Raw genomic sequence first — 56,160 nt, forward strand, 5'->3', positions numbered from 1 at the left:
AAATACTCAAAACCTTTAATTTCAATAAGTTAATAAACCATTAAATGTGTACTCATGTTTAGGTATTTAAACTATATTAAAATTTGTAATGTAACGTAAAATAAACAGTATTAAGAGTTTTCTTACTCCCCTGACAAGGGTATGCTTATTTGTATCGAACACAGGATGTGAATATTCGAGAACATTCAGTAAAAGCAGAATATCTCTATTCTGCCCTCCGTTATCGTGCGCTGATTACGTTGTGCGGTAAGCATCTACAACCTGCCGGGCCAGGTTAAGCAGCGGGCATTCATGCCCACAGTAAATAAGGATATTAGTATGACTACCCAAGCGATGATTCAGAAACTTAATGCCCAGATGAATCTGGAGTTTTACGCCTCTAATCTGCATTTGTATTTGAGCGACTGGTGCTCTGAGAACAGCCTCAACGGTACAGCCACCTTCTTTCGCTCCCAGGCGCAAAGTAATGTCACCCATATGATGCGTGTCTTTGATTTTATGAAACATGTTGGGGCTAATCCTATCGTTAAAGCCATCGACATGATGGAAGACGATTACTCCTGTCTGGAAGACCTCTTCCAGAAAACACTGGAAGAGTACGAACAGCGTTGCACCACGCTAAACCGCCTGGCGGATGAAGCCAGGGCGCAGAAAGACAGCACGACGCTGCATTTTTTGCAGGATATGGGCAAAGAGCAACAGCAGGATGGTGTGCTGCTGAAAACCCTGGCGGCTGAGATCCATAATGCGAAACGTGCCGGGTTATGCCCGGAGCAGACCGACCGCCATTTACTCGATATTGTGAATTACCAGCACCATTGATCCTGCTGCCTGCATCTTCTTCCCGGTGCAGGCGCCCTTCTTTCTTATCAACTCCCTGCTTTTTCTGACATTTAACAAATCAGATCTCGCTCCCAATGAATATCCCTACATCATGTAATGATTTGCGTAATTTCATTATCATCGACGAGGGAGCTTCATGATTACCATCGAGTTTATTGTCATTATCCTCTGCCTGCTGGCGGGAACACGGTTCGGCGGCATGGGTCTTGGCCTGATAAGCGGTATCGGTCTGTTCATTTTGTGTTTTGTCTTTGGTCTGCAACCGGGCAAGCCCCCGGTTGACGTGATGCTGACGATCCTGGCCGTTATTGGCTGTGCGGCCACATTGCAGACGGCAGGCGGCCTGAATGTGATGATGCAATTCGCCGAGCGGCTGCTGCGTAAGCACCCGCAGCACATCACGCTCCTGGCTCCTTTTACCACCTGGATGCTGACGTTTTTATGCGGGACCGGGCATGTGGTTTACACCATGTTTCCCATCATTGCCGATATCGCACTGAAAAAAGGCATTCGTCCTGAACGCCCAATGGCGGTGGCTTCTGTGGCCTCGCAAATGGCGATCACCGCATCTCCGGTGTCCGTGGCGGTGGTGTCTCTGGTGTCGATTCTGGGTGCGCAGCACGGAATTGGGCACGCCTGGGGGATCCTTGAAATCCTGGCGGTATCGGTTCCTGCGTCACTGTTTGGCGTGGCTATCGCGGCGCTCTGGAGCCTGCGGCGCGGCAAAGACCTGGCCGATGACGCGGAGTTTCAGGAGCGGATCAAAGACCCTAAACAGCGCGAGTTTATTTATGGTGGCACGGAAACGCTGATGAACCAGCGCTTCCCGAAACAGGCGTACTGGTCGACGTGGATCTTCTTTGCGGGGATTGCGGTAGTCGTGCTGCTGGGGGCGTTGCCAGAGTTGCGGCCAGCCTTCGACGTGAAAGGCAAAATGACCGCCCTTTCAATGAACCTGGTCATCCAGATGATGATGCTGATTGCCGGGGCCGTAATGTTAGTCGTCTGTAAGGTCAATGCGGCAACCATCTCGAACGGTGCCGTATTCAAAGCCGGGATGGTCGCGATTTTCTCGGTATTTGGCGTGGCGTGGATGAGCGACACCTTTTTCCAGGCGCACCTGGATGAACTAAAAATGGCGCTTGAAGGCGTGGTGAAAAGTCATCCCTGGACGTATGCCATCGTGCTGTTTCTGGTTTCTAAGCTGGTCAACAGTCAGGCTGCCGCGCTCACGGCCGTGGCGCCGATGGGGTTAATGCTGGGTATCGATCCTAAAATGCTAATCGCTTTCTTCCCGGCCTCTTACGGCTATTTTGTCCTGCCCACCTATCCAAGCGATCTGGCCTGTATCGGCTTTGACCGTTCAGGAACCACGCGCATTGGCCGGTTTATCCTTAACCACAGCTTTATACTGCCGGGGCTGATTGGTGTGAGTTGTGCGTGCGCGGCGAGTTATTTACTGGTGCAGACGTTCTTTTAAGGGCCTCTCCGGGCGACAGTTCTGTCGCCCTTCGACGTTTTTCAGAAAAGTGTTTCTAATTTCAAAACATCGGTTTATTTTAGTGAGACTCACCCTGCGGTGTGAATCGTAATTCGATTAACGCAATGGCTTTCTGGATAGCACGGAGCGTAACCGGGTCTGCCGCAGCAGGATGGCTGGTGAAATCGATGGTTTTCAGTTGGCTGGACATTTTTTCGCGCACTTCAACCGGCGCAATCACGTCCAGCACATCAAGGATTTGTTTGATAACCAACTGACATGCAACGACGTCAGACACCAGTTCCTGATCGGCGCTCAGGTTTTGAGACATAGGCTTTCTCCTTATTTAAAGGCAGCCATAGTAGCAAAACGTGGGCCCTTTCATCTCCCTCTCGTCGTTTACAGGCATAAAAAAACCTGCCGAAGCAGGTTTTTCCATCAGAACATAGCACCCGGTGGTACGTCTTTAAATGTGTTGCAGTAGTTAGCCCACATGCTTTTCAGGATTTTGCGCAGTTTCATTGTGATACTCCGGTAATTTGTTATGCAGGTGTTATTGTCAATGCGCTTATAATATGACCACCATCACAAAAATCAATATTTTTGTGACCTACATCACGATTATAAATCCACCTGTGCTGCCAGGTTGTTAAGAAAAATCGCGGTAAATCCGTAAGTTACGCACCTATAAATTCCAGTAAATTTTTATAATTTTTTTTGATACGGCAGGAAAAAATGAGTGAAAACATAACCGGCAAAGAGAGTCGGGGCTTGTCGCCTGCGGCGCTGTTGGTTGCCGGTGCTTTCTTTATGGAGTTTCTTGACGGCACGGTTATCGCCACAGCGCTGCCGGACATGGCAAAAAGTTTTGGCGTGCAGGCGGTTGACCTTAACATTGGCATCAGTGCGTACCTGATTACGCTCGCCGTGTTAATCCCCGCCAGCGGCTGGATTGCCGACCGCTTCGGCGCACGCAAGGTGTTCGCCCTTGCACTGGCCATCTTCACCCTGGCATCGGTATTTTGTGGCCTGTCTACGACGGTTGATCAGTTCGTCGCCATGCGTGTACTTCAGGGAATGGGCGGCGCGCTGATGGTGCCCGTTGGCCGCCTGGCCGTTTTACGCACCACACCAAAACACCAGCTTATTACCGCTATCGCCACGCTAACCTGGCCCGCGCTGGTTGCCCCGATTATTGGCCCGCCGCTCGGTGGTTTTATTACCAGCTATGCAGACTGGCGCTGGATCTTTTTCATCAATGTCCCGTTGGGTATCACCGCTATTATTCTGGCGCTGAAGATCATTCCCGACCTTCATGAAGATGCCCGTCGACCTTTTGACTTACCGGGTTTTGTCGCCACAACGGTGGCCATGGTGAGCCTGGTGTACGCGATGGAATCCATGGGGGGGCAGCATATACAGGAGGGACTGACGCTGCTGCTGTTAGCCATCGGCTCCGCCGCTCTGATCTTCGCCCTTCGCCATTTCCAGCGCGTGCAGTGGCCAATGATCCGCCTGGATGCGATGCAGGTTCCGACCTTTCGGGTAACGATGTACGGTGGTTCGCTGTTTCGCGCATCAATAAGTGCCGTCCCTTTCCTGTTGCCGCTGATGTTCCAGGTCGGGTTTGGCATGGACGCGTTTCATTCCGGCCTGCTGGTGCTGGCGGTATTTGTGGGGAACCTGACGATTAAACCGGCAACCACGCCGCTCATCCGCCGTTTAGGATTTAAGCGCCTGCTACTGATCAATGGCGCATTAAACGTGCTGGCGCTGCTGGCCTGTGCGTTTCTCACCCCGCATACGCCCGTCTGGCTGATTATGCTGATCCTCTATCTGGGTGGCGTGTTCCGCTCGATTCAGTTTACCGCCGTGAGCACGCTGGCTTTTGCCGATGTTCCGTCCGCCCAGATGAGCTATGCCAACACGCTGTTTTCCACCGCCACGCAGCTTGCCGTTGGGCTGGGCATTACGCTCGGCGCTATAGGTATTCGTATTGGCGAAAAGGTCAGTGATGCCATTGGGATGGTGGCGATACCCGGCATCAGCTTCCGGCTGGCGTTTGTGGTTATCGCGCTTATTTGCCTGGTTGGGATGTTTGATACTTTACGCCTGACCAAAGATGCAGGCAGCGCAGTGTCGGTGAAGAAATAAAAAAGCCCGATATTGCTTATCGGGCCTGTGATGCACACTGTTTGTCGGCCGGGTCATCCGGCCGGCACGGGATTAGCCTACAATCCCACGAACAAAGGCTTCAATCTCTTTGTCCTGGCAGTTTTCGAAGAAGCACTGCTGGAAACGCTGGCCGGTTACGGCGGTTTTCACCAGCTCAGGATCGATAGCGCGCAGGGTATCCAGATAATTTTCTTTCACCACCGCCGCTTTCACCTGGTTCAGGATCCCGGCGTTACGCACCTGCGGCTCTTTACGCTCTGGTGGATAACCTTCACCTTTACGGCCAGTAAAGGCTTTTTCGAAGATGAAGCGCACGTTCAGTTCGGCACCCCAGCCAAAGCCTTTGGCAAATGGCAGTGACAGCGCGTTACCGTTGTTGATCTGTGAAAACAGGAATGCGTCAGCCGGGTCAATGCAATACCCGCAGATAACGCCCGGGTGAATGTTCAGGGACATCAGCGCGCCCTGCCCTGTACCGCAGCCGGTCACCACGAAATCCACGGCTTTGGAATTCAGCAGAATGCTCGCCATAATCCCCAGGTGGATGTAGGTCAGATGATGATCGTTTTCATCACTCATCCCGACGTTATACACCGGGAAGCCTTTCTCATCGGCAACAGCGTTCAACTCGTTAAGGATGATGGCATTTTTACCTGCCTGGCTGTTTTCCATCATCAGTGCAATTTTCATCTTTACTCTCCTGAATGCGTTGCGGGGTAGCCCGCCGTGGATACCTGAAAACATCACCTTACTATCAAATAAACGTGCTTTCAAATTAAGTGAAAACTTGTTTTAAAAAACAGAAGCACGCTCACAAATTTGTGATGATTCAGCGCGAAACACGCGCCTGTGGCAGCTGTGTGGCACGCCGTTGCAAAGAGAAAGGCCAGTTTGTCTGGCTATTCCTGGCATTGCGTCAGGCATCTGCGGTTAGGATAACGTATCTCCATCTATTCAGAGCGATATATGAAAAAAGTATTCGTTGCCGCTACGCTCCTGTTACTTGCGGGATGTTCCGTCACCCGCAAGGCAGAAGTGAGTAACCTGGATGCACCAAACGGGATAGTCCGTCTCGACTACGGCCAGGCAATGCTTCAGAACGCCCATTATGATGACTACGTCACCAACGGCACCGCGGCAAAAGCCTGTCAAAGCATGGGTTATGCAACTGCCTCAGCCTACGGCCAGCCGATTAAAACCTGTACCCTGATCAGTGGTTCACTGTGCCTGAACGAAACCGTCACCATCCAGTACAAGTGCATGGGTTATGCCGTTAATCCAAACAGCGCGAATCCCTGGTATTAATCCTTACTGCCAGCGCTGACTGGCAGTATATTCAATTAAGAAAAAAAACAATTCGCATTAATATATATAAATGAGCGCCAATGCGTTTTATTCCCATTCGTATTTTTAATAAAAAGTTATTTATTTTACTTTTTGCAAATAATTAAATAACAAATTATAGTGTCGCTCATCGTGAACCAGAAATAATAAACCGGAGCTGCACCATGCTGAAAACTGAAATGATCGACAAGCTCAATGCTCAAATGAACCTTGAACTGTACTCATCCCTGCTCTATCAACAGATGAGCGCCTGGTGCAGCTATCACAGCTTTGAAGGTGCGGCAGCATTTCTGCGCCGTCATGCTCAGGAAGAGATGACGCACATGCAGCGTCTGTTTGATTATCTGACAGATACGGGCAGCCTGCCGCGCATTGCCACCGTAGAGTCACCGTTCGCAGAGTACGCTTCTCTGGATGAACTGTTCCGTGCTACCTACGAACACGAGCAGCTGATCACCCAGAAAATTAACGAACTGGCGCACTCAGCAATGACCAACCAGGATTATCCAACCTTTAATTTCCTGCAATGGTATGTTGCCGAGCAACACGAAGAAGAGAAGCTGTTTAAATCCGTGCTGGATAAATTATCTCTGGCGGGCAAATCCGGTGAAGGTCTTTACTTTATCGATAAAGAGCTTTCCACTCTCGATACTCAGAATTAATGAACATACGGAGCTGAATATTCAGCTCCGTACTGTTTTAATGGCGGCAAATTTTACTTTCGTGCGTTGAAAACCCTTCCGCAGCCGGAATAAACTTGCCGCGTGCCGCCAGAAATGCCACCAGCTCACCCGCCGTCATCTCTTCTGCTGAACAGGTATGAAAACGTTCTTCTGCCCCAAAACGCGCCTGAATAGCCGCAACCAGGCTTTGCTCTGTGTACTGCTCGCCAGACTCAATCATCATATTGAGCACTTCATGTCCGTGGATCGACATTCTTATCCCCTCTGAAAAGAAGTCAGCAGACTATACGCTCAAGGGGAAATGCGCCTTGCGCTGGCGCAGGTTTACATGCACCCCGCACAGCTGGTACATCGCCAGTCATGAGGATTAACAGCCTGGTAGAAGTAACGATAATTCGCCGTTTCCAGCGGAACACCGGCATCGAAGAAGAGATCGGTCAGCCACTCGACGTTTTCGATGATCCAGTCGTCTTCCGTCAGTCCCTGGGCAAAGGTCTCATCTTCCGGGTCAATAATCGAATAGATTGCCCAGGTGCCCATGTCTTTGTCCTGCCGGGACTCCGGGAGCGTCAGCGCTTTATCCTGCCAGCTGATGATCCAGTGCCCGTGACAGAGTAAATTACCTCCGCGACTCCAGGCAGCCGTGAATGGATTTGTCCCCGCCATTACCCCTCACTTTTTTTGATAATTTATCTTTACTGTTTAAGGTACGCCTGATTTTCGCGCGATAACATTGCCCTTATGAAGTAGGCAAAACCCCAAAAAGGATCAGTGAGTTGCCCAGGATTAATCCCACCGGGCAAAGTGTAAAGTAATCATTACACTGCTTGTAACGGTGATTTGACGAGATAGTGCTTTTCCCTTACTCTGCGCCGCAGATTTTGTCGCGATGTAAGTTCGTTGTAGAGGAAAGCGTGAAAAACAGAACCCTGGGAAGTATTTTTATCGTCGCTGGCACCACAATTGGCGCAGGAATGCTGGCCATGCCGCTGGCGGCGGCTGGTGTCGGATTCAGCGTTACGCTGATATTGCTGGTCTGCCTGTGGGCATTGATGTGCTACACCGCGTTATTACTGCTTGAAGTGTACCAGCACGTTCCTGCTGATACCGGCCTGGGGTCACTTGCGGCGCGCTACCTGGGCCGCTACGGCCAGTGGATCACCGGGTTTAGCATGATGTTCCTGATGTATGCCCTGACCGCGGCCTACATCAGCGGTGCCGGAGAACTTATCGCCTCCAGCGTCAACGACTGGTTCGGTACCGGCATCACACCGGCCACCGGGGCTATTTGCTTTGCGCTTATCGGCGGCGGTGTTGTTTGTGTGGGCACATCGCTGGTCGATCTGTTCAACCGTTTTCTGTTCAGCGCCAAAATTCTGTTTCTGATAGTGATGCTGGTTTTACTGGCACCGCATGTTCACAAGGTTAACCTGCTGACGCTGCCGCTGGAAAAAGGGCTGGCGCTTTCCGCTATTCCGGTGATTTTCACTTCGTTTGGTTTCCACGGTAGCGTGCCAAGTATCGTCAGCTATATGAATGGTGATATCCGCAAGCTGCGCCGCGTCTTTATGATTGGTAGCGCCATTCCGCTGATTGCCTATATTTTCTGGCAGCTGGTGACGCTGGGCAGTATTGACTCTTCAACCTTTGTGGGCCTGATGGCCGAGCATTCGGGTCTGAACGGTTTCCTGGTAGCATTGCGCGACGTGGTGACCTCTTCCCACGTTGAGCTGGCGATGCATCTGTTTGCTGACCTGGCGCTGGCGACATCGTTCCTCGGCGTGGCGCTGGGCCTGTTTGACTACCTGGCCGATCTGTTCCAGCGTCGTAACACCGCTGGCGGGCGTTTACAGACGGGGGCGATTACCTTCCTGCCACCGCTGGCGTTTGCGCTGTTTTATCCGCGTGGTTTTGTGATGGCGCTGGGTTATGCCGGCGTGGCGTTATCCGTCCTTGCCCTGCTGCTGCCTTCCCTGCTGGCATGGAAAAGCCGTCAGCAGCATCCTGAACAAGGCTACCGCGTTGCAGGCGGTAAACCGCTGCTGTGTATTGTGTTTGCCTGCGGCGTGGTGATTATTCTGGTGCAGTTTTTGATTGCAGCAGGGTTGCTGCCGGAAGTGGGTTAATAAAAAAGGGGCTACTCGTAGCCCCTTTTTTTATCAGTGCAGACAGCAGCTTTTAAACTTCTTGCCGCTACCGCACGGACACGGATCGTTGCGCCCAACTTTCGCGCCATTCACGACCGGTTTTTGTGCGACAGGCTGCTGCGGATTCTCGACCCAGTAGTTATACAGGCGCAACGCCGCAGGCTGGATGCCTTCAATACTGGCGGTGTATTCCTCTTCGGTCAGTTCATCCAGCTTATCGCTGTTCTCTTCTGTACCGTGCAGGGCAATCACATCCAGATCCGCTTTCAGCTCTTCCGGCAAAGATGACCAGTCGGTCAGCGCCACACCGCGCATGTAGCCGTAGCACCACTCTTCAACTACCGTGTAGCTCTGGCCATCCACATCGTTGTAACCAAACATCGGTTCAAACTGATCCGGGTATTCGCTCAGGCGCTCGGCAATATCGTTCATATGCTTAAAGCAAAGGTCGATAAAGCGGTTCATTTCGCGATCGTTTTTCCAGCGTGGGATATATTTCTCGCCACCCCAGACCGCCACCAGCCATGCATCGGGTTCAACCACAACAGGGCCAGAAAGGACTGCGGTGAGCATACCGTCCAGTTCAGACACGTCGATAACTGACGCATCTTCATGCCCGTAAGAGATTAATGTCTCTTCCAGCCACGCCATTTCGCCTTCATTTAATGGGCCTTCCGTCATCGCTGACACTCCTGATAAAAAAAGGAAAAGATCCTGGCATATATCGCACGCCATGCCTATCTGAAGTTTAGGTCTTTATTGGTGCAAAAAAGTACAAACCGTGACCCTTGCACAACTTATGGGCATTCTTGTTAACGAGATGTGATCTCCGCTGTAATTTCATTGCGTCCCGCAAGGCGGCGTAAAACGGCACTCTATACTCAAACATGTCGCAACCCGGTCAATGGGTTAACAATTCTGGCAACTATTTTGCTTGTTGTTTTGCGCGCGAATTTTGCGCAAGGAACCCTCGCCGTAATAAGCAGGATGTTGTTGGGTTTAGTGCATTTTGTTCTCGTTTTTGTTTTTGGATTGGCAACGCCGTCGGGCGTTCGGGCTTTAACCTCGTGCAAAAACCTCTTCGCTAAGGAACATAATAATGTCGCTGAAATTTATCAGAAGTCCTCTTTCTCTTGTGCTGGCAGGTTGTCTGGTGACCGCATTCTCCGCCCAGGCGGATATTGTTATTGGTGTCGCCGGGCCGTTCACAGGCCCAAATGCCACGTATGGCGATCAGTACTGGCATGGTGCCACACAGGCAGCAGAAGACATTAACGCCGCAGGAGGGATCAACGGTGAGAAAATTAAACTGGTTCAGGGCGATGATGCCTGCGAGCCTAAACAGGCCGTTGCAGTTGCTAACCGTTTAGTCGATCAGGATAAAGTCAAAGCCGTTATTGGCCATTTCTGCTCTTCCTCAACCATGCCCGCCTCAGAGGTGTATAGCGATGCGGGAATTATCGCCATCACCCCGGGTTCGACCAACCCGCTTATCACTGAACGCGGCATGAGCGATATGTTCCGCATGTGCGGACGCGATGACCAGCAGGGCCAGGTTGCCAGCGATTTCATCATCGACAAACTGAAAGCTAAACGGGTCGTCATCATTCACGATAAAGATACCTACGGTCAGGGGCTGGCGGATGCCACCAAAGCCGCGCTGGCGAAACGCGGCGTCCAGGACGTGATGTACGAAGGCTTATCGCGCGGTGAAAAAGACTTTAATGCCCTGGTCACCAAAATTGGCGCGCAGAAGCCAGACGTGGTCTTCTTCGGCGGCTGTCACCCGGAAGCCGGCCCGCTGGTGCGCCAGATGCGTGAGCAAGGCGTACAGGCCAAGTTCTTCTCTGGCGACTGTATCGTCAATGAAGAGATGGTGACCGCCGCAGGTGGGCCGCAATACACCAACGGTATCTATATGACCTTCGGTAAAGATCCTCGCCTTATCCCGGATGGCAAAGCCGTTATCGAGAAATTCCGTGCAGGCAAATTTGAACCTGAAGGTTACACCCTTTACTCGTATGCCTCTGTGCAGGCCATCGCTGCGGCATTCAAAGCAACCGGTGGTACGGATTCTGCCAAAGCCAGCGAATGGCTAAAAGCCAACCCGGTTGAAACGGTAATGGGCAAAAAAGCCTGGGACAGCAAAGGCGACCTGAAAGTGTCTGACTACGTTGTCTATCAGTGGGATGACAAAGGTAAATATAAGGAAGTTCAGTAACAGGACGGAGTCACGCTCAACGCCGGCGGGTCTTCTGCCGGCGCGAAATAAACATCAGGCTGCGCGGTTCGCGCGGCCTTTATAAAGAGCGCGCTAAAATGAGTACATTCTTCCTGCAACAATTAATCAATGGCTTAACGCTCGGTTCTGTCTATGGATTGATCGCCATTGGTTACACCATGGTTTATGGCATTATCGGCATGATTAACTTCGCTCATGGCGAGGTGTATATGATCTCGGCCTATCTCTGCGCCATCGGCCTGGCGCTGCTGTCGTTCTTCGGTTTGCAGTCATTCCCCCTGCTCATTCTCGGCACACTGGTCTTTACCATTGTGGTGACGGGCGTGTATGGCTGGACGATAGAGCGCATTGCGTATAAACCGCTACGCAACTCCACCCGTTTAGCACCGCTGATTTCCGCCATCGGGATGTCGCTTATCCTGCAAAACTACGCGCAAATCAGCCAGGGACCGCGCCAGCAAGGGGTTCCGACCATGCTTGATGGCGTGCTCCGCTTCCATCTGGGTGACGGCTTTGTGCAGATAACCTATACCAAAGTCTTTATCCTGGTCGCCTCGTTCCTGGGGATGTTGCTGCTGACCTGGATAATCAGCAATACCCGCTTAGGGCGCATGTGCCGCGCGGTTCAGCAGGATCGCAAAATGGCCTCGATCCTCGGGATCAATACCGACAGGATCATCTCCCTGGTGTTTGTGATTGGCGCGGCGATGGCCGGCCTTGCCGGGGTGTTGATCACTATGAACTACGGCACTTTTGATTTTTACGCCGGGTTTGTGATTGGTATTAAGGCCTTTACCGCTGCGGTGCTGGGGGGAATCGGCTCATTACCGGGCGCCATGCTCGGCGGGTTGATCCTCGGCGTTGCCGAAGCGCAGTTCTCCGGTATGGTGAATTCGGATTATAAGGACGTATTCTCGTTTGGGTTACTGGTGGTCATCCTGATTTTCCGCCCGCAGGGACTGCTTGGCCGCCCTGTCGTGGCCAAAGTGTGAGGGAGAATGGCATGACATCACACGCTGTTTCGTCTGACGGTTTCTCACTTAAGCGTTGCATCCTGGACGCGATCTTCTCAGGCATGGTTGCCCTCATCATTTTCGGCCCGATTGTGGGCGTTGTACTGGATGGCTACAGCTTTAACTTTGCCGGGGTCAGGCTGGCGTGGATTGTCGCCATCGTCATGGTCGGACGGTTTATGCTCAGCGCCTTTTTGGGTACTCATACCGGGATGCGTTTCTTGTCCCGCTTTGAAGCGGATAACGCGGGCGTTTATGTTCGCCCGGCAGATTATAAAAGCCGGATGCGCTGGATTATTCCGCTGGTTATCGCGCTGGCCGTCTGTTTCCCCTTTGTTGCCACTAAGTACGTGTTGACGGTTGCCATTCTGGGACTGATTTACGTATTGCTCGGACTTGGACTGAATATTGTGGTGGGTCTGGCCGGGTTGCTGGATTTGGGATATGTCGCCTTTTATGCCATTGGCGCTTACGGCCTGGCGCTGGGATATCAGTATCTGGGATTGGGTTTCTGGTCCATGCTGCCGCTTGCCGCGCTGATGGCCGCCGCCGCAGGCGCCTTGCTGGGCTTCCCGGTATTGCGAATGCATGGGGATTACCTGGCGATTGTGACGCTGGGCTTTGGCGAGATTATCCGCCTGATCCTCAACAACTGGCTGTCGTTCACCGGCGGCCCGAATGGTATTTCCGCCCCGCCTCCGACCTTTTTTGGTCTGGAATTTGGGCGGCGCGCGAAAGAGGGAGGCGTCCCCTTCCATGAATTTTTCCACCTCACCTATAACCCGAACCTGAAGTTTATCTTTATCTATGCGGTCCTCTTCCTGGTCGTGCTGCTGGTGCTGTACATCAAACATCGTCTGACACGGATGCCGATCGGCCGGGCATGGGAAGCGCTGCGCGAAGACGAAATTGCCTGCCGTTCAATGGGGCTAAATCATGTGCTGGTGAAACTCTCGGCCTTTACTCTGGGTGCATCTACCGCAGGAATTGCCGGGGTGTTCTTCGCAACGTATCAGGGCTTTGTAAATCCCACCTCGTTTACCTTCTTTGAGTCGGCGCTGATCCTCGCCATTGTAGTGCTGGGCGGTATGGGCTCGACCGTGGGCGTGGTGCTTGCCGCCTTTGTGCTTACCGTCACGCCGGAGCTGTTGCGCAGCTTTGCGGAGTATCGCGTTCTGTTGTTTGGCATGTTGATGGTGGTCATGATGATCTGGCGACCGCGCGGCCTGATCCGTATTAACCGCAGCGGTTTTGCCGTGCGTAAGGGAGTCGCGCCATGAACGGAACGATCTTAAGCGTTGAACATCTGATGATGCATTTTGGCGGTATCAAGGCGTTGAACGATGTGAATCTGGAGGTACAACGCGGTTCGATAACCGCCCTGATTGGGCCGAACGGTGCGGGGAAAACCACGGTCTTTAACTGCCTGACCGGATTCTATAAGGCATCCGGCGGCAACATTATGTTCAACACCCGCAGTAAGACCACCAATGTGATTCAGGTGCTGGGGCAAAAATTCCAGCCGGGCGACTGGATAAACCCGGCGCAGCTGGGCCAGCGTCTTTTTTACAAGATGTTCGGCGGGACACACCTGGTGAACCGCGCCGGGCTTGCCCGCACGTTTCAAAATATTCGGCTATTCCGGGAGATGTCGGTGGTGGAAAACCTGCTGGTGGCGCAGCACATGCAGGTAAACCGTAATCTGATTGCCGGAGTGCTGAATACCCCTGCGTATCGCCGGGCAGAAAGTGCAGCCCTGGACCGGGCCTTTTACTGGCTGGAGGTGGTGGATCTGGTGGATTGCGCCAACCGGCTGGCGGGCGAGATGTCCTACGGGCAGCAGCGTCGCCTGGAAATTGCACGTGCCATGTGTACCGGGCCGGAGATGATTTGCCTGGACGAACCTGCCGCCGGGCTGAACCCGGTAGAAACCCGCACGCTCAGTAAAATCATCCGCTTCCTGCGCGATCATCACCAGATAACGGTGCTGCTGATTGAACATGATATGGGGATGGTGATGGAGATTTCGGACCACATTATTGTGCTCGACCACGGTGATGTCATTGCCCAGGGAAAACCCGCGCAGATCCAGCACGACGAAAAAGTGATTGCCGCTTATCTGGGCACCGATGAGAGCGAGGTCAATATATGAGCGAGGCAATGCTGGAGTTTCGTGAAGTGGATGTGTTCTACGGCGTGATCCAGGCGTTAAAACAGGTTTCCTTGCAGGTTAATCAAGGGGAAACCGTGGCGTTGATTGGCGCGAACGGCGCGGGGAAATCCACCCTGCTGATGTCTATTTTCGGCCAGCCGCGCATTCGCAAGGGGCAAATCCTGTTTTGCGGGGATGATATCAGCCACCAGTCGACGCACTTTGTTGCCTCCGGCGGCATTGCGCAGGCTCCGGAAGGACGGCGTATTTTTCCTGATATGACGGTGGAGGAAAATCTGTTGATGGGGACTATCCCCATTGGCAACCAGTATGCCGCACAGGATATGCAAAGCATGTTTGATCTGTTCCCGCGCCTGAAGGAGCGCCGCAAACAGCGCGCGATGACCATGTCCGGCGGGGAGCAACAAATGCTGGCCATCGCCCGGGCACTAATGAGCCGGCCAAAACTGTTACTGCTGGATGAACCGAGCCTCGGTCTGGCCCCCATTGTGGTGAAACAGATTTTCCAGACCCTGCGCGAGCTGGCCCGCAACGGGATGACCATTTTTCTGGTGGAGCAAAATGCGCATCACGCGCTGAAGCTCTCTGACCGCGGGTACGTGATGGTCAACGGGCAAATCCGCCTTAGCGGAACGGGTGAAGAATTATTGGGTAATCAGGAGGTCAGGAAAGCGTATCTTGGCGGGACGTAGCGATGCCCCATCAATCCCTGACTGAAGGTCAAGGCATCCACTAAACCATGATCGCTGGGCCTTACTCACCTACATTACGATTTTCACCCAAATCACCTCGCTCGAGGCTAGTTTGCAGCTGAGAAAGTTGAGAGGTACTCTGGTGAAGCAATCATTATCATAAGTATCAGCCCCACATTTTTGGAACGTTCCTATAGCACTGAGTCTATGTCATTTAATTTGTGGTTTAAAGCTTACATAAACGTACATCGTTAAGGCGTTTAACATTAGTTAGGGGTTGCATTGTCGAGGCGGGAGGGACAGTAAATCTACTACGCTGACCTTCTCCTACTAAGTAGCAGCCTTACTGATATTTAGACAGGATAGCTATCTTTATTTGCCTTATCTTACGCTCACATATTAGGGCATTGAAAGTTGCAAGCATTTGTATAGGTCACTAACTTTCTGATATTGAAAAAGAATATATTTCAGACACATTAATCCGTGTTCCACTTTTTGATCTGTAACTCGAAAAAACATTAGGTCACATTTTTTGTGAAAAACATATTCCAATAACAGTCACCATATTTTTACGTCCACTTTTTAACCGTCACAACATTTCACACATCGAATATGACGATTAAAAACAAAACATCAATAGGCATTAACAATTTCTAATGCATAGTTAATACCTGTATTGTTAGCTTATCTTTTTCTATAGATACTCGTTGACGGGTATTACCCTCTTCCATTATTAAAGAAAAAACAACATTAAATGAATTGTTTTATCCCAAAGAATTAAAACACCTCCTAACTCATTTGTATTTTTGCATCAGTAATGAATATAGAAAGGACTGGCAATGAAAAAAGTAGCCATATATAGAAATCAATTATTCAAATTATCTGAGACATTTATTGTCAACCAGGCTCTTTCAATTAAAAATTTTGATGTTGAATTTATAGGAAGAGAGGCAATAAATCCCCCTCCCTCTCCTTCTATCCAGTTCAAGGTTAGCACCTCAACTTCTGGTGGTATAGCATCCCGCATTGGGAACGCTTATCAAGCAATAACTATGTCGCAGCGAAAACTTCTGCAACTAACCCAAAATCAGCAGGCTGATATTGTTCATGCTCATTTTGCGGTCGATGGCCTATATGCGCTAAATTACGCCAGAAAGCTGGATATTCCTCTTTTCACTACTTTGCATGGTTTTGACGTCACTACATCCCGAAAACACTTTTTCCTTTCAAAATCCCCTGCCTGGATTAATTACGCTCTTTTTCAGAAAAGACTGATTCAAAATGGCCAGAGGTTTTTGTGCGTATCTGATTATATCAGACAAAAAGCTATTGAGGCTGGATTTCATGAAAACAAAACGCTTACACATAGGATAGGCATTGATGTTGAAAAATATCAACCTAATGGGTTAGAACAAAAGGATAGGACAATTATCCATGTTGGTCGCCTCGTGGAAAAGAAAGGAACGGAAATACTAATTGATGCAATCAACATAATAAAACATCGTCTTGATGGATATCAGTTGCATATTATTGGCGATGGACCATTAAGAAATTATCTGAGTTCAAAAATAAAAGCCCTCAAACTGGATAATCACATTAAATTTCTCGGTGAAATGCCTCATTCTGATGTGATCGACAAGATAAAAACAGCATCCTTTGCTGTCGTCCCCAGCGTAAAAGCAAAATCTGGAGATTGTGAAGGCCTTCCTACGGTCATAATGGAAGCCGCCGCATTTTCCTTACCCGTAATCGGAACCTTCCATTCCGGAATACCTGAAGCCATAATAGACGGAAAAACTGGGTTTCTTGTAAAAGAGAGAGATCCCGTTTCCCTTTCGCACAGAATAATGCAACTAATCGAGTCAGAAAATCTTCAGTCTTCTTTTGGTGCCGCGGGACGAGAATTAATGAAAAGGGAATTCAATCTTGTAACTCAAACAGAAAAACTCGAAAAAATGTATTCCGAATTTTTATAGTTGATATATGTCAGGCGCACAATTTTTTTACCTGGCGCGTCTGACATTTGCATCCATCGTATCACTAACAAATAGTTAAATCTGAGAATAAACATTACCCCATCATCGTTTCTATCTTCGCATAATACTGAATCGGCACGGATAATCTAGACACATCTGAGAGATTAATAATATTGATTTTTATTCTCAATCGATTGCATCTGTTTACTCGAGCCATATCGATGCTAAATATTAAAAAATATCGTTGTAATTAGAAAAATCACCATGCGTTTATTCCCATTACCCAACGCTCATCTGTTGCTCCCGAGTTGAACTGCCCCATACCCGGTTAGCCCCATACTATTGCCGATATCACCTAAGTCGAGATGGAGCTTTCGGTAGCCTTCTAACTCCAGACAAAACTGCTTGATTTGTCCTCTCAACCTCAGGTCTGCCAGATACCGTAGTGAATATGACTGGTGATGCCAAGTGCTCCCCCTCGGATGAACATTCAGCCCCCCCTACAAAGCCGACACCCAAACAGCAATAAGTCTTGTCACTAATAAAGTTGCAGCTACCTCGGACAGTTTTGCGAAGTACGTCGCTCATGTAGCCATTCTGATATTGCTGTATGGCCCCCAACGAATGCAGCTCATATCCCATATGGCTGTGGCATGAGTCGCCCCCTCACTCGTCCATTTACTGTATTCACATACAGTATGTATTTTTAAAACCATAGATCAAGCCAAGACTATTTTCACATTCTAAGTAGAGGTTATGTTAGTAGAACTTGTTTATGACAAACGCAATTTTGGAGGCCTGCAAGGCGCAAAAAGCATCATTCTCGATGAGTTAACAAAGAGGATTGCCCGCGTATTCCCGGATGCGGAAGTTCGCGTTAAACCAATGATGACACTGCCAGCAATCAATATTGATGCGAGTAAGCATTAGAAGGAACAGATAAGTAGGGTTGTGCAGGATATGTTTGAGGAGGCCGAAATGTGGCAGGTATCTGAATGAAGCAAAACTGCCGCAGACTGCCTGATAATGTTGCAGTCTGCGGCAGTTTTGCTAATGGTATTTATTCAGAGTTAGGATCTGACTATTATCACTTAACATATACTCCGTTTAGTTTGTTATATGCTACGGGTATAAATTTTTTAAGAACGTAAAGGATAACTATAGATGAAGAGAAGCTCACAAACAGCTTTAAGAACCCGCTATTCCCAACAACTCCACCGACATCTTTACCAAGATAATATAATATGAAGGGGTGTATTAGATATACACCAAGAGAATAGTCTCTTCCTAACCTAGAGATAATATTATCCTTTACTGTTATATTAACACTCAAGGCAAGAAGAAATATGCTAACCGGAACACAAAACAAAGGGAATTGTCTCTCATTAATATCAGCATTAAACAGCACATTATTTACCCACACCTCTACCAGCATCAGTATAATTCCTACAACAATGATAATAGAAGATTTTTTTATACTTATACCTTCTAATTTTTTGTCACCGCAAGAATGTAGCCTATGTATACCAGTGAGAATGCTATCAATGTTCTGAATGTGTAGAAGTAATACACATTAAAGTGCAGTGATTTTATTACATCGGTAGACCAACATGCCAGTATTAGCAGCACTGATACAGTCATAGACACCAATATATTAACATTCCTTATAAAGTACCCTGTCAGCATTATCCCTAAGATAAGAGCATTTATAAACCACAAATGGAAAAACGTACCGCTGTGCAAAGTATCATTAGATATTATCTTTCCTGCCAACCGTTCAAAATCCCAATTGAAATTCCTATACAAAATAGGAATGTATAATATAGATGAATAAAATAGTATTGATATTAATTTATTAACTTTTTTTTCAACATCAAGGCTTCTTGATAACCCCATGAGATAACCTGATGACAAAAAGAAAAAAGGAAGTGCCCATCTTGATGAAACACGGAAAAAGTCACCGACCGGCTTAGTCACTTCCTGATAATTACCAACGTGTACAACAATAATAAAAAAGCAAGCAAGTAGCTTTGCTGAGTCAAGTGCATTATTTCTCATTGCCAATCACGATACGGTCATGATAAGCAGATCTTACGATAATTTATTATGCCATTCAACCAGTTATCATATCCCTGTGAATACCACAAAAAGCTACTCGTGTAAGTTGTCCCAGTGAATAGATGCTTCCAAATTTTGCTGTTAGCCATAACCATGCCAGAACCGCATGACAGAGACCTGTTTATGTTACGAACGGCAGTCCCATCTTGTGAGACTACCAAAGACATGTCAGCAAAAATGTTATGAATTACTGGCAGGTAGGTCACAATGCCACCGCTATTCATTCCAACATTACTCACACCGTAATCAATATCACCTGGCAGTGTAAGCATTCCGCCAGAAGCAAAAAACATGTTTTCAGTATCAAGGTCAATGGCAGCACAGTTTTTCAGACGCATAGTCAGATTAGACCCTGTAGTCTGTGCAATTCTTGATGGAATGAATGTTGTATTTGGAAAAATGAAACCAGACAACATCAAGCCGGAGCACATTAAAAATGTATATGGATAAGAGAGGGGGATACCTTCAGGAACACGTTCTACGCGTGATGCGTTCAATGCTCAGTGGATGAAGGAAAAGAAGGCCGCAAAAATGCTTCGCAGACCGCAAGATATAACCGCAAAATACCTGTAGTACCGGTGGTCGGGGGGCAGTAATGCCCTCTTCGTCTGGCGAAGTTGAATGGCGAAACAATGGCGAATGGCGAAATTTAGATAATAAAAAAACCACCTTTCGGTGGTTTATACGACACTGCTTATCATTGATTTTATTCTTCTTTTCCCATGGTAGCCGGAGTGGGACTTGAACCCACACAGCGCGAACGCCGAGGGATTTTAAATCCCTTGTGTCTACCGATTCCACCATCCGGCCAGGGAAGAAAGTGGAGGCGCGTTCCGGAGTCGAACCGGACTAGACGGATTTGCAATCCGCTACATAACCGCTTTGCTAACGCGCCTTAATTCTTTTGTCTTTCGACTCACACCCGCAATTGCCGATGCGTTTAATCTGGAGCGGGAAACGAGACTCGAACTCGCGACCCCGACCTTGGCAAGGTCGTGCTCTACCAACTGAGCTATTCCCGCATGTCACCAAGTAATTAACTAATCACTTGATTTCATTATCGTCTGGCTAACTGTGCCGCCGTTCGATGCGTTGCATTCTACTTATATGACGTTTTGAGTCAACGTTATTTTTTGCATCCCTGGATCGTTTGCTGAAATTTACGGCGAAACGATCACTGTTCAAGCAAATCCCCGCGCGCAGCGTTCAGATATTGCAACATTGACCACAATGTCAGAACCGCAGCGACCCACAGTAAACCAATACCCGCCCACTCAACCCATGCGTTTGGACGCCACAGCATCCATACCAGCGCCGCCATTTGCGCCGTTGTTTTGACTTTACCGATCCACGACACAGCCACGCTGCTGCGTTTACCCAGCTCCGCCATCCACTCGCGCAGCGCAGAGATAATAATCTCACGACCAATCATCGTCGCCGCAGGCAGTGTCACCCACCAGGTGTGATAGTGTTCGGCCACCAGCACCATGGCGATAGCCACCATCACTTTATCAGCAACCGGATCAAGGAATGCGCCAAAACGGGTGCTTTGGTTCCAGCGGCGAGCCAGATAACCATCGAACCAGTCGGTGACGGCAGCAACAAGGAAAATCAGTGCACACGCGAAGGGCGACCAGACAACCGGCAGGTAAAACGCCAATACAAAGAACGGGATGAGCACGACGCGAAAAAGAGTGAGCAACGTAGGGATATTAAATCGCATAATGACGGTAACTGTCTGTTGTCAGTAAAATTTAGCTCTATGTTGCTACAGAGCCCTCAATGTTTCAACGAGTAGTAGATCTTTTCTGCCAGTGCTTGCGAAATACCCGGCACTTTTGCAATTTCTTCAATGCTCGCATTGAGTAATCCTTGCAATCCGCCCATATACTTCAACAGCATCTGGCGACGTTTCGGACCCACGCCATCAATGGTTTCAAGTGTACTGGTGTTCTTCACTTTTGCCCGTTTTTTACGGTGTCCGCTGATTGCGTGATCGTGGGACTCATCACGAATGTGCTGGATCACGTGCAACGCAGGGGAATCCGGCTGCAAACTGAACCCCTCTCCTTCTGGCTCAAAAAACAAGGTTTCCAGCCCCGCTTTACGATCCGCCCCTTTTGCGACACCTAACAGCAACGGGTGCTCTTTGTCCCAGGTCACGTCCAGCGATTCAAAAACGGCTTTCGCCTGACCAAGCTGCCCTTTGCCGCCGTCAATCAGGATAACATCCGGGATCTTGCTCTCTTCTATCGCTTTGCCATAACGACGACGCAGCACCTGATTCATGGCCGCGTAATCATCGCCTGGCGTGATGCCGGTGATGTTATAGCGCCGATACTCCGCGCGCAGCGGGCCGTTGGCATCAAACACCACACAGGATGCCACAGTCTGTTCACCCATCGTATGGCTGATGTCAAAACACTCCATACGCTTCACTTCAGGTAATTTCAGGAGCGTTGCCAGGGCGGTCAATCGCTGGCTGACCGTCGACTGTTGCGAAAGCTTAGTGGTCAATGCCGTGGCGGCATTCGTGCGCGCCAGCTTCAGATAACGTGCGCGATCGCCGCGCGGTTTGGTCTGGACATTGACGCGCCGCCCCGCCAGCTCAGAAAGTGAATCGGCCAGCAGGGTTTTATCATCAAGATTGAAATCGAGCAGGATCTCAGAAGGCAGCGTGCGCATCTGGCTGCCCTGGAGATAGAACTGGCCCACAAAGGTTTCAACAACCTCGCCAAGCTCAGTACCACCTGGCACTTTCGGGAAATAGCTACGGCTGCCGAGCACTTTGCCCTGGCGGATAAACAGCACGTGGACACAGGCCAGCCCGGCATCAAAGGCAACGCCGATGACATCAAGATCGTCACCCGTGTTAGAAACAAACTGCTTCTCGGTCACCCTGCGCACGGCCTGGATCTGATCGCGAATGCGCGCCGCTTCTTCAAACTCCAGAGCGCTGCTGGCTTTTTCCATACGGGCAATCAGCTGCGTCAGCACCTGATCGTCTTTTCCGGCTAAAAACAGGCGCACATACTCCACCTGCTGAGCATACTCTTCTTCCGTCACCAGGCCGGCAACGCATGGCCCCAGACAGCGCCCAATCTGGTATTGCAGGCACGGACGTGAGCGGTTGCGATAAACGCTGTTCTCGCATTGACGAACCGGGAAGATTTTTTGCAGCAGCGCCAGGGTTTCACGGACGGCGTACCCGTTAGGGAACGGGCCAAAATATTCACCCTTTGCATGTTTTGCGCCACGGTGCATTGCCAGGCGTGGATGGGTATCACCGCTGAGAAAAATAAAAGGGTATGACTTGTCATCACGCAACAACACGTTGTAGCGCGGCTGGTAAAGCTTGATGTAGTTATGTTCGAGCAGCAGCGCTTCTGTCTCGGTGTGGGTCACGGTGACATCAATGCTGTTGATAAGCGCGACCAGGGCTTCGGTCTTACGGGAAGCGAGATTGCTGCGAAAATAGCTGGAGAGGCGCTTTTTAAGATCTTTCGCCTTCCCTACATAGATAACCGTACCGCCAGCGTCATACATCCGATAGACGCCTGGCTGGCTGGTAACGGTTTTCAGAAATGCTTTTGAATCGAACACATCACTCACTGACTGGTTAAGGTTTCCGCATTACACAGACCATGGCGAATCGCCAGGTGAGTCAGTTCGACATCGCCGTGAATGTTCAGTTTACTGAACATACGATAGCGGTAGCTGTTCACCGTTTTCGGACTGAGATTCAGCTGCTCTGAAATCTCATTCACTTTCTGGCCCTTGGTGATCATCAGCATAATCTGCAATTCGCGCTCAGACAAACTGGCGAATGGCGATTCTGTTTTGTCGGGTTCAATCTGGCTCAACGCCATTTGTTGAGCGATGTCCGACGCGATATAGCGCTGACCGGCAAACACTGAACGGATAGCATTGACCACTTCCTGCGGGGCAGCACCTTTGCTGAGATACCCTGCAGCACCCGCCTGCATCACTTTAGCGGGGAGCGGGTTTTCAGTGTGCACGGTCAGCATGATGACTTTTGTATCAATAAAGGTACGGGCGATTTTACGCGTGGCTTCCAGCCCGCCAATGCCGGGCATGTTCATATCCATCAACACAACGTCCGCCGAGTTAGTGCGACACCATTTAACAGCGTCCTCACCACAGCAGACTTCACCGGCAACTTTGATACCTTTTATATCTTCAAGAATGCGTCGTATCCCTGCGCGCACCAGTTCGTGGTCATCAACAAGAAGGACGTTGATCAAAGGAAATGTCTCCAGAATAGGGATAACGCTACTGACTGCTAATTTGGTTTATATTAACGGTTTTCCTCACAAGATTAAAACGTTAAAAAACCGGCTATTCGATTTTGCTCTCGTTTTTGGAAATTAGCCTGTACACCTGGTGGAAAGAAACGCAGCGGCGCCAGGGCGTTTGAGGCTATTTTTAAGCATCTGTATTCAAAAGGTTACAAAACAACCCTAAAAAAACCTAAGAGAAAACAGAACTCAAATTTTTGTAACAATAATTAACGGTGGCGGTACCAACGTTAAACAATTAATTGCAGATAATCAGGCGTACAGATTACCGCCGTTTGTTGTTTACGCGAATAAACAAAAAGCGTAAAAGTACGAAAAACAACCACTGCATTTTTTGGCGCGGCTTGTGGTATACTCCGCGCCCTTAACTTTCATCGTCGCGCTCAAGCGCTGTTTTATAATGAGGAAAATAAATGAGCACACCTGAATTTGCCACTGCGGAGAATAACCAAGAACTGGCACAGGAAGTATCCTGCCTGAAAGCGCTGCTGACGCTTATGCTACAGGCAATGGGTCAGGCTGACGCCGGCCGTGTGATCATTAAGATGGAAAAACAAATCGCGCAAATGGAAGACCAGGCTGAATCAGCGGTATTTGCCAATACGGTTAAGCAAATTAAACAAGCTTACCGCCAGTAAAACAAACGGCTGGATGCGTTGCATTCAGCCGTTGTCCTCGTCTGCCACGCAGAACGTCTTTTGCTTCAGATAAGCCCCGTCGCCGCCGCATAGCAGGCAATCTGCGTTTTGTTGGGTGCGTTGAATTTCTTCTGCATATTCTTCTGATGGAAGTTAACCGTATTCTCTGAGATTGAGAGAATGATTGCTATTTCTGCTGAGGTTTTTCCTTCCGCTGTCCACTTCAGAATTTCCCGCTCACGTTTGCTGAATTTCATTTCAGGCGGCATTACCGTCTCGTGTGCAAATCGCAGCAAAGACGTTAAGGCCATTTGCACCAGCATTTGTAAGCGCAGCTCTAATTCTTCACCGTCGAAGGCATTCTCCACCAGGCTAGTACGCGATACGGAAAGGAAACCCAGCGCATGATTGGGTAACATCAGGCATTGTGTTATTCCCTTGCGTAAGCCGTGGTCGCGCGCCCCATCCCATAATGCCTGAGAATCAGTGAATAATTCATCAGTCCAGGGTAAATGCCCCTGAACGAAATTCTCAGGTTTCAGCACCGGGTCGATGGCGAAATAATTCTCTGACTGATATTGCGCTAACCACTGTGCGGGGTAAGTGGTTTGCAAAGAAATTTTAGGGCGCGTAAATGGCACTGGATGACGGACGCAGAGAGCGAAATAATCAAATTCCAGTTCCTGAGTTTGTCTCTGAAGTTCGAGATAAACCTCGTCGGCGGTTGTCATTTCCTGAAACCGGAGGAAGCATTTCCGACGCCATGTGAAAAAGTCTGTATCCTTCATACTTACTGAATGAAGCCTCTGATAAAGATAATCATTATTATGGTGAATATAAACTAACACATAAAACTTATTTAGATATACAAAATATCGGCAATATGACTATTAACTTTAGTTTTAATACGGTTAATCCGAACTGTGCGGAATAAAAAAACAATACGAAAGGGCTCAGGGGAGAATAATTTGCTCCAGGGGGAAAATCTGGAGCAAATTAGTGTATAAATGCTACTGCATAAGGAATTTTTCGAGGAACTGGCGGGTACGCGGCTGTTGTGGGTTAGCAAATAGGCTTTTTGCCGGCCCCTGCTCTACAATTCGCCCCTGATCCATGAATATAGCCCGGTCGGCCACATCTCTGGCGAAGCTCATCTCGTGCGTCACAATCACCATTGTGCGTTTCTCCTGCGCCAGCTGCCGGATAGTGTTTAGCACCTCTCCCACCAGCTCAGGATCAAGCGCAGAGGTAGGTTCATCGAACAGGATCACATCAGGACGCATGGCCAGTGCGCGGGCAATCGCCACACGCTGCTGTTGGCCGCCAGATAAACGCCGTGGGTAGCTGGTCTCTTTACCGGCAAGCCCCACTTTCGCCAGCAGCTCGCGGGCACGGGCGGTGGCTTCGTCTTTAGGCTCGCCTTTTACGATGACCGGCCCTTCGATAATGTTTTCCAGCACGGTCCGGTGCGGGAAAAGATTAAAGTTCTGAAAGACAAACCCGACATGCTGACGCAGACGGCGGATCAGCCCTTTCTGCTGGTTGATGGACTTCCCGGTGTCGATGGTGATATCACCCACGCGAATGGTTCCGCCTTCCGGCTGCTCCAGTAAATTAATACTGCGCAGCAGCGTGGTTTTCCCGGAGCCGCTTGGCCCGATAATCGCCACTACTTCCCCTTGCTCAACTTCAAGATCGATACCGTGCAGTACCGTCTGTCCGTGGAATTTTTTCACCAGGTTTTTGACGTCGATAGCACTCATTTCGGATCACGCTCCTGGCGGTTAAGCTGGTTTTCAAAATAGTTTTGCAGCGCAGACAGTACCGTCGCCATCACCCAGTAAATCAGCGAGGCCGCCAGATACATGGTGAACACTTCGAGCGTACGCGAGGTAATAAGCTGCGCCTGGCGGAACAGCTCAGGCACCTGGATAGTCGCCGCCAGCGAGGTGTCTTTCACCAGGCTGATAAAGCTGTTGCTGAGCGGCGGGAGCGCCACGCGTGCTGCCTGCGGCAGAATTGCTCTGCGCAGCGTCTGCCACGGCGTCATACCGATACTGGCCGCCGCTTCCCACTGGCCTTTATCAATAGAGGAAATCGCCGCGCGCAGGGTTTCCGAGGTATAGGCCGCGGTGTTCAGCGACAAGCCGATCATCGCCGCAGGGATCGGATCAAGCTCAATACCGAACTGCGGTAAACCGTAGTAGATCATAAAGAGCTGGGCGATAAGCGGCGTGCCGCGAAAGACAGAGATATAAAACCGCGCCAGCCAGCGTACCGGCAGCAGCGGTGACATTCGCATCAATGCCAGCACAAACCCCAGCACCAGGCCAAAGAACATCCCGCCGATACTGAGCTGTAACGTAAACACCGCGCCTTTTAGCAGGAACGGCAACGAATCAATAACCAGTTGAATACTTTCTTGCATTATTATTTTTCTACCTGATGTTTAGACATGAGGATGGTAGGCAAACAGCGCGGGTGCCCCGCCAGTGTGCACAAATAAAATCGGGCCTTCATCCTTAAAGCGTTTCTGCGCAATACCGTCTATAAGACCTGCCATTGCCTTACCGGTATACACCGGGTCAAGCAGGATACCTTCCAGCCGGGCCAGCAATTTTACCGCTTCCATGCCTTCTTCATTTGGCGTGCCATAGCCCGGGGCAAAATAGTCATCCCAGAGAATAATATCGGCTTTCGCCTGAAGTTCGAGCTGCTCTGCCACCGCCTGCTGCAAGGTCACCACTTTTGGTTTTTGATCGGCAATGCTTCGGGAAACCGTCACACCAATCAGCTCCGCCTCGGGCATCAGTTGCTCCAGGCCTACCGCCAGCCCGGCGTGGGTCCCTGCGCTGCCAGAGGCGACCACCACAGAAGACAAATTAACTGCTCCTTCACACTGCTGAGCAATCTCCAGCGCGCTTTCCACATAGCCCAGCGCCCCCAGCGCATTCGAGCCCCCCACCGGAATAACATACGGACGAAAGCCCTGCGCTTCCAGGCGCGTGGCCAGTTCATCAAGCTGTGCCGTCGGGTCAGTCAGTGCATCACACATTTCGACCTGGGCGTTAAACAAGTCCAAAAGCAGGCGGTTGCCGTTGGTCAGGTAATTTTCTGCGCGCGTGCCAATCGGGTTCTCCAGCAGAGCCACACAGTGCAGGCCCAGTTTTGCCGCCACGGCGGCCGTCTGGCGCACATGGTTGGACTGAATTGCCCCGGCGGTCACCAGCGTATCCGCGCCTTCGCGCAACGCATCTGCGGCCAAAAACTCCAGCTTGCGCAGCTTATTGCCGCCCATCGCCATTGGCGTCACATCGTCACGTTTAATAAAAATATCGCGCCCTAAATAATCAGAAAATCGCGGTAAATACTCCAGCGGCGTGGGTGCGCCAATAAACTCCAGGCGTGGGAAGCGCGTTAAATTTTGCAGTGACATGGATCCTCCGGTAACGCTGTCTTTATTAGATACTTTTTATTATGCACGCAGACGCGTAAGAAATAAAAAAGGCGCTTTTAAAAGCGCCTTTTTTTACAGCCAACGACTTATTTCGTGACGTCAGCCCCGAACCACTTCTCGGAGAGCGCCTTCAGGCTGCCATCTTTCTGCATGTCGGCGATGGCCGCATCAATGGCTTTCACCAGGTCTTCGTTGCCTTTACGCACCGCAATACCAGACTCCTGACGAGAGAACGCATCACCCGCAACGGCCAGGGTGTTGTTGGTTTTCTTCACCAGATCCAGCGCCGCCAGGCGGTCAACCAGAATGGCGTCGATACGGCCCACGCGCAGATCCTGGTATTTGGTCGGGTCATCATCATAAGTACGGATGTCAACACCCTGTACGTTCTGGCGCAACCACTCTTCGTAGTTCGTCCCCAGACCGACGCCCACTTTTTTACCTTTCAGGTCAGCCGCGGTTTTGATGGCGTCTTCGTTACCTTTCTTCACCAGCGCCTGGATACCTGACACGGTGTATGGCGTAGAGAAGTCATACTTCTTCTTACGCTCATCAGAAATGGTCACCTGGTTAATCACCACGTCGATACGTTTAGAATCCAGTGATGCCAGCATCCCGTCCCATTTGGTCGGTTTGAGCGAGGCTTTTACGCCAAGATGTTTCGCCAGCTCTTCAGCAAACTCCACTTCGAAACCGGTCAGTTTTCCGTCATCACCCTGGAAGCTGAACGGAGGATAAGTTCCTTCCAGCCCAACCAGCAGCGTGCCGCGTTCTTTGACTTTATTCAGCAGATTTTCCGCCGCGAACGTTTTCACGCTCATGCCAGCGACCAGCGCAACAGCCATTACACCCATCAGCGCCTGACGACCCAGAAGTGCTAATTTCATAAATACCCCGATATAGTGGAATTTTTGAGTAGTGTAGTGAATTCGCCTGCAACGTCAAAGGCGGCTGCGCTACATCTTATTCTTTTTTAATATATATCAGAAGTTGTCTCGGCGTGGACTTTCTGCTTCACCACACCCGGCATTTGTACCTTATATTGCGCGTACTTGCGCAGTGCAATGCGGTAGTTATTGGTGCTGGTTGCCGGCAACCACGGCTCCAGATTTTCATCCAGATAGCCGGTCTTAAGCAGATCGCGAGAGATGTTATGCACGGTCAGATGCTGGCCAAGGCGACGCAGGCGAACCACATATTCGCGCACGGTGCCGTGACTCATCTCCGTTTGTTCAAACAGGAATTGTTTGAAGCCAATAATGTCGAAGAAGTCGCTTTGCTCTTTGCAGTGTAAATCACCACAGAAACGGCAAAGCGCCACCCACTCTTTTTGCTCTTCAAACCATGCTGATTCATCCATCAACGTGTCGAGGCGAGAGATCGCAATTTTGTTAACGATTTCGCCACGACGAACCAGCGTGATACGGTCGAGTAATTTATTACAGTGGGCGCAATGCGTCTGGCTGTGTTTAAAGTCTTTCAGGTAGCGGCTTAGAGGCCGTCTTTTTGATTGCTGCACCGTCATGATAACTCCTGGTTGTCAATACGTTGTGCGGCATTTTTCAGGTGAATCAATCACCTATAACTTACCCAGCTTTGTACGTAAGCGCTTAATGGCCTGGCTGTGCAACTGGCTGACCCGCGACTCGCCCACTTCAAGAACAGCGCCAATCTCTTTGAGGTTGAGCTCTTCCTGGTAATAGAGGGTCAACACCAGTTGTTCACGTTCTGGTAAAGCTTCAATAGCTTCCATTACGCGATGGCGTAAATTACCTTCCATTAAATGGTGTAACGGGTTTTCTTGCTGGTGTTCATCTGTTACCAGCTCGATGCTATCGCCATGCTCTTCACGCCACTCATCATAAGAGAAGAGTTGGCTATTATTGGTATCGAGCAACATCTGACGATACTCTTCAACAGCAATGCCAAGACGTTCCGCCACTTCTGTTTCCGTCGCGTTGCGTCCCAGTTCCTGTTCCAGCTGCCCCATCGCATGTGCCACTTCGCGTGCGTTACGGCGAACACTGCGCGGCACCCAGTCACGGCTGCGCAGCTCGTCCAGCATCGCACCACGAATACGCTGTACTGCGTAAGTAGTAAATGCCGTTCCTTGCAGAGCGTCGTATCGGTCAACTGCATTCAATAACCCGATACCGCCCGCCTGTAGCAGATCGTCCAGTTCCACGCTCGCCGGCAAACGCACCTGGAGGCGCAATGCTTCGTGACGCACCAGCGGAACATAACGCTGCCACAGCGAGTGTTTATCCATTACACCATCAGCGGTATAGAGTGAATTCACGATAAACAGCCCTGCGTTAATTGAGTTATCGGCATGATTATCCGATTCTGGAGGGGTTTTAATTGGGTGAATAGTGGGTGAAATGAGGGGTTATTTGGAGGTTACAGATAAATTATAGATGGAAAAAACCCCGCCGAAGCGGGGTTTGAGCGTAATCAGGCGATTAGCCCTGCAGCAGAGACAGAACCTGCTGAGGAACCTGGTTAGCTTTAGTCAACACGGAGTTACCAGCCTGCTGGATAATCTGCGCTTTAGACATATTTGACACTTCGGTCGCATAGTCGGCGTCCTGAATACGGGACTGCGCTTCAGACAGGTTAGTGGTGGTGTTGTTCAGGTTGGTTACAGCAGAGCTCAGACGGTTCTGTACCGCACCCAGAGAAGAACGGAATTTATCAACAGAAGCGATAGCTTTGTCCAGCAGAGCCAGTGGGTCTGCTGTAGCGGAACCAGCGAATTGAGATGTTGCAGCAGTAGTTACGGCACCAGCAGCGTTGGTAATATTGCTCAGTTCAATACCGGTTGTTGCAGTAGCAGGAGTAGGAGTAGCAGAGTCCTTGCTGTTAACTAAGCCATCTGAATTGACTGCAAAGTTTTTACCCTGAATTGTTACATAAGCAGAAACAGCTTTTGTAGTAGCGTCAACACCAACTTTGATGTACTGACCGCTAATGGTTGCACCGTCCGTAGCAATACCATTCGCGTAGTCGCCATATTTAACATCGGTGGTGTTCAGTTCAACTTTACCTGCATCTCCGGCTGTGGCACTGCTATCGCCTACAGACACAGAATAGTAATCGCTTCCTGACTGAACAACATACTTATCGGTACCTGTAATATTGTGCAGAGACAGAGTGCTTGCATCAACATTCAGGTTTTTAGCAACGTCGCTCAGGTCAACGTCAACCATCGCGCCGGCAACGTCAGGAGCGGTTGTACCGTTGTTGACAACTTGAGTAATACTTGCACCCACTGAGAGACTGCTTTTGGAAACGGAGAAACCGTTCAGGCCCAGGGTAGAAGAATCAATCTGTTGCAGGTCGATGTTGATGGTCTGGCCATCGTTGGCACCAACCTGGATAGACATAGAACCGTTTTTAGCCAGTACGTTCACGCCGTTGAACTGAGTCTGACCAGATACGCGGTCGATTTCGTCCAGACGGGATTTGATTTCGTCCTGGATTGAAGACAGGTCAGAATCGGAGTTAGTACCGGTAGTTGCCTGAACAGTCAGCTCACGAACACGCTGCAAGTTGTTGTTGATTTCAGACAGTGCACCTTCAGTGGTCTGTGCCAGAGAGATACCGTCGTTTGCGTTACGTGCTGCCTGAGTCAGACCTTTGATGTTAGAAGTGAAGCGGTTAGCAATCGCCTGGCCCGCAGCGTCATCTTTAGCGCTGTTGATACGCAGACCGGAAGACAGACGCTCGATAGAAGAAGACAGAGCAGACTGGTTCTTGTTGATGTTGTTCTGAGTGATCAGCGAGAGGCTGTTGGTATTAATGACTTGTGCCATGATTTCGTTTCCTGTTGTTCATCAAATCTGTTTGGTTAGATTTGGGTTTCCACCCTTCGGCTTCATCGCCGTCAAAGGTGTTATCGTCTGGTCCAAAACAACCTTTAGAATTTTTTTCAGGATCTCGAATATTTTTTTAGCCATGGAAATACTCTTCTCTATTAGCGTTATTCCCGCCATTAAAAAAAAAGAATTAACCGTAAACTTTCCCCTGATGAGGCCGATAACCCCAGTATTCGTTCTACGTGTCGATACATTAAGGAATAAATATGGCAAGTATTTCAACGCTGGGTGTGGGCTCGGGTCTGCAATTAAGCGATATTCTGGACAGCCTGACAGCCGCAGAAAAAACGCAGCTGACCCCAATTTCAAATCAGCAGTCGTCTTATACCGCCAAGCTGAGCGCTTACGGCACGTTAAGCAGTGCCGTATCAGCATTCCAGACGGCAAACACAGCCCTGAATAAAGCCGACCTGTTTACCGCAACCAGCACGTCGAGCAGCTCTACCGCTTTTAGCGCCACCACAACCGGCAGCGCTATTGCCGGTAAATACACGATTAGCGTGTCGCAGCTGGCGCAGGCCCAGACGCTAACAACCAAAAGCACGCAGTCCGATACCAAAACGGCTATCGCCTCAGCGGACAGCAAAATCACCTTTACCGCGGGCAACGGAAAAGACCCGGTAACTGTGGATATCAGCGCGGCAAACTCCTCGCTGTCGGGCATTCGCGATGCCATCAATAAGGCTGATGCCGGTGTAACCGCAAGTATTATCAACGTAGGTAATGGTCAGTATCGTCTGTCTATTACCTCAACCGAAACCGGCTCTGATAATGCGGTAAGCATCAGCGTAAGCGGTGACAGCGCCCTGCAATCCTTTATGGGTTACAACGGCACCAGCACCGATGCCAACAACGGCATGGCTGAAAGTGTGACTGCGCAAAACGCAAAACTGAAAGTGAACAACGTTGATATCGAAAACAGCAGCAACTCCATCAGTGATGCGCTGGAAGATATCACCCTGAACCTGAATGACGTCACCACCGGCAACCAGACGCTGACCATCTCAAAGGATACGTCTAAAGCGGAAACGGCACTGAAAGCCTGGGTTGATGCCTATAACACCCTTCAGGACAGCTTTGCGTCGTTGACCAAATATACCGCCGTTGATGCAGGCAGCAGCTCACAGAATTCCAGCAATGGCGCACTGCTTGGCGACAGCACGCTGCGTACTATCCAGACTCAGCTGAAAAGTCTGCTCACAAACTCTGCGGGCGGAACGTCATATAAGTCTTTAACGCAGCTTGGCATTACCAGTGATCCATCAACGGGTAAATTGACGCTGGATAGCACCAAACTGGAAACAGCCCTGACAGACAACCCATCGGCAGTGAAAGATTTGATTGTTGGCGACGGTAAAACCACCGGTATTACCACCACCATGGCGACCAAACTGACTGACTGGCTCTCAACGAAAGGCATCATTCAGGCTGCGAAAGATGGCGTCAGCAAAACGCTGAACAACCTGACCGATCAGTATAACGCCGTGAGTGACCGTATCGATGCCACCGTGGCGCAGTACAAAGCCCAGTTTACTCAGCTGGACGTACTGATGACGTCACTGAATAACACCAGCAGCTACCTGACTCAGCAGTTCGATACATCTTCGTCCAGCAGCAAGTCGTAAACGCTAATAGAACCCGAGGGGGATAACATGTACGGCGCAAAAGGCACGCAAGCCTACGCAAAAATAGAGGTTGAAAGCGCAGTGATGAGCGCCAGCCAGCATCAGCTGGTTATCATGCTATTTGATGGAGCCCTCAGCGCGCTGGTACGCGCGCGTCTGTTCTTGCAGGACGGTAATATCCCGGCTAAAGGACTGGCGCTTTCGAAAGCCATCAACATTATCGAAAACGGGCTGAAGGTTGGCCTGGTCGAAAATAATGGTGATGAGCTGACACAAAATCTGATCGCGCTTTACGCCTATATGGTAAGACGCCTCCTGCACGCCAACGTGAATAACGACGCTAACGCCATCGAAGAGGTGGAAAACTTGCTGCGCAATATCGCTGACGGGTGGAAGGAAGTTGCCGGTTCGCCACAACTGATTCAGGACGCCGTCTAATGAGTAATGCACCGCAACTCTACACCCTTTACCAGCAGCTCCTGGATCAGAGCCAGATGATGCTGCGCCTTGCTCGTCAGGGCCTGTGGGATGAACTGATCGCCTGTGAAACCGATTATGTTAATGCGGTGCACTCGCTGGCTAAGCTCACAGAGGAATTTCAACCCTCTTCACAAGTGCAGGAACAACTTCGTCCTACCCTGCGGGTGATCCTGGACAACGAAAGCCAGGTCAAAACGCTGCTGCAAAACAGAATGAATGAACTGGCAAAGCTGGTTGGTCAAACGTCCATCCAGAAAACCGTTCTTTCCACCTACAGCAACCAGGGCGGCCATGTTCTGGTCCCGCAAAACAATCTCGATATAAATTAGCCATCTGCTGGCGAACGGGCGTTTCTCGCTTCGTTCGCCAGGCATTTCTGCGCGTCCTATCCCATACTTGAGTTTCGCGACCTCATGGAGATGGTACATGCGCAATCCAACCTTACTGCAATGCTTTCACTGGTATTACCCCGCTGGCGGTGAATTGTGGCAAGAAGTGACCGCTTTAGCCCCCAATCTTAACGAAATCGGCATCAACATGGTCTGGCTCCCCCCGGCTTATAAAGGGGCATCGGGCGGGTTTTCTGTTGGATATGATTCTTATGATCTGTTTGACCTCGGTGAATTTGACCAAAAAGGATCTGTTCCCACCAAATATGGCGACAAGGCGCAGCTACTGGAAGCCATTGCCGCGTTAAAAAGCAACGATATCGCCGTGCTGCTTGACGTGGTGGTGAATCATAAAATGGGTGCAGATGAGAAAGAGCCTATTCACGTTCAGCGTGTAAACGAGCAGGACCGCACGCAAATTGACGATGAAATCATTAACTGCGAAGCCTGGACCCGCTACACCTTCCCTGCCCGCGCGGGCGAATATTCGCAATTTATCTGGGATTTTAAATGTTTCAGTGGCATCGACCACATTGAAAATCCCGACCTGGACGGCATCTTTAAAATCGTTAACGACTACAGCGGTGAAGGCTGGAACGACCAGGTTGATGATGAGCTGGGTAATTTTGATTACCTGATGGGCGAGAATATCGACTTTCGTAATCATGCCGTGACCGAAGAGATAAAATACTGGGCACGCTGGGTCATGGAGCAAACCCAGTGCGATGGTTTTCGTCTGGATGCGGTAAAACATATTCCGGCCTGGTTTTACAAAGAGTGGATTGAGCATGTTCAGGAGGTTGCCACCCAGCCCCTCTTTATCGTGGCGGAATACTGGTCGCATGAAGTGGATAAATTGCAGAACTACATCAACCAGGTTGACGGCAAAACCATGCTGTTTGATGCGCCCCTGCAAATGAAATTCCACGAAGCTTCGCGCCAGGGGCGTGATTACGACATGAGCCAGATTTTTACCGACACGCTGGTTGAGAGTGACCCTTTCCATGCTGTTACTCTGGTGGCAAACCACGACACCCAGCCCTTGCAGGCGCTGGAAGCGCCGGTTGAATCCTGGTTTAAACCGCTGGCCTACGCCCTGATATTGCTGCGTGAAAATGGCGTACCGAGCGTGTTCTACCCGGATTTATTCGGCGCAAGCTATGACGACGTGGGCGGTGATGGCGAGACTTATCATATCGACATGCCGGTTATCGAACAGCTTCACGAACTTATTCTGGCGCGCCAGCGTTTTGCCCACGGTATTCAGACGCTTTTTTTTGATCATCCAAACTGTATTGCGTTTAGCCGTAGCGGGACGGAAGAATACCCAGGCTGTGTGGTGGTGTTGTCTAACGGTGATGACGGGGAGAAAACCCTCTGTCTTGGCGAGAACTACGGGAATAAAACGTGGCGTGACTTTTTGGGTAATCGCGAAGAAACCGTCACAACGGCAGCAGACGGTGAAGGGATCTTCACCTGCAACGGCGGAAGCGTGAGCGTGTGGGTGATGGAGGATGTTCTGTAGAGCGATGCCGGGTAAGGCGAAGCCGCCACCCGGCAAAAAACGGTTACGGAAGCTTACTCTCCAGCGGGTTTTTGCTCAGGTAATCTGCGCATTCCACGGTAGGACGGTCAACCTTTTGCAGTTCCAGTCCATCATATTCCAGCGTTGAACCATCGCGTTCAAGCGGATAGATATCCAGTTTACTGGTCACGTTATAATAACTGTCTGAGCGTAACATGATTTTCCCCGGCACAGCCAAAACGCGCTGCCACTGACGGCAATCCAGCGTATCACCTTCTTCCGTTACCACCAGCGTGGCAATCGCCTCCGGGCTCACCATTTTGCTTTGCGGCCCTTTCGACTGCCAGTACCCCGCCAGATGCTTCGGAACCGGATGCTTAATGACATCCTGATAGTTATCCACCTGAACACACCCGGTCAACGCCAGCAGTGCGCCAGCAATTGCTATTTTTTTCATCATCTTTCCTGCGTGCGAAGAAAAAAAGATTGTGGCATTAAAGCGTTGAGGGTGCCAGTGGAAGATAATTTCCAGCCATGCTCAAGATTGTTTTTTTGATGAAACCAACAGAACACTGTATGGAACCACAGTTCACTTAATAATTATATGTTTGACGTTATCGCAAGCAGTCTGTTAGTTACAGTGAGCTAAATCGCTATGTTGTTAATAACATTGATTCGTTGGATGACGGGTCGGGATAAAGCGTCTATCATCCTTATCTTATTTTTTGCCAGTTTTGGCTTTTCGGAATGATGGTTACAAAATGAGCTACAAAAAATTCAGGCTCGATATTAATGGGCTGCGAGCGGTTGCTGTCCTGAGTGTCGTGCTATTTCACTTTGGTGTTCCCTACGTTTCTGGAGGATTCACAGGAGTTGATGTATTTTTCGTAATATCCGGTTTCCTGATGACGGGTATCGTACTTGAGAAAGTTGACCATAAAAGTATCTTCGATTTCTACGTTGCTCGTTTTTTACGCATAGTCCCTGCGTTGGTCGCAATCATATTAGCGTTGCTGATATTTGGCTATTTCTCGTTAAGCACCAGTGAATTCGAGCTGCTCGCCAGAAATGCCACCGCATCCTTGTTGTTCTATTCGAATAATTATTACGCTGCTCATTCAAGTTACTTCGACCCTTCTTCAGATCTCAATTTCTTGTTGCATACCTGGTCATTGTCTGTTGAATGGCAGTTTTATTTGATCTACCCGCTGATTGTTTTAGCCATTAAGAAATGCCGGCTTCCAGTATCTCTCTCCATCCTGGCACTATTTTGTTTGTCTCTCGTGTATGTCGCCCTCGGGTTATCAGGGACAAAAGAGGATCTTTTCTACCTTCTGCCAACCCGAGCCTGGGAAATGTTGACGGGTGCTTTGGTGTATATCATCAGCACCCGTGGTGTACTTACGAACTTCAGGCACCTGTCTAAGCTCAACATTCCCGGCCTGCTGCTTATTCTGTTTTCACTCTTTACTGTCGAGGGATCGCAGGCGTGGCCGGGTCTGGCAACGTTGATTCCGGTAGCAGGTGCAGCGCTTGTTATCCTCGCGAATAATCAAAACGCGTATCTTATTAAAAACAAAACTGCCCAGTTTATCGGTACCATTTCCTACTCCTGGTATCTCTGGCATTGGCCCGTTGTTGTGCTGATGCGTTACTACAGAGTTGAAATGAATGCCATTAACATCGGCGCAGGGATTGCCGTGTCATTCATTCTGGCCGTGATCTCTTACTATCTTATCGAGATGCCATTCCGAAAAAGAAACTGGCTACGCACCGATTTTATCAGTGCCATCGTTATCACCTCCTGTGCTTTTATGGTGGTACAGACCCATGGCGCAACGTTCAGATTCAAAGGTGACATGAATGATGTCATCACCTACCGGTTCAATAATAAAGAGTGGCGACCTGACACTTGCTTCCTGAATCCACGGCAGGATTATTCAGTATTTTCAAAGTGTCAGGATAAAATGACCTCAGAGTCGATTGTTATCTGGGGGGATTCCCATGCAGCGCAATTGATGCCCGGAATTAGATCGGTACTGAAAAATGATAATTTTACTCAACGAACATCCAGCCTGTGCGGACCGTTGTATAGTGCGGAAAATAGCCAGCGCCCTTTCTGTAAAGATATCAATAAAAATATTATTGCCGAATTGTTGCGTGTTAAACCTAAACTGGTGGTTTTGGCGGCATTCTGGTCTCAATACCCTTTTAAGGATTACCTTGCTGACACGCTGAAAATGTTGAGTTCTGCGGGTATTCGTACAGTAGTGATTGGTCCTTTCCCATTCTGGCATGATCACCTGCCTAAAATCATTGAAACAAACGGATTGAATCCACAGGGAACAATGCCTGTTACTCTCTTTGACTCATCCAGGAATGTGCTTGGCGATGACAAGTCTATTGAAAAAATAGTGAGTGCTTCAGCCAACTCAACCTATATATCCGCTATCGATATCATGTGTAGTAAGGCTACATGTAAAGCAACGGTGGGCAAAAATCCAACGATTCCGATGCAGTGGGATAATGCACATCTGACTTATCCAGGGTCTATCTGGTTTGTTAGTCATATAATCAATATGCTTCATTAATCTACAAAACCCGTAACCCATGCACAATTGGTTATCAGGATTTGAACTTCTCACCTCCTGATAACCACCTACCACAATGTATTGAATAGAAATTATTTCCAGCCCCGGTAAAAGATACAACCATCATTTAGTAATGTCGGTCCCTTCACTCTTCGAATTACCCTTTCTCCAGCCAACTGCAAATTCAGACAGTGTCAGAAAATTCAACGTAAAGTATGGGTAACACTAATTATTATCTTTACTTCATTCGCTAATGGTTTTCCTGGCATCGCTGGACGAGTGTTCATTCAGACACGCCTTCGTGAAATCATCCACGCAATCCGACGGCAGCTGCCATATGCATCCGTGACAAAATCCTTTGACAATGTCAGGTTCAGCGTATCCGACCAAAGAAGTAGAAACCGCTTAGTCACCAGACTCTTACGACGTCTCCGGAGCTTCACGAACAGGTCGTTAGAGTGGCGTCTGAAATAACATATTTGCGGGAGATTTCCCGGGCCGAAATTCGGTTTCGGCCTCGCGAGGGTGTGAGTCGGGAAATAGCACGCTCATAGGGATGTCCTCATGTGACATATGAAGACATCACTAATATCGCGGTGTATTAATCAACTGGGAGCAGGTTACTACGCGGACTTACTTAACTGAATAATATCTGACATTCCTTTTGAAAAAACACGCCCCCTATCAATAAATGGACGTTCAATGACTATATAAGATATTGTACTTACCGCGATTATCACAGGTATGGTTATCGTTGCTGCTAATTGAAACGAAACGCCAGACTTTATCATTGGAGAAAAAAGGACAGTAAAAACAAGCCCATGAAGCATGTATATGCTAAAACTTATAGTTCCGAGCATTTTTATGAATTTTAGGCTCAACACGCCAAAAATGCTATTCCCACTGGAAATAATCAGAAAAGAGATCCCAATCAACACAGATGGAATATGAGAATATGGGGCATCAAAGTTTGCGATGCAAGCCAGAAACACACCTACTGCAAACGCTGATAGAACAGGTCCCTTCATCATGTTAATCGCTGCTGGATAATACTTATTAATATGAGCACACCCGCCACCAATTATGAAACATAAAACATGCACTTGAGTCCAATATTTGATCTCAACATTAAAGAAATAAATAAATGCTATAATTACGAACATCAAGGAAACAATAAAGAATGACGTTCTTTTATTGACAGCAAAAACTGAAAACATAGGAAGCAAAAAATAAAAAATCCATTCGTATGACAATGACCAAAAAACACCAGCAACAATACTCCCACTGAATGGGAATCCATTTATATTTGGTGTACTAATAAAATCAAATGTTAGCCAATAGAATGAGTCTCTAAGATATGGGAATATAGTAAATGGGGTTTTAGTTGTTATGATTACGTAGGAAAATGATAAAAAAACAGCGGCAAAATAAAGCGGAAAAATTCTGAAGAAACGTTTAATATAAAACCCCTGCCAATTTATTCCTTTAGAAGAATCCAAGACTTTCCCCCAAAAGAGAAAAGCAGTTATCATAAAAAAAAGCGATACACTTGCTTTCCCCATGTAATCAACAATCACTTGCAACAGTCCCTTTCCAAGATAGTTTATTGACCATATCCCGAAAGTAGCATAACCGTAAAAGAAAAAGGAATGATGAATTGCGACCATAGTAGCAGCAATCCCCCTAACTCCATCAAGCGTATCAAACCTTCCTGACTCTATAGTTTCCTTAACAAAATTTTTTTTTGCTAACCGATATATTACCAATGCAGAAACCAATGCCACCATTAATTCCAACACGACTACTGTAGTGTATTTATCTATCATTTCAGTCAAGTTTCTATTGTCAAGAAAAATCAATTTCCCATTCATGATTACATTCTTACCGAAACATACCTAACCATAGTGATGTGTCGGATAAAGAATACCGCCAGATTAGGCATGATAACTACTAAAGAACATAGGCTCTGATTCTGTCCTATATCTTCAAATGCATTTAAGTGTTCTAGCAAAGGGCATGATTTTTGAAAAATACCAACCTTGAATCTTTCATAGAGAAAGCCAAATAACTCACAAACATCGATATATGTGAAAGAGTAAATGGCTTTCAATTCGACGAATATTCAAATAACCTAAACCTGCATCCCCATCACTTCCTGGTACGCAGAAACCAGCTTATTCCTTACCTGGATCCCCATCTGCAACGACACTGACGCTTTTTGCAAGTCGGTCATCACATCGTTAAGCGCCACGCCCGGTTCACCCAGACTGAACTTCTCCGCCTGCGTACGCGCAGCGGTCTGGGTATCGCTGATACGGTCAAGAGCGGCGTGCAGTTGCCCCGCAAAGCTGATGGTCGGCTGTTCTTCTGCCACGCTCTGATTACGTGCCGTCATCGCCGTTGCCTGCAACTGACTGATCACCCCTTCAATGCCCTGTATAGCCATGACTTTCCCCTGGATGGTTTTTTACGCGGTCAAGACTAACAGCTTGTCAATAAGATAAAGGCGGTAAATAGCGTGAAAAAACCAGGTTATTTGACGCATAGAAAATCCCGAATCATCAAATAATGGCAGGGCCATCAGTATGGAACTTTTGTCGTGTTTGCCGACCCGGGAGTCAGTTTTGTTTCTCTACACGAATAACGTAACCCACCAGGATTTAAGAGGTGCGCAATGAGTGCGACAGCATCGACAGCACCGCAGACTAAATCACTAGAGTGGATGAACCGCCTTCGCGCGAATCCTAAAATCCCGTTGATCGTGGCAGGCGCTGCCGCAATTGCGATTCTTGTCGCGATGGTCTTGTGGGCGAAAAGCCCTGACTACCGCACGCTCTACAGTAACCTTTCCGACCAGGATGGCGGTGCCATCGTCACCCAGCTTACCCAGATGAACATCCCTTATCGCTTCGCCGATAACGGCGGTGCGCTTGAGGTTCCAGCGGATAAAGTGCACGAACTGCGTCTGCGTCTTGCGCAGCAGGGCCTGCCAAAAGGTGGCGCGGTAGGTTTTGAGCTGCTGGACCAGGAAAAATTCGGTATCAGTCAGTTCAGCGAGCAGGTGAATTACCAGCGTGCGCTGGAAGGTGAACTGGCCCGCACCATTGAAACATTAGGCCCGGTGAAAAGTGCCCGTGTGCACCTCGCCATGCCAAAACCTTCTCTGTTTGTTCGCGAACAAAAATCCCCGTCTGCCTCTGTGACTGTTAACCTCGAACCTGGCCGCGCGCTGGATGAGGGGCAAATCAGCGCGGTAACGCATCTGGTCTCCAGCGCCGTTGCGGGTTTACCGCCAGGTAACGTGACTCTGGTTGATCAGAGTGGCCATCTGCTGACACAGAACAACAGCGCAGGTCGCGACTTAAATGATGCGCAGCTGAAATATGCCGCCGATGTCGAAGGCCGTCTGCAACGCCGCATTGAAGCCATTCTTGGCCCGGTCGTGGGGAATTCCAACGTCCATGCGCAGGTTACCGCTCAGATTGACTTCGCAAATAAAGAACAAACGGAAGAACAGTACAGCCCGAATGGCGATCCTGCTCAGGCCGTGATGCGTTCTCGCCAGGTGAATGAAAACGAGCAAGTGGGCGGTCCATACCCGGGTGGCGTGCCAGGCGCGCTGTCTAACCAGCCTGCCCCGGCTAACGCTGCACCAATTTCTACACCGCCGGCAAACCAGCAGAACGGTCAGCAAACGAATCAGCAAACGACCTCTTCAAACACGTCTGCTGGCCCACGTACCAGCAGCCGTAATGAAACGACCAACTACGAAGTCGACCGTACCATTCGCCACACCAAGCTGAACGTGGGGGATGTACAACGCCTTTCTGTTGCCGTGGTTGTAAACTACAAAACGCTGCCAGACGGCAAACCGCTGCCGCTGACTGCCGAGCAAATGAAGCAGATCGAGGACCTGACCCGTGAAGCAATGGGTTACTCCGAGAAGCGTGGCGATACCCTCAACGTGGTGAACTCTCCGTTCAACTCGGTTGATGAGACAGGTGGCGAACTGCCGTTCTGGCAACAGCAGGCGTTTATCGATCAGCTGATGTCTGCCGGTCGCTGGCTGCTGGTTCTGATTGTCGCATGGCTGCTGTGGCGTAAAGCGATTCGTCCGCAACTGACGCGCCGCGCGGAAGAAGCCAAAGCCGCTCAGGAGCTCATGAATTCGCGTCAGGAAGTGGAAGAAGCCGTTGAAGTTCGCCTGAGCAAAGACGAACAAATGCAGCAGCGCCGTGCTAACCAGCGCATGGGTGCTGAAGTAATGAGTCAACGTATTCGCGAAATGTCAGATAACGATCCGCGCGTCGTCGCGCTGGTCATCCGCGGCTGGATGGGTAACGAACATGAGTAATACGCTTACAGGTACCGATAAAAGCGTCATCCTGCTGATGACCATTGGCGAAGACCGCGCGGCAGAGGTGTTCAAACACCTCTCCCAGCGGGAAGTGCAAATTCTCAGTGCGGCAATGGCGAACGTTCGTCAGATCTCCAACAAACAGCTGACCGAAGTGTTGGCTGAGTTTGAGCAGGAAGCCGAGCAGTTTGCCGCGCTCAACGTCAACGCCAACGAATACCTGCGCTCGGTGCTGGTCAAGGCGCTTGGCGAAGAACGCGCCGCCAGCCTGCTGGAAGATATTCTGGAAACCCGCGATACCGCCAGCGGCATCGAGACGCTCAACTTTATGGAGCCGCAGAGTGCCGCCGACCTTATTCGCGACGAGCACCCGCAGATTATCGCCACCATCCTGGTTCACCTCAAACGTGGTCAGGCGGCCGATATTCTGGCGCTGTTCGAAGAGCGTCTGCGTCACGACGTTATGCTGCGTATCGCCACCTTTGGTGGTGTCCAGCCAGCGGCTCTGGCAGAACTGACCGAAGTGCTGAACAACCTGCTCGATGGCCAGAACCTCAAGCGCAGCAAAATGGGCGGCGTGAGAACGGCGGCAGAGATCATCAACCTGATGAAAACGCAGCAGGAAGAAGCAGTTATTACGGCGGTTCGCGAGTTCGACGGCGAGCTGGCACAGAAAATTATCGACGAGATGTTCCTGTTCGAAAACCTGGTCGAAGTGGACGATCGCAGCATCCAGCGCCTGCTCCAGGAAGTGGACTCCGAATCGCTGCTTATCGCCCTCAAAGGTGCCGAACAGCCACTGCGCGAGAAGTTCCTGCGCAACATGTCTCAGCGTGCAGCCGATATTCTGCGCGACGACCTTGCCAACCGTGGCCCGGTGCGTCTGTCTCAGGTGGAAAACGAACAGAAAGCCATCCTGCTTATTGTTCGTCGTCTGGCAGAAACCGGCGAGATGGTGATTGGCAGCGGAGAAGACACGTATGTCTAATGAGCTGCTGTGGAAGCGCTGGACGCCCGACGATCTGGCCCCTCCTATCTCCGAGTTTACCCCGGCTATGATATCGCCCGACGAAGGCGATACGGGCACAGAGCCCCCTGCGCTCAGCGAAGAAGAGCAGCGTGCGCAGATGCTGGCGCAAATGCAAATGCAGGCGCACGAACAGGGTTATAACGCGGGTTTACATGAAGGACGGCAGACAGGCCAGGAGCAGGGTTATCAGGAAGGTCTGGCGAAAGGGTTAGAGCAAGGTATTGAACAGGCGCGCCAGCAACAGGCGCCGCTTCATGCCCGGATGCAGCAGCTGGTCAGCGAATTCCAGCACACCCTTGATGCGCTCGACAGCGTGATTGCCTCGCGCCTGATGCAGATGGCGCTTGAAGCCGCGCGTCAGGTCATTGGCCAGACGCCAACGGTAGATAACTCGGCGCTGATCAAACAAATTCAGGGCCTGCTCCAGCAGGAGCCATTGTTTAGCGGTAAACCGCAGCTGCGCGTTCATCCTGACGATCTACAGCGTGTGGAAGAGAGCCTCGGCGCCACGCTCAGCCTGCACGGCTGGCGTCTGCGCGGCGACCCTTCCTTACACCACGGCGGCTGCAAAGTCTCTGCGGATGAAGGCGATCTGGATGCCAGCGTCGCCACCCGCTGGCAGGAACTGTGCCGCCTGGCGGCACCGGGAGTCGTCTGATGACCGCACGCCTCACTCGCTGGCTTACCACCCTTGATAACTTCGAAACGAAGATGGCGCAACTGCCATCTGTTCGTCGTTATGGGCGTTTAACCCGCGCCACAGGCCTGGTGCTCGAAGCCACGGGCTTGCAGCTTCCGCTGGGCGCCACCTGCGTGATCGAACGTCAGGACGGGATCGAAACCCGCGAAGTGGAAAGTGAAGTCGTTGGCTTTAACGGCCAGCGTCTGTTCCTGATGCCGCTTGAAGAGGTCGAAGGCATTCTGCCCGGCGCACGCGTCTATGCAAAAAACAACTCAGGTGATGGCCTGCAAAGTGGCAAACAGCTGCCGCTTGGCCCGGCGCTGTTAGGCCGCGTGCTGGACGGGAGCGGCAAGCCGCTCGACGGTCTACCCTCCCCTGACACCACCGAAACCGGGGCGCTGATCACTCAGCCGTTTAACCCGCTGCAACGTACGCCTATCGAACATGTGCTTGATACCGGCGTGCGCCCGATTAACGCCCTGCTCACCGTCGGGCGTGGACAGCGTATGGGCCTGTTCGCCGGTTCCGGCGTGGGTAAATCGGTATTGCTTGGCATGATGGCGCGCTACACCCAGGCCGACGTTATCGTCGTGGGGCTCATCGGTGAACGTGGTCGTGAAGTAAAAGACTTTATTGAAAATATTCTGGGTGCTGAAGGCCGTGCCCGCTCGGTGGTGATCGCCGCCCCGGCGGATGTTTCCCCGCTGCTGCGTATGCAGGGTGCCGCCTACGCCACCCGTATTGCAGAGGATTTCCGTGACCGTGGGCAGCACGTGCTGCTGATCATGGATTCCCTGACCCGTTATGCGATGGCGCAGCGTGAAATCGCGCTGGCTATCGGTGAACCGCCCGCCACCAAAGGTTATCCACCTTCGGTGTTTGCCAAGCTGCCAGCACTGGTTGAACGTGCCGGTAACGGCATCACCGGCGGCGGTTCCATTACTGCGTTTTACACGGTTCTGACCGAAGGCGACGACCAGCAGGACCCGATTGCCGACTCCGCGCGTGCGATCCTCGACGGCCACATTGTGTTATCCCGTCGTCTGGCTGAAGCCGGGCACTATCCCGCTATCGATATCGAAGCCTCGATCAGCCGTGCGATGACGGCACTGATTACTGAGAAACATTACGCCCGCGTGCGTAACTTCAAACAACTGCTTTCCAGCTTCCAGCGTAACCGCGACCTGGTGAGCGTGGGGGCGTACGCCAAAGGCAGCGACCCGATGCTCGACAAAGCGATTGCTCTGTGGCCGCATCTGGAGGCATTCCTGCAACAAGGTATTTTTGAACGCGCCGACTGGGACGATTCGATTCAGGCTCTGGAGCTGATTTTCCCGCAGGTGTAATACAGGTGGAGGGCGAAGGTCATGGCGCAAAACAGCGCGTTATCAACGCTAAAAGATCTGGCTGAAAAAGAAGTTGATGATGCCGCATTACAGCTTGGCGCAATGCGGCGCGGGTGCCAGCAGGCTGAAGAACAGTTGAAGATGTTGATCGACTATCAGCATGAATATCGCACCAACCTCAATACCGACATGACACAGGGCATTGGTAGCCAGCGCTGGATTAACTATCAGCAGTTTATCCAGACGCTTGAAAAGGCGATTGAACAGCATCGCCAGCAGCTTAACCAGTGGACCCAAAAAGTCGATACGGCGCTGAATTTTTGGCGCGAGAAAAAACAGCGGCTCCAGGCATGGCAAACCTTGCAGGACCGGCAAGTGGCAGCAACCACCCTCGCCGAGAACCGCCTGGACCAGAAAAAAATGGATGAGTTTGCACAGCGCGCATCAATGAGGAAACCTGAATGATCACACTGCAACAACTGCTGATGACCGACAGTGACCTGTCAGGCGGCACGCAGACGGGAAAAGGCACCGACGGTGCGCAAGATTTTCTCTCCCTGCTGGCTGGTGCCCTGACGGATACCGCCGGTCAGGGTAAAGATGCGCCGCTGACCCTTGCCGACCTGAAAGCGGCCGGCAGCAAGCTGGCAAAAGTCGCGCAGGATAAAGACGGCGATACCACACTTCAGGCTAAAATTGCCGATCTGTTGTCACGCCAGGACACGCTCACCGGGGACGAAACCGCGCAAACCACCGCGCTGCAAAGCCTGGTATCCGGGCTTATGCCCGCTACCCACAGCGATGCCCTGAAAAGCCTGACGTCAACGGCCGCCAAAGATGACAGCAAAACCGACCTCAGCGAAGAAGAGCTGGCCGGATTAAGCGCCCTGATGGCGATGCTGCCGCACCAGCAGACCGCAACCCCGGTCACCGCCCAGGCCGTCAGCACTGAAGGCGTGGCAGAGAAAGTGCTGGCAGGCACGTCACTGACACAGGCCAGCACCGGGCAACAACCGGCTCTGACGACCGCCCCGGGTACACATGAAAAAGCACAGTCTGCGCTTGCGTACGCACCTCAGTCGCAAACCGCTGATGCATCGGCCGCTAACGCCCCGCTGACGCCCGCCGTAGCCGTTACCGCTGAAAAGCAGGACCTGGCAAGCCAGTCCTCGTCAACCAGCCCAACGGCAACGCTTGCGCCGATTGTCAGCAGCCAGGCTACCTCTCAGCCCGCCGCGACGGTCGCCACCGCACCGGTACTGAGCCAGCCGCTTGGCACCAGCGAATGGCAACAGACGCTGAGCCAGCACATCACCCTGTTCACCCGACAAGGGCAACAAACGGCTGAGCTGCGCCTACACCCGGAAGACCTTGGTCAGGTACAAATTTCGATTAAGCTTGATGATAACCAGGCGCAGTTGCAGATGGTGTCTGCGCATAGCCACGTTCGTGCGGCACTGGAAGCGGCGCTGCCGGTTCTGCGTACTTCGCTTGCTGAGAGCGGCATTCAGCTTTCACAAAGCAGCGTCAGCAGTGAAAGCTTCTCAGGCCAGCAGCAGTCTGCCTCACAGCAGCATCAGCAGGCTTCGCGTTCTGGCCAACAAGGTGGCTTTAATGAAGAGAGCGACGAGTTACTGCCAGCCCCTGTCGCACTGCAATCCGCCGCGCGTGGAAACAGTGCTGTAGACATCTTCGCCTAAACGCCAGAGGTAGCGTGATTATCCCCGTCTTTTCCACGCTTTGAGATAAGGCGGACACGGGATAATCACCTTATTAAGCTGTACCGAAACAGGAAGCTCGTATCAGATGACTGACTCCGCTATCACCAAAAAAAGTAAGCGTTCCATCTGGATCCCGCTGCTGGTGTTGATCACGCTCGCCGCCTGCGCTACCGCGGGCTATAGTTACTGGCGTATGCAGCAGGAACCTTCCTCTGCTACGGCCAAGGCCGAACCGCCACCACCACCGGCGCCGGTATTCTTCCCACTGGATACCTTCACCGTTAACCTGGGTGATGCGGATCGTGTGCTTTATGTTGGCATTACGCTGCGCCTGAAAGACGAAGCCACCCGTTCTCGTCTGAACGATTACCTTCCTGAAGTGCGTAGCCGTCTTCTGCTGCTGTTTTCTCGTCAGGATGCTTCCACGCTTGCCACCGATGACGGTAAGCAGAAGCTGGTCGATGCCATTAAACAAACGCTGGCCACGCCGCTGGTAAATGGTCAACCTAAGCAGGAAGTCACTGACGTTCTGTATACAGCCTTCATTCTGCGGTAACGACATGGGCGACAGTATTCTTTCTCAGGCAGAAATCGATGCGTTGCTTAACGGCGACAGCGATAAGAGTGATGATCCGCAACCGGGTCTGAGTGGCGATGACAATATTCGCCCCTATGACCCGAATACCCAGCGTCGCGTGGTGCGCGAGCGTCTTCAGGCGCTGGAGATCATCAACGAACGTTTTGCACGTCAGTTCCGTATGGGGCTGTTTAACCTGCTGCGTCGTAGCCCGGATATCACCGTCGGTGCGATCCGCATTCAGCCGTATCATGAGTTTGCCCGCAACCTGCCGGTGCCAACCAACCTTAACCTTATTCATCTGAAACCGCTGCGCGGCACCGGGCTGGTTGTGTTCTCGCCAAGCCTGGTCTTCATTGCGGTCGATAACCTGTTTGGTGGTGATGGCCGTTTCCCGACGAAAGTTGAGGGACGTGAGTTTACCCACACCGAGCAGCGCGTTATTAACCGAATGCTGAAGCTGGCACTGGAGTCCTATAGCGACGCGTGGAAAGCAATTAACCCGCTGGATGTGGAATACGTGCGTTCCGAGATGCAGGTGAAATTTACCAATATCACCACCTCGCCGAACGATATCGTCGTCAACACGCCGTTCCATGTCGAGATCGGCAACCTGACCGGTGAATTTAACATCTGTCTGCCGTTCAGCATGATTGAGCCGCTGCGCGAGCTGCTGGTGAACCCACCGCTTGAGAACTCGCGTAACGAAGATCAGAACTGGCGTGAAAACCTGGTGCGCCAGGTTCAGCACTCGCAGCTTGAGCTGATCGCAAGTTTTGCCGATATCCCGCTACGGTTATCCCAGATCCTGAAATTACAACCCGGCGACGTTCTGCCGATAGAAAAACCCGACCGCATTATTGCCCATGTCGATGGCGTGCCTGTGCTGACAAGCCAGTACGGCACGGTAAACGGCCAGTATGCATTACGCGTTGAGCACTTGATCAACCCGATATTGAATTCGCTGAATGAGGAACAGCCCAAATGAGTGACATGAACAATCCGTCCGATGAAAACAGCGGAGCACTGGACGATCTGTGGGCTGACGCGTTAAACGAGCAACAATCCACCCCGACAAAAAGCGCGGCGGATGCGGTATTCCAGCAATTAGGCGGCGGCGATGTCAGCGGCACATTGCAGGATATCGACCTGATTATGGATATCCCGGTCAAGCTGACCGTTGAACTGGGTCGTACCCGCATGACCATTAAAGAGCTGCTGCGCCTGACGCAGGGTTCCGTGGTGGCGCTGGATGGCCTGGCCGGTGAGCCGCTGGATATTCTGATCAACGGTTATCTGATTGCCCAGGGTGAAGTTGTGGTCGTAGCCGATAAATACGGCGTGCGTATCACCGACATCATCACCCCGTCTGAACGTATGCGTCGTCTGAGCCGTTAAGAATGAAAACCGAGGCAACAGTATCGCAGCCTTCAGCCGTACCCGGTTCGCCCCTGCTTCAGGTGAGCGGCGCGCTGTTTGGTATTATTGCCTTTATTCTTATTATCGCCTGGATTGCGAAACGCTTTGGTGTGGCGGGTAAAACCGCCGCCGGGCGTGGCCTTAAGGTCAGCGCCAGCACCACGCTTGGGCCACGCGAACGCGTGGTCATTGTCGATGTTGAAGACGCGCGGCTGGTGCTGGGCGTAACCGCCTCAAACATCAATGTATTACATAAACTGCCGCCTGCGCCGGTGACGGCCGAAGCGAATGCAGAGACCCCAGCGGATTTTCAGTCCGTCATGAAGAGTTTGCTTAAGCGTTCCGGGAGATCCTGATGCGCCGTTTGTTATCCCTTACGCTTGCGGGCATTGCCCTGTTTGCACCTTCCGTTTACGCGCAATTACCCGGTCTGGTCTCCACCCCGCTTGCCGGTGGCGGTCAAAGCTGGTCGCTTCCCGTTCAGACGCTGGTGTTCATCACCTCGCTGACCTTTATCCCGGCGATCCTGCTGATGATGACCAGCTTTACCCGCATCATCATCGTCTTTGGCCTGCTGCGAAATGCGCTCGGTACGCCATCCGCACCGCCTAACCAGGTGCTGCTGGGGTTAGCCCTGTTTTTGACCTTTTTCATTATGTCGCCGGTTATCGACAAGATTTATACCGACGCCTGGCAGCCGTTCAGCGAAGACAAGATTTCGATGCAGGATGCGCTGGAGAAGGGCGCACAGCCGCTGCGTGAATTTATGCTGCGTCAGACCCGTGAAGCGGATCTGGCCTTGTTTGCAAGGCTGGCGAACACCGGCGAATTGCAGGGGCCGGAAGCCGTGCCGATGCGCATACTGCTGCCCGCTTACGTTACCAGCGAACTGAAAACCGCTTTCCAGATTGGGTTTACCATCTTTATTCCGTTCCTGATTATCGACCTGGTGATCGCGAGCGTGCTGATGGCGCTCGGTATGATGATGGTGCCGCCGGCAACCATTGCCCTGCCCTTTAAGATCATGCTCTTTGTGCTGGTTGATGGCTGGCAATTGCTGGTCAGCTCGCTGGCACAGAGTTTCTACAGTTAAGGTACGCCGCAATGACGCCAGAATCGGTCATGATGATGGGCACGGAGGCGATGAAAGTCGCGATTGCCGTTGCCGCTCCACTGCTGCTTGTTTCGCTGGTGACCGGTCTTATCATCAGTATTTTGCAGGCCGCCACCCAGATTAACGAAATGACGCTGTCGTTCATCCCGAAAATCATCGCGGTTTTCGTGGCGATGATCGTTGCCGGGCCGTGGATGCTGAATTTGCTGCTGGACTACATGCGTAACTTGTTTACCAATCTGCCGTACATTATCGGCTAAGAACACGATGCTGCACATCACAAGCGATCAGTGGGTTCAGTGGCTGGGAGTCTACTTCTGGCCAATGCTTCGCATCATGGCGCTTATCTCAACGGCCCCCATTCTTAGCGAAAAGTCAGTCCCCAAGCGGGTCAAAGTGGGGCTGGGCATCATCATTACCATCATTGTGGCCCCTTCGCTTCCGCCGGTGAATATCCCTATTGTGTCGGCAAATGCGCTGTGGGTTGCCATGCAGCAGGTGATGATTGGCGTGGCCGTCGGTTTTACCATGCAACTTGCGTTTGCGGCGGTGCGTACCGCGGGCGAGCTGATCGGCCTGCAAATGGGTTTATCCTTCGCGACCTTTGTCGACCCGGGTAGTCACCTGAACATGCCGGTGCTGGCCCGTATCATCGACCTGCTGGCAATGTTGTTGTTCCTGTCGTTCAACGGGCATTTGTGGTTGATCTCGATGCTGGTGGATACCTTCCACACGCTGCCGATTGGCGAGTCGCCGGTCAACAGTAATGCGTTCCTGGCGCTGACGCGCGCCGCCGGGCTTATTTTCCTGAACGGGCTGATGCTGGCGCTGCCGATCATTACGTTGCTGCTCACGGTTAACCTCTCATTAGGATTACTGAACAGAATGGCACCGCAGTTATCGGTATTTGTCATCGGTTTTCCGGTGACACTGACGGTCGGTCTTTTATTAATGTCATTACTCATGCCACTTATCGCTCCGTTCTGTGAACATTTATTCAGCGAGATATTCAACCTGTTAGCGGATATTGTCAGTGAACTGCCTCGTAAATAATAACCCGCAATGTTTACATTGTCTTTCTGAGGATATTCCTAAAATAAAACCTGTAAAACATCTTCCAGGATATATCTGACGCGGTTTAATTGTTTCTAACCACCTCACAATACTTAATATTTACTTTACTTTAAGATGATTCCTGGCAAATTATACGTAACTTTACGGGATAGTGAGTTCGCCTGAAAGTCTTTGTCATGCTCACAGGTTTTATTATGTTTTTCCATCCCGTATGGCTGTTTATGAGCTCTCAGGCAGATGGTGAATTATCGTTACGCATTGAGTGAGGGTATGCCATGTCAACGATCATTATGGATTTATGCAGTTACACCCGGCTAGGGTTAACCGGGTACCTGGCAAGCAGAGGGGTAAGAAAAAGGGAAATCAACGATGCGCACACCGTTGACGAACTTGCAGCCGCTTGTGTCGAACTCAAGCCGGGCGTGGTGTTTATTAATGAGGACTGTTTCATTCACGATCCAGCCAACAGTCAGCAAATTAAGCAAATCATTAATCAGCATCCTAAAACTCTGTTTATTGTTTTTATGGCGATCGCAAATATCCATTTCGATGAATATTTGTTAGTCCGAAACAATTTATTGATCAGTTCTAAGTCGATTAAACCAGAGTCGCTGGATGACATTTTGGGCGATTATTTGAATAAAGAAGTTAAGAATGTAGGAGCGGTTAACTTACCGACCCTATCATTAAGCAGAACTGAATCAAGTATGTTAAAAATGTGGATGGCTGGGCAAGGGACAATTCAGATTTCTGACCAAATGAATATCAAAGCAAAAACGGTATCGTCACATAAAGGAAATATTAAAAGGAAAATTAAAACGCATAATAAGCAAGTGATCTACCACGTCGTCCGCCTGACCGATAATGTGACGAACGGTATTTTCGTCAACATGCGCTAACCCGCTTTTTACCTTTTGTACTCTACCTGTGATCTCTGGCCTGGCCAGAGATTTTTGCATGGGTGTAACCCGATGTCGGGCACGCAGATTGCCGCCCGACGCGCGATTATTCCGCCGTTTCCACAAAGATCCCATCCGGGTGCCCCAGTTCGTTGAAGAACCAGATACCGAGCGGGTAGTCTTCCAGTGACACCAGGTACATTGTGCCTTCATTGAACTCTTCTATTGCCAGCACCACGCCTGGGCGGCGCGGCCCACCGTCCGTTTTGACGGTTACCCGATCGTTGACGTTCATACATTCCTCCTGTGGTTTTGAGCCAGTGTAGAACAAATCTCAAAAACTCTCATCGCCACCTGGCGTGAATGGCGTTTTTGTGTGCGGTCTATACTTAAGTGTGGACGGGTTGAATGAGGTGTATGTAATGAAGACCGGAAATGAGAAGAGCGATATCGATGTAAATGTCGATGCCCTGCTCGCCGCCATTAATGAAATCAGTGAGAGTGAAGTTCGCCGGCGGGAAGATGACCCCACGCGAGTCATGGTAAACGGGCGGGATTACCATACCTATCGCGAGCTGGCCGAAGCCTTTGAGCTTGATATTCACGACTTTAGCGTGACGGAAATAAACCGTTAATGCGAAAAAAATCCCGGTCATGGGGATGACCGGGATGAAACTTGCTTATGCAAGAAGCACTTGAAAATTCGTTACACCAGGAAATCTGATGTGTCATCCACACTATCCCCAACAATTTTGTATGACAAGGAAATATTCTCTATATAAATATAACTTAGTAAGAATGTGCGTTTTAGTTATGTGTACCAACATGCGCCGCCAGCGGGTTTAACGGTATCGGTTCCATAACAAAACCGTTCGACGCACGGATCTTTTTTAGGAATATTCTTAGTAGAATTGCTAATCCTTTATCAGGAGTTGTTATGCCTTCACTACAGGACACCCTGCTGGTTTTTACTGACCTCGACGGTACACTGCTGGATATCCATACCTACGACTGGCAACCCGCGATGCCCTGGCTGGACCGACTTCAGGACTATCAGGTCCCGGTGATTCTCTGTAGCAGCAAGACGGCAGCGGAAGTGATTGCTATCCAGCAGGATCTGGGGCTTGAAGGATTGCCATTCATTGCTGAAAACGGCGCGGTGATCCAGCTGGATGTACGCTGGGAAGCGCACCCGGCGGCTCCAAGGCTTATCAAAGGCATTTCGCACGGCAACATTCGCCACTTCATCGAACAGCTCCGCCAGCAAGAGGGCTACAAATTCACTACCTTTGACGATGTTGACGAGCGTGTAGTCAGCGAGTGGACGGGCCTGAGTCGCGCCCGCGCGGCACTGGCGCGCCGGCATGAAGCTTCCGTTACGCTTATCTGGCGCGACAGCGATGAACAGATGGCACGCTTTGAAGACGATCTCGCTCATCGGGGGCTGAAGTTCGTCCAGGGTGCCCGCTTCTGGCACATACTGGATGCGCGTGAAGGTAAAGATCGGGCGGTAAGCTGGTTAATTGAGCAATACCGCGCGCTTGAAGGCATCACCCCCACCACTCTTGGTCTGGGGGACGGCCCCAATGACGCCCCGCTCCTGGACAGCGTTGATTTCGCCGTGGTGGTCAAAGGGATCAACCGCCAGGGCGTACAGCTTAAAGATGATAACCCCGAGCGGGTGTATCACACCCGTCTCCCCGGCCCTGCTGGCTGGCACGAGGGGCTGGATCACTTCTTGTCCTGATCGTCCCACACCACCTGATTACGCCCGCGCTGTTTTGCCCGATACAACCGGGCATCCGCGATAGACTGGAGTTGCTCGAAGTCATAGTTACCTTTCTCCTGCGCACAGCTTACGCCAAGCGACGCGCTGACCCGTACGGTGGTGCTTTTTTTCACCAGGATCTCTTTGCTGTTGATGTGTGAGCGAATACGCTCGGCTACCTCGGCCGCTTCGTCAAGAGCAATGCCGGGCAGTACCACGCAAAACTCCTCGCCGCCCACGCGACCAGCAACATCGTTGGTACGAAGCGCGCTGGCAATCAGGCCCGCCGAATGCGACAACACCCGGTCCCCGGCCTGATGGCCGAAGCGGTCATTAATGCTCTTGAAGTGATCGAGATCGATCTGGATAACCGAGAACGGCAGCGACTGCTGCGCACAGCTTTTCGCCAGTATTTTGGCGCGTTCGAAGAGTGCGCCGCGATTGTTCAGACGGGTTAACGGGTCGTGCCACGCCTGCCACTGCAACGTGTGCTGGAGCGCATACATGTTACTGACCATACGGCGGATCACCAGCCAGGAGATCAGCAGCATGGCGGTGAAGAGCGCCCACAGCAACGCCAGAACGATACTGATGCTGCCAAAATCACCCCGTACACCGTCATGCAACGTATGTACCCGCAGGACAACGCCATCAAAGTGATCCAGACGCTCCCAGCTCACAAAGCGACTACCCAGTCGGACACCGCCCTCAGTATCGCTTTCAATATCATAAGCTATCTGCGCCAGCTCTCGTTCGTCAAAACGGTTAATGTGGCCCGCAGCGGGCTCTGAAGAGGCAATCAGGTTGAGACGGGTATCGTAAAGCTGGTACTCCCCTTCCGTGTGATCGGACGTCGCATCAGTCAGAAGACGCTTCATGGTGGAAAGAGAAAAATCCATTGCCACAACGCCGTACCAGTAGTGGTCGTAATAGATAGGCACGCTGGCGGTAATCGCCTGCTCGCCGCCGGTCCAGGATGACGGCGGCGAGATAAACCAGCGCACGGCCCGCGCGCGGTTGGCGCGCTCAGATTGCTGAACAAACCACGGCTGCGTCACCAGTTGATAATAGCGGGGAACGATATCTTCCGTGCGGGAGACGGTATCCGTTGAAAGGTAAAACCCGGCGCGAGAAACATACACCACCCGCTCTTCCTTACGCGTCGACGAGGAGCCAAGGCGCAGCAAATATCCTACTTCTAGCGCGGCAGACAGTTCGTTATTCAACAGATCGTCATCGCGATTCAGCAGCGTGGTTTTCTCTACAAACGCATCCGACACGCCGTTTATCGGTAGCGTGCGGTCTTTATCAACGGCGAGCTGCCAGGAAGGGATGTTACGCAGGCCTTCAAAACGCTGAACGGCTTCATGCAATACGCCGAAAGCCAGTGGGACCTGGAGCGCATCACGCATACTGTGGCGGAAAAAAAGCAGTTTATCCACGCTGAACTGCAACTGCCTGTCCAGCGCCGTGGCGACCGTTTCCAGGTGGTTGCGCTGGCTGGAGACATACGCCCCCTCAAGCACCACCACTTCACGCCAGGTCAGGAGCGTGGAAAAGACTAACACTACCAGAAAACAGAGATTAACAATCAAGCGGGGATTGCTGCGTTTATGCAGCCATTGCAGAAAGGTTCGTTTCACCACATAGGTATCGCGCTGCACACACACTCCCTGATTGCCACCCTACAGCCTCCGCCCCAACCCTGGCGCAGAAACATGCAGTACGATTAACCTGCTTACCAGTAAAAACGCCCGGCGAGGCCGGGCGTTACGTGATTAAGCCTTGTCGCGCTTTTGCCGGCCTTCACCTGGCAACAGCTCGTCCTCACGAAAAGCCTCCCGCTTGATGCCGTAACCATCATGCCACCGACACTCCACCATTCCGCTGGAATATCCGGTGACAATCATGCGAGGACCGCCATTCTTGGGCTTAACTTCATCACTGACCAAAAAGACCATACCTGCCTCCTGTATCAGGGTGAAACTGTTTCAATTTAGACGAGGAATGGCCTTTTTGCATCCCTGACAAGGTAACAATTAGTGCGACGTTCCGCGCATCTTTTCGACCAGTTTTACCGCCGCGACCACCACGCCACCGATGATAAATCCGAGTACCAGATTTAACAGGGTTGGCACAACCGCCGCCGCAATGGCTCCCTGAGCCGAGGCAAAATGTTCAATCGCGTGGTGAAGCGGCGCAATACCGTGTACCACAATCCCGCCCCCCACAAGGAACATCGCCAGTGTTCCCACAACCGACAAGACTTTCATCAGCCACGGCGCCAGCACCAGCAGCCCTTTACCAATAGCCTTAGCGATAACACTCGATTTCTCTGCCAGCCAGTAACCCATATCGTCCAGTTTGACGATAATTCCCACCAGA

60 protein-coding genes, 3 tRNA genes and 3 pseudogenes (1 of these 66 running past the window's edge) are annotated in these 56,160 nt (G+C 50.8%); 35 read left to right on the forward strand and 31 right to left on the reverse strand.

Translation table 11 applies throughout. The features are described 5' to 3' along the window. Positions 1–318 precede the first annotated feature (318 nt). Positions 319–822 (forward strand): non-heme ferritin-like protein, encoded by a 504-nt coding sequence (locus N1249_RS13605; RefSeq protein ID WP_259830058.1) that lies wholly within the window; start codon positions 319–321, stop codon positions 820–822. A gap of 157 nt (positions 823–979) precedes the next feature. Beyond that, on the forward strand, positions 980–2,323 hold the full coding sequence (locus N1249_RS13610) for an anaerobic C4-dicarboxylate transporter (protein WP_257273402.1): 1,344 nt from the start codon (positions 980–982) through the stop codon (positions 2,321–2,323). Between the two features lie 79 nt (positions 2,324–2,402). Here N1249_RS13610 and N1249_RS13615 read toward each other — a convergent pair whose 3' ends face one another. Both N1249_RS13615 and azuC read right to left on the reverse strand, forming a co-directional pair. Further along, positions 2,403–2,654: a DUF2766 family protein gene (locus N1249_RS13615; protein WP_014070732.1), complete on the reverse strand. Its 252-nt coding sequence runs from the start codon at positions 2,652–2,654 to the stop codon at positions 2,403–2,405. A 107-nt stretch (positions 2,655–2,761) separates the two neighbouring features. Next, on the reverse strand, positions 2,762–2,845 hold the full coding sequence (gene azuC, locus N1249_RS13620; protein WP_014832437.1) for a stress response protein AzuC: 84 nt from the start codon (positions 2,843–2,845) through the stop codon (positions 2,762–2,764). A 213-nt stretch (positions 2,846–3,058) separates the two neighbouring features. Here azuC and N1249_RS13625 point away from each other — a divergent pair, with 213 nt between their 5' ends. Beyond that, positions 3,059–4,477 (forward strand): MFS transporter, encoded by a 1,419-nt coding sequence (locus N1249_RS13625; RefSeq protein WP_259830061.1) that lies wholly within the window; start codon positions 3,059–3,061, stop codon positions 4,475–4,477. Between the two features lie 72 nt (positions 4,478–4,549). Here N1249_RS13625 and N1249_RS13630 read toward each other — a convergent pair whose 3' ends face one another. Further along, on the reverse strand, positions 4,550–5,188 hold the full coding sequence (locus N1249_RS13630; RefSeq protein ID WP_014070734.1) for an RpiB/LacA/LacB family sugar-phosphate isomerase: 639 nt from the start codon (positions 5,186–5,188) through the stop codon (positions 4,550–4,552). 276 nt (positions 5,189–5,464) lie between these two features. Here N1249_RS13630 and N1249_RS13635 point away from each other — a divergent pair, with 276 nt between their 5' ends. Further along, on the forward strand, positions 5,465–5,803 hold the full coding sequence (locus N1249_RS13635) for a YecR-like lipofamily protein (RefSeq protein ID WP_257273404.1): 339 nt from the start codon (positions 5,465–5,467) through the stop codon (positions 5,801–5,803). A gap of 203 nt (positions 5,804–6,006) precedes the next feature. Continuing rightward, on the forward strand, positions 6,007–6,504 hold the full coding sequence (gene ftnA, locus N1249_RS13640; RefSeq protein ID WP_014070736.1) for a non-heme ferritin: 498 nt from the start codon (positions 6,007–6,009) through the stop codon (positions 6,502–6,504). Between the two features lie 37 nt (positions 6,505–6,541). On the opposite strand, the gene N1249_RS13645 is transcribed toward ftnA, so the two are convergent. After that, positions 6,542–6,778 carry a YecH family metal-binding protein gene (locus N1249_RS13645; protein ID WP_166715910.1) on the reverse strand — a complete coding sequence of 79 codons (237 nt, stop codon included), beginning with the start codon at positions 6,776–6,778 and terminating at the stop codon, positions 6,542–6,544. Between the two features lie 71 nt (positions 6,779–6,849). Next, positions 6,850–7,191 carry a hypothetical protein gene (locus tag N1249_RS13650; protein WP_182061548.1) on the reverse strand — a complete coding sequence of 114 codons (342 nt, stop codon included), beginning with the start codon at positions 7,189–7,191 and terminating at the stop codon, positions 6,850–6,852. 248 nt (positions 7,192–7,439) lie between these two features. Between N1249_RS13650 and tyrP the strand changes: the two genes are divergently transcribed. Next, positions 7,440–8,651, forward strand: coding sequence for a tyrosine transporter TyrP (gene tyrP, locus N1249_RS13655; RefSeq protein ID WP_259830063.1), 1,212 nt, complete (start codon positions 7,440–7,442; stop codon positions 8,649–8,651). Between the two features lie 33 nt (positions 8,652–8,684). Here the strand turns inward: tyrP and N1249_RS13660 are convergent, their stop codons facing one another. After that, positions 8,685–9,353, reverse strand: a complete 669-nt coding sequence (locus N1249_RS13660; RefSeq protein WP_166715919.1) for a YecA family protein — start codon at positions 9,351–9,353, stop codon at positions 8,685–8,687. A 418-nt stretch (positions 9,354–9,771) separates the two neighbouring features. Between N1249_RS13660 and N1249_RS13665 the strand changes: the two genes are divergently transcribed. From N1249_RS13665 to N1249_RS13695, 7 genes and pseudogenes are all read left to right on the forward strand, one after another. Beyond that, the gene (locus N1249_RS13665; protein ID WP_014070741.1) at positions 9,772–10,893 is read left to right on the forward strand and encodes a branched-chain amino acid ABC transporter substrate-binding protein; all 1,122 of its coding nucleotides are present in this window, start codon (positions 9,772–9,774) and stop codon (positions 10,891–10,893) included. Between the two features lie 98 nt (positions 10,894–10,991). Next, positions 10,992–11,906: an ABC transporter permease subunit gene (locus N1249_RS13670; RefSeq protein ID WP_257273406.1), complete on the forward strand. Its 915-nt coding sequence runs from the start codon at positions 10,992–10,994 to the stop codon at positions 11,904–11,906. A gap of 11 nt (positions 11,907–11,917) precedes the next feature. After that, positions 11,918–13,207: a high-affinity branched-chain amino acid ABC transporter permease LivM gene (gene livM, locus N1249_RS13675; RefSeq protein WP_259830065.1), complete on the forward strand. Its 1,290-nt coding sequence runs from the start codon at positions 11,918–11,920 to the stop codon at positions 13,205–13,207. Further along, complete coding sequence (locus N1249_RS13680; protein ID WP_259830067.1) at positions 13,204–14,079, forward strand: ATP-binding cassette domain-containing protein; 876 nt, start codon at positions 13,204–13,206, stop codon at positions 14,077–14,079. The genes livM and N1249_RS13680 overlap by 4 nt, the downstream gene beginning before the upstream one ends. After that, a complete protein-coding gene (locus N1249_RS13685; RefSeq protein ID WP_259830069.1) occupies positions 14,076–14,792 on the forward strand; it encodes an ABC transporter ATP-binding protein in 717 nt (238 codons plus the stop codon). The genes N1249_RS13680 and N1249_RS13685 overlap by 4 nt, the downstream gene beginning before the upstream one ends. A gap of 839 nt (positions 14,793–15,631) precedes the next feature. Continuing rightward, positions 15,632–16,768 (forward strand): glycosyltransferase, encoded by a 1,137-nt coding sequence (locus N1249_RS13690; protein WP_259830071.1) that lies wholly within the window; start codon positions 15,632–15,634, stop codon positions 16,766–16,768. Between the two features lie 756 nt (positions 16,769–17,524). After that, positions 17,525–17,767 (forward strand): annotated as a pseudogene (locus N1249_RS13695) (DinI-like family protein). 88 nt (positions 17,768–17,855) lie between these two features. Here N1249_RS13695 and N1249_RS23275 read toward each other — a convergent pair. The 9 genes from N1249_RS23275 to uvrY all read right to left on the reverse strand — a co-directional run bounded on the left by N1249_RS23275 (position 17,856) and on the right by uvrY (position 23,151). Then, on the reverse strand, positions 17,856–18,203 hold the full coding sequence (locus N1249_RS23275; protein WP_409193142.1) for an acyltransferase family protein: 348 nt from the start codon (positions 18,201–18,203) through the stop codon (positions 17,856–17,858). A gap of 53 nt (positions 18,204–18,256) precedes the next feature. Continuing rightward, positions 18,257–18,826, reverse strand: coding sequence for an acyltransferase family protein (locus N1249_RS23280; RefSeq protein ID WP_409193143.1), 570 nt, complete (start codon positions 18,824–18,826; stop codon positions 18,257–18,259). A 17-nt stretch (positions 18,827–18,843) separates the two neighbouring features. Then, positions 18,844–19,224, reverse strand: coding sequence for a hypothetical protein (locus tag N1249_RS13700; RefSeq protein WP_259830072.1), 381 nt, complete (start codon positions 19,222–19,224; stop codon positions 18,844–18,846). A gap of 385 nt (positions 19,225–19,609) precedes the next feature. Beyond that, a tRNA-Leu gene (locus tag N1249_RS13710) sits at positions 19,610–19,696 on the reverse strand. Positions 19,697–19,707: 11 nt separating this feature from the next. Next, positions 19,708–19,781 (reverse strand) — tRNA-Cys (locus N1249_RS13715). Between the two features lie 51 nt (positions 19,782–19,832). After that, a tRNA-Gly gene (locus tag N1249_RS13720) sits at positions 19,833–19,908 on the reverse strand. A gap of 152 nt (positions 19,909–20,060) precedes the next feature. Beyond that, complete coding sequence (gene pgsA / locus N1249_RS13725; RefSeq protein WP_217186416.1) at positions 20,061–20,609, reverse strand: CDP-diacylglycerol--glycerol-3-phosphate 3-phosphatidyltransferase; 549 nt, start codon at positions 20,607–20,609, stop codon at positions 20,061–20,063. A gap of 56 nt (positions 20,610–20,665) precedes the next feature. Continuing rightward, positions 20,666–22,498 carry an excinuclease ABC subunit UvrC gene (uvrC, locus tag N1249_RS13730; protein ID WP_259830073.1) on the reverse strand — a complete coding sequence of 611 codons (1,833 nt, stop codon included), beginning with the start codon at positions 22,496–22,498 and terminating at the stop codon, positions 20,666–20,668. Beyond that, the gene (gene uvrY, locus N1249_RS13735; protein ID WP_014070750.1) at positions 22,495–23,151 is read right to left on the reverse strand and encodes a UvrY/SirA/GacA family response regulator transcription factor; all 657 of its coding nucleotides are present in this window, start codon (positions 23,149–23,151) and stop codon (positions 22,495–22,497) included. Before uvrY ends, uvrC begins: the two co-directional genes overlap by 4 nt. A gap of 467 nt (positions 23,152–23,618) precedes the next feature. Here uvrY and N1249_RS13740 point away from each other — a divergent pair, with 467 nt between their 5' ends. Next, the gene (locus N1249_RS13740; RefSeq protein ID WP_257273410.1) at positions 23,619–23,843 is read left to right on the forward strand and encodes a DUF2594 family protein; all 225 of its coding nucleotides are present in this window, start codon (positions 23,619–23,621) and stop codon (positions 23,841–23,843) included. A 65-nt stretch (positions 23,844–23,908) separates the two neighbouring features. On the opposite strand, the gene sdiA is transcribed toward N1249_RS13740, so the two are convergent. The 8 genes from sdiA to N1249_RS13780 all read right to left on the reverse strand — a co-directional run bounded on the left by sdiA (position 23,909) and on the right by N1249_RS13780 (position 31,115). Next, positions 23,909–24,631 carry a transcriptional regulator SdiA gene (sdiA, locus tag N1249_RS13745; RefSeq protein ID WP_257273411.1) on the reverse strand — a complete coding sequence of 241 codons (723 nt, stop codon included), beginning with the start codon at positions 24,629–24,631 and terminating at the stop codon, positions 23,909–23,911. 222 nt (positions 24,632–24,853) lie between these two features. Further along, entirely contained in the window at positions 24,854–25,606 is a 753-nt protein-coding gene (tcyN, locus tag N1249_RS13750) for an L-cystine ABC transporter ATP-binding protein TcyN (protein ID WP_217186412.1), read from the reverse strand. After that, positions 25,603–26,271: a cystine ABC transporter permease gene (tcyL, locus tag N1249_RS13755; RefSeq protein ID WP_119937164.1), complete on the reverse strand. Its 669-nt coding sequence runs from the start codon at positions 26,269–26,271 to the stop codon at positions 25,603–25,605. The genes tcyN and tcyL overlap by 4 nt, the downstream gene beginning before the upstream one ends. A gap of 21 nt (positions 26,272–26,292) precedes the next feature. Then, positions 26,293–27,279, reverse strand: a complete 987-nt coding sequence (dcyD, locus tag N1249_RS13760) for a D-cysteine desulfhydrase (RefSeq protein ID WP_257273412.1) — start codon at positions 27,277–27,279, stop codon at positions 26,293–26,295. Between the two features lie 107 nt (positions 27,280–27,386). Then, the gene (gene tcyJ, locus N1249_RS13765) at positions 27,387–28,187 is read right to left on the reverse strand and encodes a cystine ABC transporter substrate-binding protein (RefSeq protein ID WP_257273413.1); all 801 of its coding nucleotides are present in this window, start codon (positions 28,185–28,187) and stop codon (positions 27,387–27,389) included. 86 nt (positions 28,188–28,273) lie between these two features. After that, entirely contained in the window at positions 28,274–28,825 is a 552-nt protein-coding gene (gene fliZ, locus N1249_RS13770; protein WP_014070757.1) for a flagella biosynthesis regulatory protein FliZ, read from the reverse strand. 54 nt (positions 28,826–28,879) lie between these two features. Next, positions 28,880–29,599, reverse strand: a complete 720-nt coding sequence (locus tag N1249_RS13775; protein WP_014070758.1) for an RNA polymerase sigma factor FliA — start codon at positions 29,597–29,599, stop codon at positions 28,880–28,882. Between the two features lie 163 nt (positions 29,600–29,762). Next, positions 29,763–31,115, reverse strand: coding sequence for a FliC/FljB family flagellin (locus N1249_RS13780; RefSeq protein ID WP_259830092.1), 1,353 nt, complete (start codon positions 31,113–31,115; stop codon positions 29,763–29,765). A 269-nt stretch (positions 31,116–31,384) separates the two neighbouring features. Here N1249_RS13780 and fliD point away from each other — a divergent pair, with 269 nt between their 5' ends. The 4 genes from fliD (at position 31,385) to amyA (ending at position 35,197) form a co-directional block, all read left to right on the forward strand. Further along, complete coding sequence (gene fliD, locus N1249_RS13785; protein WP_259830093.1) at positions 31,385–32,803, forward strand: flagellar filament capping protein FliD; 1,419 nt, start codon at positions 31,385–31,387, stop codon at positions 32,801–32,803. Between the two features lie 27 nt (positions 32,804–32,830). Then, positions 32,831–33,241 carry a flagellar export chaperone FliS gene (fliS, locus tag N1249_RS13790; protein WP_257273416.1) on the forward strand — a complete coding sequence of 137 codons (411 nt, stop codon included), beginning with the start codon at positions 32,831–32,833 and terminating at the stop codon, positions 33,239–33,241. After that, the gene (gene fliT, locus N1249_RS13795) at positions 33,241–33,612 is read left to right on the forward strand and encodes a flagella biosynthesis regulatory protein FliT (protein ID WP_257273417.1); all 372 of its coding nucleotides are present in this window, start codon (positions 33,241–33,243) and stop codon (positions 33,610–33,612) included. The genes fliS and fliT overlap by 1 nt, the downstream gene beginning before the upstream one ends. A 97-nt stretch (positions 33,613–33,709) precedes the next feature. Beyond that, a complete protein-coding gene (gene amyA / locus N1249_RS13800; RefSeq protein ID WP_259830104.1) occupies positions 33,710–35,197 on the forward strand; it encodes an alpha-amylase in 1,488 nt (495 codons plus the stop codon). 43 nt (positions 35,198–35,240) lie between these two features. Here the strand turns inward: amyA and yedD are convergent, their stop codons facing one another. Then, a complete protein-coding gene (gene yedD / locus N1249_RS13805) occupies positions 35,241–35,654 on the reverse strand; it encodes a lipoprotein YedD (protein WP_259838119.1) in 414 nt (137 codons plus the stop codon). Positions 35,655–35,958: 304 nt separating this feature from the next. On the opposite strand from yedD, the gene N1249_RS13810 reads away from it, so the two are divergent. Beyond that, positions 35,959–37,788: an acyltransferase family protein gene (locus N1249_RS13810; protein WP_259830105.1), complete on the forward strand. Its 1,830-nt coding sequence runs from the start codon at positions 35,959–35,961 to the stop codon at positions 37,786–37,788. 123 nt (positions 37,789–37,911) lie between these two features. On the opposite strand, the pseudogene N1249_RS13815 reads toward N1249_RS13810, so the two are convergent. The 3 genes and pseudogenes from N1249_RS13815 to fliE all read right to left on the reverse strand — a co-directional run. Further along, positions 37,912–38,094 (reverse strand): annotated as a pseudogene (locus N1249_RS13815) (IS3 family transposase); the annotation flags it as partial. Between the two features lie 317 nt (positions 38,095–38,411). Next, complete coding sequence (locus tag N1249_RS13820) at positions 38,412–39,659, reverse strand: acyltransferase (RefSeq protein ID WP_259830107.1); 1,248 nt, start codon at positions 39,657–39,659, stop codon at positions 38,412–38,414. Between the two features lie 260 nt (positions 39,660–39,919). Then, on the reverse strand, positions 39,920–40,234 hold the full coding sequence (fliE, locus tag N1249_RS13825) for a flagellar hook-basal body complex protein FliE (RefSeq protein ID WP_014070848.1): 315 nt from the start codon (positions 40,232–40,234) through the stop codon (positions 39,920–39,922). A gap of 228 nt (positions 40,235–40,462) precedes the next feature. Between fliE and fliF the strand changes: the two genes are divergently transcribed. From fliF to rcsA, 14 genes and pseudogenes are all read left to right on the forward strand, one after another. Continuing rightward, positions 40,463–42,142 carry a flagellar basal-body MS-ring/collar protein FliF gene (gene fliF, locus N1249_RS13830; protein ID WP_259830110.1) on the forward strand — a complete coding sequence of 560 codons (1,680 nt, stop codon included), beginning with the start codon at positions 40,463–40,465 and terminating at the stop codon, positions 42,140–42,142. Next, positions 42,135–43,133 carry a flagellar motor switch protein FliG gene (fliG, locus tag N1249_RS13835; protein WP_014070850.1) on the forward strand — a complete coding sequence of 333 codons (999 nt, stop codon included), beginning with the start codon at positions 42,135–42,137 and terminating at the stop codon, positions 43,131–43,133. The genes fliF and fliG overlap by 8 nt, the downstream gene beginning before the upstream one ends. Further along, positions 43,126–43,833, forward strand: coding sequence for a flagellar assembly protein FliH (fliH, locus tag N1249_RS13840; protein ID WP_259830113.1), 708 nt, complete (start codon positions 43,126–43,128; stop codon positions 43,831–43,833). Before fliG ends, fliH begins: the two co-directional genes overlap by 8 nt. After that, complete coding sequence (fliI, locus tag N1249_RS13845) at positions 43,833–45,203, forward strand: flagellar protein export ATPase FliI (RefSeq protein WP_014070852.1); 1,371 nt, start codon at positions 43,833–43,835, stop codon at positions 45,201–45,203. Before fliH ends, fliI begins: the two co-directional genes overlap by 1 nt. A 21-nt stretch (positions 45,204–45,224) precedes the next feature. Beyond that, positions 45,225–45,668 carry a flagellar export protein FliJ gene (gene fliJ, locus N1249_RS13850; protein WP_014070853.1) on the forward strand — a complete coding sequence of 148 codons (444 nt, stop codon included), beginning with the start codon at positions 45,225–45,227 and terminating at the stop codon, positions 45,666–45,668. Next, positions 45,665–46,903, forward strand: a complete 1,239-nt coding sequence (gene fliK / locus N1249_RS13855) for a flagellar hook length control protein FliK (protein ID WP_259830115.1) — start codon at positions 45,665–45,667, stop codon at positions 46,901–46,903. Before fliJ ends, fliK begins: the two co-directional genes overlap by 4 nt. Positions 46,904–47,009: 106 nt before the next feature. Continuing rightward, on the forward strand, positions 47,010–47,480 hold the full coding sequence (gene fliL / locus N1249_RS13860) for a flagellar basal body-associated protein FliL (RefSeq protein WP_014070855.1): 471 nt from the start codon (positions 47,010–47,012) through the stop codon (positions 47,478–47,480). A 4-nt stretch (positions 47,481–47,484) separates the two neighbouring features. Beyond that, positions 47,485–48,489 (forward strand): flagellar motor switch protein FliM, encoded by a 1,005-nt coding sequence (gene fliM, locus N1249_RS13865; RefSeq protein ID WP_014070856.1) that lies wholly within the window; start codon positions 47,485–47,487, stop codon positions 48,487–48,489. Beyond that, positions 48,486–48,899, forward strand: coding sequence for a flagellar motor switch protein FliN (gene fliN / locus N1249_RS13870; RefSeq protein WP_259830118.1), 414 nt, complete (start codon positions 48,486–48,488; stop codon positions 48,897–48,899). The genes fliM and fliN overlap by 4 nt, the downstream gene beginning before the upstream one ends. A gap of 2 nt (positions 48,900–48,901) precedes the next feature. Further along, positions 48,902–49,276 carry a flagellar biosynthetic protein FliO gene (fliO, locus tag N1249_RS13875; protein ID WP_014070858.1) on the forward strand — a complete coding sequence of 125 codons (375 nt, stop codon included), beginning with the start codon at positions 48,902–48,904 and terminating at the stop codon, positions 49,274–49,276. Then, positions 49,276–50,013, forward strand: a complete 738-nt coding sequence (fliP, locus tag N1249_RS13880; RefSeq protein ID WP_259830120.1) for a flagellar type III secretion system pore protein FliP — start codon at positions 49,276–49,278, stop codon at positions 50,011–50,013. The genes fliO and fliP overlap by 1 nt, the downstream gene beginning before the upstream one ends. A gap of 11 nt (positions 50,014–50,024) precedes the next feature. Then, positions 50,025–50,294, forward strand: a complete 270-nt coding sequence (gene fliQ / locus N1249_RS13885) for a flagellar biosynthesis protein FliQ (RefSeq protein WP_014070860.1) — start codon at positions 50,025–50,027, stop codon at positions 50,292–50,294. Between the two features lie 7 nt (positions 50,295–50,301). After that, positions 50,302–51,094 (forward strand): annotated as a pseudogene (gene fliR / locus N1249_RS13890) (flagellar biosynthetic protein FliR); the annotation flags it as partial. 289 nt (positions 51,095–51,383) lie between these two features. After that, a complete protein-coding gene (rcsA, locus tag N1249_RS13895; RefSeq protein ID WP_259830123.1) occupies positions 51,384–52,007 on the forward strand; it encodes a transcriptional regulator RcsA in 624 nt (207 codons plus the stop codon). Between the two features lie 106 nt (positions 52,008–52,113). Here rcsA and dsrB read toward each other — a convergent pair whose 3' ends face one another. Continuing rightward, positions 52,114–52,302: a protein DsrB gene (gene dsrB / locus N1249_RS13900; protein WP_199008473.1), complete on the reverse strand. Its 189-nt coding sequence runs from the start codon at positions 52,300–52,302 to the stop codon at positions 52,114–52,116. Between the two features lie 127 nt (positions 52,303–52,429). Between dsrB and yodD the strand changes: the two genes are divergently transcribed. Further along, entirely contained in the window at positions 52,430–52,642 is a 213-nt protein-coding gene (yodD, locus tag N1249_RS13905) for a YodD family peroxide/acid resistance protein (RefSeq protein ID WP_014070864.1), read from the forward strand. A gap of 302 nt (positions 52,643–52,944) precedes the next feature. Beyond that, entirely contained in the window at positions 52,945–53,754 is an 810-nt protein-coding gene (locus N1249_RS13910; RefSeq protein ID WP_259830128.1) for a mannosyl-3-phosphoglycerate phosphatase-related protein, read from the forward strand. Here N1249_RS13910 and dgcQ read toward each other — a convergent pair. From dgcQ to N1249_RS13925, 3 genes are all read right to left on the reverse strand, one after another. Then, a complete protein-coding gene (gene dgcQ / locus N1249_RS13915) occupies positions 53,739–55,439 on the reverse strand; it encodes a cellulose biosynthesis regulator diguanylate cyclase DgcQ (RefSeq protein WP_259830130.1) in 1,701 nt (566 codons plus the stop codon). The genes N1249_RS13910 and dgcQ overlap by 16 nt on opposite strands. A gap of 114 nt (positions 55,440–55,553) precedes the next feature. After that, on the reverse strand, positions 55,554–55,736 hold the full coding sequence (locus N1249_RS13920) for a YodC family protein (RefSeq protein ID WP_014070867.1): 183 nt from the start codon (positions 55,734–55,736) through the stop codon (positions 55,554–55,556). 78 nt (positions 55,737–55,814) lie between these two features. Continuing rightward, positions 55,815–56,160: the 3' end of a DUF808 domain-containing protein gene (locus N1249_RS13925; protein ID WP_259838121.1), read on the reverse strand. Its footprint extends 569 nt past the window's final position; the window shows 346 of its 915 coding nt (coding positions 570–915); its start codon lies off the right edge, out of view; it ends in the stop codon at positions 55,815–55,817.

Origin of the sequence: Enterobacter sp. CP102, from assembly GCF_025152625.1 — a bacterium.
Lineage (GTDB): Bacteria > Pseudomonadota > Gammaproteobacteria > Enterobacterales > Enterobacteriaceae > Enterobacter > Enterobacter soli.

Excerpts from the sequence above, each read along its gene's own strand:
- N1249_RS13625 (WP_259830061.1), top strand. The coding sequence starts at position 3,059 with ATGAGTGAAAACATAACCGGCAAAGAGAGTCGGGGCTTGTCGCCTGCG.
- N1249_RS13685 (WP_259830069.1), top strand. The coding sequence starts at position 14,076 with ATGAGCGAGGCAATGCTGGAGTTTCGTGAAGTGGATGTGTTCTACGGC.
- yedD (WP_259838119.1), bottom strand. The coding sequence starts at position 35,654 with ATGAAAAAAATAGCAATTGCTGGCGCACTGCTGGCGTTGACCGGGTGT.
- tcyJ (WP_257273413.1), bottom strand. The coding sequence starts at position 28,187 with ATGAAATTAGCACTTCTGGGTCGTCAGGCGCTGATGGGTGTAATGGCT.
- tcyL (WP_119937164.1), bottom strand. The coding sequence starts at position 26,271 with ATGCAAGAAAGTATTCAACTGGTTATTGATTCGTTGCCGTTCCTGCTA.
- sdiA (WP_257273411.1), bottom strand. The coding sequence starts at position 24,631 with ATGAAGGATACAGACTTTTTCACATGGCGTCGGAAATGCTTCCTCCGG.
- fliN (WP_259830118.1), top strand. The coding sequence starts at position 48,486 with ATGAGTGACATGAACAATCCGTCCGATGAAAACAGCGGAGCACTGGAC.
- fliD (WP_259830093.1), top strand. The coding sequence starts at position 31,385 with ATGGCAAGTATTTCAACGCTGGGTGTGGGCTCGGGTCTGCAATTAAGC.
- fliP (WP_259830120.1), top strand. The coding sequence starts at position 49,276 with ATGCGCCGTTTGTTATCCCTTACGCTTGCGGGCATTGCCCTGTTTGCA.
- fliL (WP_014070855.1), top strand. The coding sequence starts at position 47,010 with ATGACTGACTCCGCTATCACCAAAAAAAGTAAGCGTTCCATCTGGATC.
- N1249_RS13650 (WP_182061548.1), bottom strand. The coding sequence starts at position 7,191 with ATGGCGGGGACAAATCCATTCACGGCTGCCTGGAGTCGCGGAGGTAAT.
- N1249_RS23275 (WP_409193142.1), bottom strand. The coding sequence starts at position 18,203 with ATGCTGGTAGAGGTGTGGGTAAATAATGTGCTGTTTAATGCTGATATT.
- N1249_RS13740 (WP_257273410.1), top strand. The coding sequence starts at position 23,619 with ATGAGCACACCTGAATTTGCCACTGCGGAGAATAACCAAGAACTGGCA.
- ftnA (WP_014070736.1), top strand. The coding sequence starts at position 6,007 with ATGCTGAAAACTGAAATGATCGACAAGCTCAATGCTCAAATGAACCTT.
- N1249_RS13700 (WP_259830072.1), bottom strand. The coding sequence starts at position 19,224 with ATGCGTCTGAAAAACTGTGCTGCCATTGACCTTGATACTGAAAACATG.
- fliM (WP_014070856.1), top strand. The coding sequence starts at position 47,485 with ATGGGCGACAGTATTCTTTCTCAGGCAGAAATCGATGCGTTGCTTAAC.
- dsrB (WP_199008473.1), bottom strand. The coding sequence starts at position 52,302 with ATGAACGTCAACGATCGGGTAACCGTCAAAACGGACGGTGGGCCGCGC.
- N1249_RS13635 (WP_257273404.1), top strand. The coding sequence starts at position 5,465 with ATGAAAAAAGTATTCGTTGCCGCTACGCTCCTGTTACTTGCGGGATGT.
- amyA (WP_259830104.1), top strand. The coding sequence starts at position 33,710 with ATGCGCAATCCAACCTTACTGCAATGCTTTCACTGGTATTACCCCGCT.
- N1249_RS13610 (WP_257273402.1), top strand. The coding sequence starts at position 980 with ATGATTACCATCGAGTTTATTGTCATTATCCTCTGCCTGCTGGCGGGA.
- dcyD (WP_257273412.1), bottom strand. The coding sequence starts at position 27,279 with ATGTCACTGCAAAATTTAACGCGCTTCCCACGCCTGGAGTTTATTGGC.
- rcsA (WP_259830123.1), top strand. The coding sequence starts at position 51,384 with ATGTCAACGATCATTATGGATTTATGCAGTTACACCCGGCTAGGGTTA.
- fliJ (WP_014070853.1), top strand. The coding sequence starts at position 45,225 with ATGGCGCAAAACAGCGCGTTATCAACGCTAAAAGATCTGGCTGAAAAA.
- N1249_RS13680 (WP_259830067.1), top strand. The coding sequence starts at position 13,204 with ATGAACGGAACGATCTTAAGCGTTGAACATCTGATGATGCATTTTGGC.
- fliG (WP_014070850.1), top strand. The coding sequence starts at position 42,135 with ATGAGTAATACGCTTACAGGTACCGATAAAAGCGTCATCCTGCTGATG.
- pgsA (WP_217186416.1), bottom strand. The coding sequence starts at position 20,609 with ATGCGATTTAATATCCCTACGTTGCTCACTCTTTTTCGCGTCGTGCTC.
- N1249_RS13920 (WP_014070867.1), bottom strand. The coding sequence starts at position 55,736 with ATGGTCTTTTTGGTCAGTGATGAAGTTAAGCCCAAGAATGGCGGTCCT.
- N1249_RS13645 (WP_166715910.1), bottom strand. The coding sequence starts at position 6,778 with ATGTCGATCCACGGACATGAAGTGCTCAATATGATGATTGAGTCTGGC.
- fliE (WP_014070848.1), bottom strand. The coding sequence starts at position 40,234 with ATGGCTATACAGGGCATTGAAGGGGTGATCAGTCAGTTGCAGGCAACG.
- fliK (WP_259830115.1), top strand. The coding sequence starts at position 45,665 with ATGATCACACTGCAACAACTGCTGATGACCGACAGTGACCTGTCAGGC.
- N1249_RS13670 (WP_257273406.1), top strand. The coding sequence starts at position 10,992 with ATGAGTACATTCTTCCTGCAACAATTAATCAATGGCTTAACGCTCGGT.
- fliS (WP_257273416.1), top strand. The coding sequence starts at position 32,831 with ATGTACGGCGCAAAAGGCACGCAAGCCTACGCAAAAATAGAGGTTGAA.
- livM (WP_259830065.1), top strand. The coding sequence starts at position 11,918 with ATGACATCACACGCTGTTTCGTCTGACGGTTTCTCACTTAAGCGTTGC.
- fliZ (WP_014070757.1), bottom strand. The coding sequence starts at position 28,825 with ATGACGGTGCAGCAATCAAAAAGACGGCCTCTAAGCCGCTACCTGAAA.
- N1249_RS13630 (WP_014070734.1), bottom strand. The coding sequence starts at position 5,188 with ATGAAAATTGCACTGATGATGGAAAACAGCCAGGCAGGTAAAAATGCC.
- N1249_RS13665 (WP_014070741.1), top strand. The coding sequence starts at position 9,772 with ATGTCGCTGAAATTTATCAGAAGTCCTCTTTCTCTTGTGCTGGCAGGT.
- N1249_RS13780 (WP_259830092.1), bottom strand. The coding sequence starts at position 31,115 with ATGGCACAAGTCATTAATACCAACAGCCTCTCGCTGATCACTCAGAAC.
- fliH (WP_259830113.1), top strand. The coding sequence starts at position 43,126 with ATGTCTAATGAGCTGCTGTGGAAGCGCTGGACGCCCGACGATCTGGCC.
- N1249_RS13820 (WP_259830107.1), bottom strand. The coding sequence starts at position 39,659 with ATGAATGGGAAATTGATTTTTCTTGACAATAGAAACTTGACTGAAATG.
- N1249_RS13605 (WP_259830058.1), top strand. The coding sequence starts at position 319 with ATGACTACCCAAGCGATGATTCAGAAACTTAATGCCCAGATGAATCTG.
- yodD (WP_014070864.1), top strand. The coding sequence starts at position 52,430 with ATGAAGACCGGAAATGAGAAGAGCGATATCGATGTAAATGTCGATGCC.
- N1249_RS23280 (WP_409193143.1), bottom strand. The coding sequence starts at position 18,826 with ATGAGAAATAATGCACTTGACTCAGCAAAGCTACTTGCTTGCTTTTTT.
- fliQ (WP_014070860.1), top strand. The coding sequence starts at position 50,025 with ATGACGCCAGAATCGGTCATGATGATGGGCACGGAGGCGATGAAAGTC.
- tcyN (WP_217186412.1), bottom strand. The coding sequence starts at position 25,606 with ATGAGTGCTATCGACGTCAAAAACCTGGTGAAAAAATTCCACGGACAG.
- fliF (WP_259830110.1), top strand. The coding sequence starts at position 40,463 with ATGAGTGCGACAGCATCGACAGCACCGCAGACTAAATCACTAGAGTGG.
- N1249_RS13910 (WP_259830128.1), top strand. The coding sequence starts at position 52,945 with ATGCCTTCACTACAGGACACCCTGCTGGTTTTTACTGACCTCGACGGT.
- fliT (WP_257273417.1), top strand. The coding sequence starts at position 33,241 with ATGAGTAATGCACCGCAACTCTACACCCTTTACCAGCAGCTCCTGGAT.
- fliI (WP_014070852.1), top strand. The coding sequence starts at position 43,833 with ATGACCGCACGCCTCACTCGCTGGCTTACCACCCTTGATAACTTCGAA.
- N1249_RS13660 (WP_166715919.1), bottom strand. The coding sequence starts at position 9,353 with ATGACGGAAGGCCCATTAAATGAAGGCGAAATGGCGTGGCTGGAAGAG.
- N1249_RS13690 (WP_259830071.1), top strand. The coding sequence starts at position 15,632 with ATGAAAAAAGTAGCCATATATAGAAATCAATTATTCAAATTATCTGAG.
- N1249_RS13615 (WP_014070732.1), bottom strand. The coding sequence starts at position 2,654 with ATGTCTCAAAACCTGAGCGCCGATCAGGAACTGGTGTCTGACGTCGTT.
- N1249_RS13810 (WP_259830105.1), top strand. The coding sequence starts at position 35,959 with ATGAGCTACAAAAAATTCAGGCTCGATATTAATGGGCTGCGAGCGGTT.
- fliO (WP_014070858.1), top strand. The coding sequence starts at position 48,902 with ATGAAAACCGAGGCAACAGTATCGCAGCCTTCAGCCGTACCCGGTTCG.
- azuC (WP_014832437.1), bottom strand. The coding sequence starts at position 2,845 with ATGAAACTGCGCAAAATCCTGAAAAGCATGTGGGCTAACTACTGCAAC.